Below are 57671 nucleotides of genomic sequence, written 5' to 3'. Positions count from 1 at the left end.
ACCTCCTTGGGTTATGGTGGACTTTTTTGGGTCGATGGTTTTACATGTATGGTTGCAGGTGTACTTTTACTGATCGTTCTTCATCCTAGGAAATCAAAAGTATTGGACAACGTATACCACAAATCCCCTACATCGGCATATAAGGACACACCGTTTCTTTTGTTCATAGTAGCCATGGTTTTGTTTGGTTTTGCCTTTGTACAATATTTTTCGACCATGCCCGTATACTACAGCGCTATTCATTCATTAAGCGAGTTTCAGATTGGCCTGTTATTGGCGCTTAATGGTTTTTTTATCTTTGTTTTTGAAATGCCTTTGATCAAGTTCATTGAAGGTAGGTCTTGGTCTAAAATCTCGAATATTATCTTCGGACTTTGTTTGACCGCACTCAGCTTTCTAATATTGAACTTATTTTCCTGGATTGGCGTATTGGCAATCGGTATGTTACTAATGACCGTAGGCGAAATGATCGCATTTCCTTTTTCAAATGCGTTTGCCATGGATCGTGCGAGAAGGGGAAACCAGGGTGAATATATGGCACTTTACAGTATGTCTTTTTCCATTGCCCATATTTTCGGTCATAATTCAGGCATGCAGAGCATTGCCCATTTTGGTTACGAGTTAACATGGTACGGCATTACTGTCGTATGCTTATTGGGGATATCACTACTTTTACTACTGAGGAACACCCTAATAACACGCAAATAAATCGCAATGAGAATTCTATCTATTTTACTGGCAGTATGTCTTTCAACGACAGCATGCCAACCTAAGAAAATAAAAAAAATGCCAATTGCAAAAAGCACCAGACACCTGCCCAAATTAAACCCCGACAACCATAATGTTGCCTTTCTTATTATGAATGGAACCTACAATACGGAATTCACGGCGCCTTTTGATATTTTTCAACATACACAGTTCCGAAAGGGAATCAAAGCCATGAACACCTTTACGGTGGCAAATACCCTTGACCCCATTACCACCTTTGAAGGAATACGCATTTTACCGGACTTTGATTATACAAAGGATTCCATTCCGGATATCGATATATTGGTCATACCCAGTGCGGAACATCATTTGGATACCGATTTAAAGGATACGACAATGTTGGATTTCGTTCGAAAGATCGATAAAAATGCGCTGTTCATGACATCGCATTGTGATGGTGCCTTTGTTTTGGCCAAGTCGGGGGTGCTCGATAGTGTAACCTCGACCACCTTTCCCAGCGATATCGAATTGTACCGAAAGACCTTCCCCAATTTAAAGATCAAGGATAACGTCCTGTTCGTACATGACGGTAAATACATTACCTCTGCCGGCGGTGCCAAAAGTTTTGAAGCGGCACTCTATATATGCGAATATCTTTACGGCAAGGAAGTTGCAGCGTCAATCGCCAACGGATTGGTTATTGATTGGGACCTTACAAAGGTACCCCATCTTATTCTTCAATAATATCGTATCGAGCGCTTTTAAGATATTTATCCACCAAGGCGTTAAATTCCGGGGTAATCCTTAAAAGGGCCGTATTTTCCAACGTGTATAGTCCATCGACATCGTCATAACCCATCTTTAATAATTCCTCAAGATAAAATAGGGCCGTGCCAAAATCCTCTACCTTGGCATTCAAGGAAATCACATTTAGATAGTTCGAATATTCTTTAGGGGATATTATGGTCTTCAACATCCAAAGAAAGTTCAAGGCTTCCTCATCGATGGTAGGTTGTGTCCTTACGATATCCATATTATCCTCAACCAGCGCATTCAAATAAGCCTCCAACCTTACGCCCATTTGCTTTTCCATGATGTTTGGGCTCTTTTGAAATTTTTGAAGTTCTTCCATTTGATACTTCCACCACCCCAAATTATTATAGTTATAGGTAAGCAGATCTTCTTCCAGATAGTAGTTATAGTCACTTTTGATCAAGTCTTCCTTAAAAAAAACAGCATTCTGGCTGCGCTTTTGGTTTTTATACCTTGTATTCCTTTTTAGGGCCTTTAGACTACTCTTAAGTGAATCCACGGTAATTAGGGGTTTATACACCTCAATAACCTCCTCAAGCTTCCGATAGGCTTCCAACGGGTTGTTCTCAGATATCAATTTATTGGTATAATTCAAGCTTTTGGTATAATTATCAATAATAAAGGCCGTATCCCTGGGGGTGACTCCATTCTCCATAGCCTCCAAATCAAACAACGTCATCGCTTGGGATAACATTGCCTGTGATGGCCATTGATGCCCACCATCGAATACCAAGGTCTGGTTTTTGAATTTCAGTGAATTGAATAGATTTTTACTCCGTAACATATCGGGATAGTTAAAATCCTTTACCCCCACAATACCAATAAAATGAAAAGGATTCTTATTCGATAAAACCTCGGTATTCGCAAGACCTGCCCCGCAAGAGACCACCCCTTTAATCTGACTGAAAAATGTGGGCATTAAAGACGCCAACCTGGCCCCACCATCAAAACCAGCCGTATATACCCTATCTTTTTGAATCGTGAACGCATTAAAAACAGTTTGAAACATTCGTTTTGAAACAAGGACATTCTGACTTAAGGACAAAGTATCATGTACATTGTTCGATGCGGCCAAAACATATTGATTTTCTTCTGCTGCCATCATAAGCATTTTCAACACGCGCTCCCCCCTGCCCTGCGTATCGTACACAAAAAGAACTGGAAATGGCTTGGAGACCTCAAACTTGGTCGGCAAATACAGCGCGAAACTTTCCGGAATTGAATCATTGACAATAACGGAATCCATAACAACACCTTTTTTTAAGATCAATTGCTGGGCGGTGGTTAAAAAAGAGGAGCAGAGAACGAATAAGAAAAATATTTTTTTCATACAGAAGTTACATCAAAAATCTCGCCAAAAAAGACTTACCAAAGATAAAAATTAGCGAATACAAATTGTAATTATTTCCCTATATTTCCAATTTAGATACTATAAATCAAAAGCTTGGACAGACTCGCCGGGAATAGTTCTTCACAATAACCACAACACAATGGGGCATCATTTGACAACAGGGGCGTTCGACACAACCTCCGAAAGGATGATATGTGTTCTCGTCTCCCCGTATTGTATCAATTTATCAATAAACCGTTCCAAATGGAACTGATCTTTTAAAACGACCTCCATGACTATATTCTCATTACCCGTTACCCTATAACAATTTATAACCTCATCGTAGTTCTTCACCATCTCCAGGAAGGGCTTTAATTTCCCCATAAAGGCCCTCAAAGTGATAATTGCCTTAAGTTGATGCCCCGTTAATGTATGCGAAAGAAAGGCCTTATATCCGGTAATAACACCAAGGTCTTCTAGTTTCTTTACCCGTTCGGCAACAGCAGGTGAGGTTAACCCCACCTTTCTCCCTATACTGGCGAAGGATTCCCTTGCATTCTTCTGAAGACAACCCAATATGCTCCAATTAATGGGGTCTATAACGTTATTTAAAGATTTTACCATGATAAACTTTTGTTTACTAAGTAAATATATGGATTTGCTTTTAAATCTAAATTTGAAAATGAATAATCGAGCGTAACTTTAAAGTAATAAAATTGCTATTGTACCCATGTCAAAGAAAAAATTAGGCCATATTCCGGTGTACAGAAAAGCCCTTGAACTTTGCGAAATGAGTAGGGCCATTGCCTCCTATGTCACATTCAACAAAGATCTATTGAAGCTATACAAATCGAACAGCTTGAGGGATATTATTGCTGATGCCCTTTTGACCGATGCGATATTGATACCACAGAAAATCGCCCAAACCGAATTCTCGGCATCCAATGATGAAAAATACAGGAACATTTCATTCATCAAGATCATGATCAAGAACATTAATTCCTATTGTACCGGGTTAGAACGGGATGGCGTACCCGAAAAGGAATACCTGAATCTGTTGCGACAAGAAATAAGGAGTTTTAGGAAATCGTTCAAAAAATGGACAGGGACCTTACCCAATAACGGTAATATGCAATAACCATAGCCCCAGGAAAGTCCCTATTCTACAAAAAACCACATTTTCATACTAAATTGATGCTTTTTTAGTTCTAATTTTGGACTTTTAAAATCAGTCAGTTTGAAAACCACAATTCTTATCCATTGCCCTGATCAATCGGGGATTATAAGCGCAGTAACAGGATTTATACACGCGAAGGGGGGAAATATCATATATCTGGACCAGCATGTCGCCAAACAGGCCAATGTTTTCTTTATGCGTCTTGAAAGTGATTTTGATGATAATACCCTGAATCTAGAAGGCTTTAAGAATGAATTTACAACTTCATTGGCCACGCCGTACCAAATGCAGTGGAGCCTTCATTTGGATGATGTTTTGCCGCGAATGGCCATCTTCGTCTCTAAATACAACCATTGCCTTTACGATTTACTAAGCCGATATCATTCAGGTGAATTAAAGGCTGAAATCCCATTTATATTAAGCAATCATACTGATTTGGCATATATAGCCGAACAATTCAATATACCTTTTTATCATATACCCGTTACCAAAACATCCAAAAATGAAGTTGAGGAACGCCAATTGGAACTTCTAAAGGAACACAATGTCGATTTTATGGTTTTGGCACGGTATATGCAAATTGTGGGTAGCCGTTTGATTGATGAGTACCCTAATAAGATCATTAACATACACCATTCATTCTTACCAGCATTTGCCGGGGCCAAACCTTATCATGCCGCTTTCGAAAGAGGGGTCAAGATTATTGGGGCGACAAGTCATTATGTAACAGAGGAGCTCGACGCCGGACCTATTATTGAACAAGATGTAACAGCCGTTTCCCACACCCATACCATTCAGGACTTTATTGCCAAAGGCAGGGATTTGGAAAAAATCGTACTTTCAAGGGCCGTAAAATTGCATGTGAAACGCAAAACAATGGTTTATAACAACAAGACCGTCATATTTTCCTGATATGGAAACAATTAACATATAACAACAAACAATGATGAAAAAAAATATTCTTATTCTATTCTTATCGCTTAACTTTTTGGCCTGTGGCGAACTACAACAAGTCATAGATCAATTACCACAAGGTACTTCAGGCATTGGAAATGCTGAAATCGCCCAAGGCCTTCGGGAAGCCCTTAACCTGGGTATAGAAAAACAAGTGACGAAGTTGACCAAAGCCGATGGTTTTTACAAAAATGAACTCGTAAAGATCATGCTGCCCGAGGAGCTACAAAAAGTGGATAAGACCTTACGTGATATCGGATTGGGCAATTTGGCGGATGAAGGCCTTAAGGTATTGAACAGGGCCGCTGAAGATGCCGTAAGCGAAGCCACCCCCATATTCATCGATGCTGTAAAAGGAATTACCTTCAATGATGCTAAAAATATATTAATGGGAAGTGATGATGCTGCCACCCAGTATTTGACAAACGCTACCCAGACCGCTTTATACAGTAAATTCAATCCGGTTATTAAAAATTCATTCGAAAAAGTGGGTGCCGATCAGGTCTGGAACAACCTAATCACGAAATACAATAGCATACCACTCACCAAAAAGGTAAATCCCGACCTTACCGATTACGTGACCAACGAAGCTCTAAACGGAGTTTATACCATGATTGCTGTGGAAGAAAAGGAAATTCGCACCAAGGCATCATCCCGTACCACCGATTTGTTGCGCAAAGTATTTACGCTACAAGATTAATGTTAAAATAATTACAGGTCATTTATACTAAATGGATTTAAACCACGTTGAATTATATAAGGACACTTTTAACATATTGGTAAACTTTAATTAACCAAGTTCTCTTGTTAATTAAGTTCTTTTGTACAAAATTATTTGAGTCAGTAATTTTTTGAGTTAGTTAGTCAAAAACCGGTGGGAGCACCGGTTTTTTTTATTCACCCCCAACCTTCTGGGAATAAGCTTGATCAAGAACGATTTCTAGGTATTTGGATATTTATGGATCAATCCGAAAAGTTGTGTGTAGATTAGAAAAAGAATCAATTACCCGTATCCGACAAGTATGAAATAACCAAGTGATTGAAAATCTTCGGCTGTTCTACATTGACCACATGACCACAATATTCAATGGTCAAAAGACTACAGGCTGTATGTTCCTGTACAATCTTTTTAACAGCGGGCAAAAACAGATAATCCTCACCCCCCATAACATACAAGGTGGGAATTTTAGTGTCAACCGCCCTAAAGATACGTAACAACGGATTTATTTCCGAAGTCAATCTGAACCATCGTGTAAATTCTTTCTGATATAACTTTTTTGCCTCTCGAACAAAAAGCGACCGAGACTCCTTATGGTTTTTATGGGGCATAATAATAAAGGCAAAGAACTTGTAAAGCCATAAATACGGAATAACCGATTTGAATAAAATACCCAATCGCATTAGGATCTGCGAACGTATGTCCAGTTGCATAATAGCCCCACCCATGACCATACTCACCACCCTATGGGGGTGTTTTTCGGCAAGATTCCTGATAAGGATGGTTCCCAAGGAAATTCCGATAAAATGTGATTTGGCAATTTTTAGATGATTGATCACCTCAAGGATATCGTCAGTAATCGAATCAAAGGTATATCTATCGTTGAAGGCATCCTTGATACTGGGTTTGGAATTCCCGTGCCCCCTTAGATCCAGCAACAATACATTGAAGTGCTTTTTAAATTCACGTACTTGTTTAAACCAAATGGAGGAGCTACCCCCTGCACCGTGAACAAACGTCACCCAAGTGGTTGATTCTTTATGTACATATGTGTAGTAACTTAACAATAGTGTTCTCTATACGTCCCGTTCTAAGGAATTGTGCAATGTATTAAAACTTTTAATAGGGCAATCGATTTAAGGTTTTTTTTAACAGTCCATATCTCGCTTTTTTATGAACATTATTAAGCAATTGTTAATAAATAGATAAATAATCTATATATAAGGAGCTAATCAGGCTTCACGACATCTAAAATGGCAAATCACACGTATATTTGATATAACATTTGAACACTATGGAAAATCAATATTGTAAAGTCGGATCGGTAACATCGATATCAACTGGTAGTCAAGCCATTAGCCTATTGGAATACCAATATCAATGCTTTATGGAAAGAGCCTCGAATCTCAAATACAGCAATACCAAATTGGGTGAGTTTTTTGAGCAGAAAGCCAAAAAAACCAAAAGGAGATTGGACGAACTTGTTTAGGCTTATCGGCCCAACGATTTTAATTCCTCTTGCATTTGTTGTTGTAATTCTTTTGCCTTGAGGGCCGCCATAGCTGCAAAGTCCCCGTTTTTTGATGCATAGATAATTCCTCTTGAAGAATTTATCAAGAGACCGACATGTTGGTTCATTCCGTAATGGCACACCTCTTTTAAACTTCCACCTTGTGCGCCGACACCTGGCACCAATAAAAAACTATCAGGAACAATCTTACGGATGTCCCCGAGGAAACTAGCCTTCGTCGCCCCAACTACGTACATTAGGTTATGCGCATTTTTATAGGTCTTGGAGGTTTGCAACACTTTCTCGTATAAGGCCATTCCATCCACTTTTTGCGTCTGGAAATCATAGGCACCTTCATTGGAGGTCAATGCCAGCAAAATGGTATGCTTGTTTTCAAAGGCCAAAAATGGTTCTACCGAATCCCTTCCCATATAAGGGGCAATGGTAATGGAGTCAAAACCGAATTCCTCAAAAAAGGCCTTGGCATACCGTGTTGACGTATTTCCTATATCGCCTCTTTTCGCATCCGCAATGGTAAAAACCTCCGGATAATTCGCATTCAGGTAATCTATGGTTTTCCCAAGGGCCTTCCACCCTTTGAGTCCATAAGCCTCATAAAAAGCCGTATTCGGTTTATATGCCACACACAGGTGATGGGTAGCATCGATTATCGCCTTGTTAAAGGCAAATATCGGATCTTCCTCCTGTAATAGATGTGGAGGTACTTTTTCCAAATCGGTATCCAATCCAATACAAAGAAAGGATTGTTTTACATGAATTTGCTTAATGAGTTTTTCAAGATCCATTCCACAAAATTTAAAAAATATCCGATGCCTCCTTTAGTTTCTCGGTATTTTCAACGAGACTCAATTCATTGATAATCTTTTGAATGTCCCCATCGATAATATTTTGAAGATCATACAAGGTAAGTCCAATCCTGTGGTCAGTTACCCTACCCTGAGGATAATTATAGGTTCTTATCTTCGCTGATCGGTCACCACTACTTACCTGCGAATTCCTTTTAGCGGAATCTGCTTCCTGCTTTTTGGCCAGCTCCATATCATACAATCTGGAACGAAGTACCTTGAATGCCTTTTCCTTGTTTTTATGTTGGGATTTTTGGTCTTGGCATTGCGCCACCAACCCCGTAGGAACGTGTGTAAGACGTACTGCGGAATATGTGGTGTTCACCGACTGCCCACCGGGCCCTGAAGAACAGAAAAAGTCGATCCTTACATCCTTTGGATCTATCTGCACATCAAAATCCTCAGCCTCAGGCAAGACCATTACCGTGGCCGCACTTGTATGCACCCTACCTTGGGTTTCGGTTTGGGGAACCCGTTGAACCCGGTGTACCCCAGCTTCAAATTTCAGGGTGCCATATACGTCCTCTCCATTAACCTCGAACTGTATTTCCTTATAACCACCACTAGTACCTTCACTCAGGTCGATGACATTTGTTTTCCAACCTCTATTCTCACAGTATTTTGTATACATCCTAAAAAGATCACCCGCAAAAATACTGGCTTCATCGCCTCCGGTTCCCGCCCGTATCTCAACAACAACATCCTTGGCATCCTCCGGATCCTTGGGAATCAACATAAGTTTGATCTCTTCCTCCAACGCAGGCAATGCGCCTTTGGCCTCCTCCATTTGCATTTTAGCCATTTCCACCATTTCCGGATCACTACCATCCCCAATAATCTCTTCCGCTTCCGAAATATTATTGGACAACTCCAAATACTCATCGCGCTTGGCCATAAGATTCTTAAGGTCCTTGTACTCCTTTGTTAGCTGTACATACCTCTTTTGGTCCGTAATCACATCGGGTTGGATAATAAGGTCTGAAACCTCATCAAAACGCTGTTTTACGATATTTAATTTATCAATCATATACTTTCCTGTGTTCGCTGCGAATTTACGATAAATTTATACATATGTGGTATTCCCGAATTTTGCAAAACCCATTAGTTTATGAACAATTTTCAGTAAGATGCTTAAGCAGCAAACAAGACAAATCCTATACTAATTACCTACAAAGGTAGTCCCTAAACTAAAAATATAAGAGGATAGTCCGTCACTACGATCATATTTATTGAATCGAAGATCAATGGTCTTTAAACCAAAAGTAAAAACCTTGGCTCCCGCAAAGATATCCTTATAGCGGACACCCATTCCGTATTGATGCGAACTAAAGGCTGAGAGATCATAGTCCGATGTATAGAAATCGAGGGTTGAAGTGGCTGCTTCCTTCCCGTAAAAATAATCCGCAGCGGTCTGATCATAATAGCGATAGTTGGGATATAGCGTAAACTTATCACTTAATTTGACAGGAACCTCCAAACTGGCTGTGTGGGCCGAAATGCCCCAATCATCGGAATAGTACCTGTAATAGCTTCGCAATACAATAAAATCGTTCAAATAATAATTCAAACGGGCACCAATCGGAATCTTAAAACGGCTATCGGGCAATTGTTCTACCCCATCAGCCAACTGAAAATCCTCGATAAAGAAGTCATTGAAGTCACTAAAATAAACCCTTTGGTGTGGGGTACTCAACAATCCTTTTTGGGACACAAGATCCAAAAAGATTGAACCTTGAAGCCGTTTACCCAAAATCTGGGAAATACTCAATGAAAGGGAGTATGAATTTCTTGTTTCATCATCAAATGCCACAAAACTGGGATCATAGGTGCCACTACCCGAAATTCTTGAATCGAAAAAACCATCCCTCAATTCTACGGGATATTGCGGATTCCATGAATCCAAAAAGACCTGGAAGCTCGCGCCGAACTGGGTATTCCGCTCATTGAACAAACGTGTATACCCCCCACCAAAACCCAGTGAAAAATAATCGTATTCAGATGAAATATACGCCTGGGCCGAATACACTGAATTGCGGTCATCGGAACTATGTTCGTAGGTAGGATTGAAGTGGACCAACGCATCACTTTGGGAAGCACCGGAAGACGCACTGAACGGACTTGCCGGCCTACTGCTTTTATCAAAAGGATCTATATTACTCGAGGAAGCCGAGGAATAGGCCGAAATACCCACATCAACCGTCAGCACGTCATCGGGGTTCAATGGCATTTTAACCACAATACTCGATGTGGCATCTGTCAATTCTTCGGTTCCTTCCCCTCCGGTCACCGCAGCATTTTGACCATCTTGGTTATAATAACTGAAAAGCAAGTCTATTTCAGCGGTTTCCAAAACACGTTTTTGGTAGGTATTTTCCCCTTCTTCTTGGGCAAAACCCCAATTCAACGCGAACAAAAGCACTATTATACTAAGTTTTTTCAAAGGAATATGAAGTTATTAATTTGTGTATTCGGGTAAAAAGTTTTCCTATTTACTGAGGTTACCCCCACTTGCCCAATCAATTTTTTGTTGAAATCGATTGACCGTAGTACTCAATTACATCCACAACCACCACCAGACTTACCGCCATTCGCACCGGCAGCCGCTTCACGATATATCTGGAAGTTCGTCTCAAATCGCTCAGAACCTTTCGCGCCCAGAACCATCTCATCATCATTCAAGTACACCTTGTCATATTCCCTTACCACAACGCAAGAGCTTGATAGGGCCGCAAAGACCAGTAGAAGCACAATCTTTTTCATACATTAAAGTTAAGGATTATTATCCAGAAGAATACCACTGCTTTTGTGAATTCTATTATTGCTATCCACCAAAATAACCTCAGTACCACCGAGTTGGTTGATCAACGAAAGACCAGCGTCCTTCCCCATTATAAAAACCGCGGTTGCCAAAGCATCACAGAGCTCTGCACTTTTGGCAAAAATGGTGACACTATTTACGCCTTGCGAGGGATATCCGGTCCTAGGGTCTATAATATGAGTATACTTTTTACCGTCGAATATCACGAACTTCTCATAATTGCCAGAGGTAGCCACCGATGATTCGACTATGGGAAGCCAAGAAAATATCTTATTCTTGCTTAACGGGTTTGCTATACCGATCAACCATTTTTCCCCACTGGCTTTTGTACCCCAAGTGGTTAAATCCCCCGATGCGTTTATGATACCGGCAACCACTTGTTTTGAAACCAGCAATTCCTTGGTCTTGTCCGCAGCATAGCCCTTACCGATGGCCCCAAAAGAAATTTTCATTCCTTTTTGTTTTAAAAAGACGGTATGCCCTTCAGGATCTAAAACTATTTTTTCATACCCTACCTTGGCTATTGAATTTTTAATCATTTCCTTGGAAGGCATATAGGTCATGCTTCCATCAAATTTCCAAATTTCATCCATTGAGGAATAAGAAATATCAAAAGCCCCATCGGTAATTTCCGATATCTGTATAGCCCGTTCTATAAGTTTATACAGTTCTACACTGACTTTCACCGGTTTAATGCCGGCATTCTTGTTGATCAAAGCCGTTTCGGAATCGGGATCCCAAGAAGAAACCATCTTTTCAATACGCCTGATCTCAGCAACGGCCTCATCGATGTTGATATATCCAATTTCCTCATTTACGGCTACCACGGTGATATCAAAACGGCAACCCATTAATTTTTCGGTCCTATGTACCGTCACGTATTTGCGCTCTTGGCCAAAACCAAGGACAAAAAAGAAAACAAAAATCAGGGGGAGGAGTTTTCTCACTTTACAAATGAGTTTAGCAGGGAAATATAAGCGTCTGGAGAAATCTTTTTATAGCCTGTCGTGCCCAAAACCTCTTTGTTCGGGTTCAATACCACCACCAATGGGAAATAACCTTTTGGATTATAGGTTTCGGCCAATTTACGATTCTGCTCCGTGATATCGTCTGCCAATTGATTGCTCTTTTTCCTAGGAAAATCGGCCCTGTAAAGCACATAGTTCTCCTTGGAATAAGCCGTGAATTCTTTTGATTGCCAAATATTTCTTTCCAATTTTATGCATGGAGCGCACCAATCCGAGCCTGAAAAAACCAGAACAATGGGTTTATTCTCCCTTACCGACACAGATACGGCATCAGAAAAGGTAGCCTGCCACTCTTGGGCGGAAACAAAAACCGAGCTTACCAAAAACACAATACAAACGAACCTTTTCAATTTAAAATATTTTAGGATTAAACAACTATTCATAAACGCGAAGTATGTCCCCATTGAGTTCGGTGTTATAGATCCTCAAGGGTTTGGCAACATTGCCCTCCACTTGGTTCAAGGGCGCACCATCCAGTGCAAAACGCGAACCATGCACATCACAATAAAAAATACCACCATCATTCGATAAGAAGCGAACTTGATCGTAGGATTCATGACTACACACTTGGGTCGCAGCGACAAAATTACCATCCAAATCCTTGACCACAACAACCAAATCCTTTAAAATAAAACTTCCGTTGTCAGACAATTTCTTCCCTTCGGTGGAGTTTAGATCAATAGTGAAGTCAATACCTGTAGGCGCTTCGACCTTATCGCCATTTTCATCATCCTTGGAACATCCTTGCAAACACGGGAACGTTAATGCGAAAGCAGCACCAGCCCCTAATGTCCTGAGAAAATCCTTTCTTTCCATAGCATTGGTTTTACTACTATCAACGTCGTATTTAAACTAATCGTATAAGAGAAATCATAAAGTCGGTCAACTACTTAAGTACTTACTTAGAATCAATCCAAAACACTGGATTTAAGGGTAAATTAAAGGTTTGTCCATCGTAGAACCCTTGCGTAAAAAGGGCTCCATCCGATTTTAATCACTCATAGACAAAACTGCCGAATTCGCTTTTTATGGTAAGTTTTTTTGAGGGATTATCCGCTACCCTACCCACAATCCTTGCATCAACACCAAACGCTTTGGAGATGTTAATCAAATCTTGCGCCACGGTTTCATTGGTATAAATCTCCAAGCGATGTCCGCAATTGAAAACCTGATACATTTCGCGCCAATCGGTACCCGATTGCTCCTGAATCAATTTGAACAAGGGAGGTATAGGAAACAGATTATCCTTAATAATATGAAGCCCATCTATAAAATGAAGGATCTTTGTTTGCGCCCCTCCACTACAATGCACCATACCGTGGATGTCGGAAGCGTTGTATTTTGACAATATTTTTTTTACGATCGGCGCATAGGTACGGGTAGGAGACAGCACCAATTTACCGGCATTTAAAGGAGCACCAGGTACTTCATCGGTTAAACCGGTATGTCCGGAATACACCAAATCATCAGGAACGGCAGCGTCATAACTTTCTGGATATTTTTCCGCCAAGTATTTGGCAAAGACATCATGTCTGGCAGAAGTGAGCCCATTGCTACCCATACCCCCATTATACTCCTTCTCGTATACGGCCTGACCAAAAGATTCCAACCCGACAATAACATCGCCAGCTTTTATGTTGGCATTATCAATAACATCATCCCGTTTCAATCTTGCCGTCACTGTAGAATCCACAATAATGGTACGCACCAAATCACCCACATCGGCAGTCTCCCCACCCGTGGAATGGATGATCATACCATGCTTGGCCAAATCGGCGATCAATTCCTCAGTACCATTGATTATGGCCGAAATAACTTCCCCAGGAATTAAATTTTTATTGCGGCCTATTGTTGAGGATAACAAAATATTGTCTGTTGCACCAACACAAATGAGGTCATCGATATTCATGATCAATGCATCCTGGGCAATACCTTTCCATACCGAAACATCGCCTGTTTCCTTCCAATACATATATGCCAAGGATGATTTTGTACCCGCACCATCAGCATGCATCACCAAGCAATAATCATCATCATTGGTTAAGTAATCAGGGACAATTTTACAGAAGGCTTTAGGAAAAAGTCCTTTATCAATATTCTTTATGGCATTATGCACATCTTCTTTTGAAGCCGAAACCCCTCGCTGCTTGTACCTTTCACTGTTTGATGTCCCCATGTGTTTTAATTTGTGGCAAAAATAATGGATTCGTTAAAAAAAAGCCCACATATCGCGAGCTTTTCATTCGTAAACTTTATGGCGCAACTATTTGGCCTTTGCGCATACTTACTTCACGAAAAGCAACTCCCTATACTTGGTCAACGGCCAAAGCTTATCACTGACCAGACGTTCCAGCTTGTCGCAGTGGTATCGTATCCCTTCGAAATATGGCCTCACCTTATCGCAATACGCATAGGCCTTCTTATTGCTATCGGCAATAACATTAGCCTTCTTCCTTTCATTCACCATGGCATCGGTCTTTGCTTTTAAAGCCGCTATATGCTCTGTCACACCCTCTATGATCGCTAACTGACTTTCACACATTTTTTTATAACCTGCGCCATAAATCTCCTTTAGACCACCCACATTGGCAATCAAAATATTCTGATATTCAATTGCGGCAGGTATAACATAACCATATACCATCTCGTTCAAGACCCTACCTTCAATTTGCAAATGCATGATATAGGAATCCAGCTCAATTTCCTGTCTTGCCTTCACCTCGACCCCACTCATTACGTTCATGGAATCAAAAAGCTCCAAACTCTCCTTGGAGGTCAACACCTGAATAGCATCGGGTGTGGATTTATTATTGCTCAATTTTCTTTTTTTCGCCTCCTTTTCCCATTCCTGGCTATAACCATCACCATCGAAACGGATTCTTTTGGAAGTTTTGATATACTCCCGCAAGACATTGAAAATAGCCTCATCCTTTTTTAGATTCTTATTATCGATCAAACTGTCGACCTCAATTTTAAAATCCCTTAATTGTTTGGCCACGATCGTATTTAAAACCGTCATCGGTTTGGCACAATTGGTCTTAGAACCCACCCCACGCATTTCGAATTTATTTCCGGTAAAGGCGAATGGCGATGTTCGGTTACGGTCGGTATTATCGAGCATAATCTCCGGAATCTTACCAACCACGTTCAATTTAAGCTCGGTTTTTTCCTCTGGCGACAATTTACCTTTGGAAACCCCTTCCAATTCATCAAGTACACTACTCAATTGTTTCCCTATAAAAATCGAGAATATGGCAGGTGGTGCCTCATTGGCCCCCAACCTATGGTCATTACTGGCGGAGGCAATGGACGAACGCAAAAGCTCTTCATAGCTATCGACAGCCTTTATGGTGTTCACGAAAAAGGTCAAGAACTGCAGGTTCTTCATGGGGGTAGACCCAGGACTCAATAAATTTACCCCCGTATCTGTCGCCAAGGACCAATTATTATGCTTGCCGGAACCATTGATTCCCGCAAAAGGCTTTTCATGAAAAAGCACTTTCATATTGTGCTTTTTTGCAACCTTGTCCATCACATCCATCAACAGAAGGTTGTGGTCAACCGCCAAATTGGCTTCCTCAAAAATCGGTGCCAATTCAAATTGGTTTGGAGCCACTTCATTATGCCTTGTTTTCACAGGAATGCCCAATTGGGTGCACTCCACTTCAAGATGGCGCATAAAACTCAAGACACGACTCGGGATAACACCAAAATAATGGTCATCCAATTGCTGTCCCTTTGCCGCAGTCTGACCTATCAAGGTACGACCTGTCATTACGATATCGGGTCGCGACATCGCCAAAGACTTATCGATCAAAAAATACTCTTGTTCCCAACCCAGGGTCGCATTCACCTTGGATACATTCTTATCAAAATACTTGGCCACAGCGGTAGCAGCATTGTCAACAGCATGTAATGCCCGAAGCAATGGTGCTTTATTATCGAGTGCCTCTCCAGTATAAGCCACGAAAATAGTGGGAATACATAGGGTGGTACCATAAATAAAGGCTGGGGAAGTGGGATCCCAAGCGGTATACCCCCTAGCCTCAAATGTGTTTCTGATTCCTCCATGGGGAAAGCTCGAAGCATCCGGTTCTTGTTGGACCAATTGTCCCCCACCGAATTTTTCCAAAGCCTTTCCATCGGGCAATAGATCAAAGAAAGCATCGTGTTTTTCAGCGGTAGACCCCGTTAAGGGTTGAAACCAATGGGTGTAATGTGTGGCCCCCTTTCCGATGGCCCATCCTTTCATTGCTTCTGCCACTTGATCTGCTATCTTCCGTTCAATCTTAGAACCAGAAACAATGGCTCCCTTTACACTCCCCAGGGCATCCTTGGTTAAGTATTGCAGCATTTTTTCCTCATTGAAAACATTGGCCGCAAAAAGTTCGGAACGCCTCCCTTTTTCCTCAATAAGCAAAGGGACTCGTTTTTGACTTTCTATAATCGCTTCAAACCTTAAGTTGGACATACTATTAATAATTTGGGCAAAAATAATGATTAACGATTTAATAATTAAAACAAGGCAAAAATAACTTTTACACAAAATACCCTAAAAAAAACAGGGGTAAACAAAATTATTACTTATTTTTTGATAATTACCCCCTTAAAAATTAGATATATACCCTAAATCCTTTATTTTTGTTCGACTATAAAATTATATCAATTATATCCTATTATTATGAGCAAATCAAAGTTAGAATACATCTGGTTGGATGGTCATGAGCCCACTCAGAACATGAGAAGTAAAACGAAGATCGAAGAAAATTTTAGCGGCAAGCTAGAAGATTGCGATATCTGGTCTTTTGATGGCTCCTCTACGGAGCAAGCAGTAGGTGGCTCTTCAGACTGTTTATTGAAACCTGTTGCTATTTATCCAGATCCTGCCAGGGAGAACGGATACTTGATTATGTCCGAGGTATTAAATGCAGACGGAACACCACATCCTTCAAATGCTCGTGCGAAAATCGATGATGACAACAATGATTTCTGGTTTGGATTTGAGCAAGAATACTTTTTAATGGACACTAAAACCGATTTACCTCTAGGTTTCCCACGAGGTGGATTCCCTGGGCCACAAGGTAAATACTATTGCTCAGTAGGTGGAAGATATACTTGGGGTAGGGATTTTGTCGAAGAACACGCTGACCTATGCCTTAATGCTGGTCTAAACTTTGAAGGCATCAACCAAGAAGTTGCCCCAGGACAATGGGAATTCCAAGTTTTTGCCAAAGGTGCCAAACAAGCAGGTGATGAAATCTGGGTAGCCCGTTACCTATTAGATCGCTTGACTGAAAAATATGGTTTCTATATTGAGTACCACCCAAAACCAGTAAAAGGGGATTGGAACGGTTCTGGTATGCATGCCAATTTCTCAAACACTTTATTAAGAACATGTGGTTCCAAAGAGGTTTACGAAAAAGTATGTGAGGCCTTTAGACCCGTAACCGAAGAACACATGGAAGTATATGGTGCATTTAACGAAGAGCGTCTTACAGGTCTTCATGAAACAGCACACGTATCGGACTTTAGCTACGGAATATCCGATAGAGGGGCTTCAATTAGAATCCCGATCATCACTGTAGAAAAAGGTTGGAAAGGTTGGTTGGAAGACAGACGTCCAGCTTCTAACGGTGATCCATATAAAATTGCAGGAAGAATCGTTAAAACCGTTAAATCCGCGAAGATTTAATTAGACACCATATAATTAATTGTTTTATCTGAAAAGCCCTGACGTTATCGTCAGGGTTTTTTGTTTATCGTATCGTAAAATAAATAAACAAGCAGTAAGCAGCAAGGAGTATCAATCCGTCCCGCCACCCCAATCGAAGTCCTTTTGGGAAGAACACCAAAGGCAGAATCAAGAAAGAAATACCGAGCATCCAAAAGATATCATTGCCCAACAACCTTTGATCCATCACTTTTATGGGTGTAATCAACGAGGTAATACCCAATACGGCCATAATATTAAAAATATTGGACCCTATTAAATTTCCCAAGGAAATCGCCTTTTCCTTTTTGATTATCGCAATAATCGAAGCAGCCAACTCCGGAATACTCGTTCCGATCGACACTATGGTTATACCGATTATACGCTCGCTAACCCCGTAATTATTGGCAAGTCCCACAGCACCATTCACCAACAGCTCCGAACCTCCCCAAAGTGCGACCCCTCCAATTCCCAAGAACAACACCGTTTTATACAAGGGCAAGGGAACATCATCTTCCAATGAATCCTCAACTACTGCCGTTTTTTGGTATTTCAAAAGATAAACCAAGAAGACAAAAAGACCTGCAACCAAAATAATGCCCTCATACCGTACCAATTCACCATCAAAGAAAATAAATACAAAAAACAGCATTGAAGCCAACATCATCATAGGCCAGTCGGTAGTATAAAAACTTTTTCGCACCTCTATACTCCCCAACAACAGGATGATAGCCAATACCAACCCTAAATTCGCAATATTGGACCCCACTACATTACCCAAAGCCAAATCAGGAAAACCATCCAGGGCCGCCTTTATACTTACAATAAGTTCGGGGGCCGATGTCGCAAAGGAAACAATGGTCATTCCTATCACGATTTTGGGAATATTCAATCGCAACGATAAGGCAACTGCCGATTTCAATAGCCAATTACCTCCTGCTATTAAAAATGTCAGTCCGATAACAATAAATAGAATATTTTGCATTCGTATCCTTTTTGACAAATATAGACTAAGATTTTTGTTTCTATAAACCGATATATTCAAATAAGAAAACCATATATAACTATTTTTATAGTTAAATAACTATTAAAATAGTTGTCTAATATGGATATTCCTTTTATGTTTGAATAAAATACACAGACAAATGCAGAAGTTAACCAACAAGGAAGAAGAAATCATGATTATTTTATGGCGTCTGAAAAAGGCATTCGTAAAAGAAATTATGGCCGAGATAGAAGGCAACAGACCCCACTACAACACCTTATCGACCATTGTACGAAACCTTGAGGAAAAGAAATACGTCGGGTATGAAGCCTTTGGCAAGACCCACAGGTATTACCCTTTGGTAAGTCTTGAAGACTACCGTAAAAAATTCGTCAATTCCAAACTTGCCGAATATTTTGACAACTCCTATAAAAGCATGGTGTCATTTTTCGCCAAGGAAGAGAAGATATCCGTAGAGGAGCTGAAGGAAATCATAGACCTCATCGAAAAGAAAAAATAATGGAACCACTATTGATCCACATGACCAAGGCTTCAGGAATCCTAGCGCTATTCTATTTGACCTACGCGCTGTTCTTAAAACAAGAAACCTTTTATACCGTAAATCGATACTTCCTGATTATAGGTCTATTTAGCGCCTTATTACTTCCTTTCGCAACCTTTACCAACTATGTCGAAATTGCTGTGACCCCAATATCATACAGCTCGAAAGGTGATACACTTGCCATTCACGAAGCTGGTTTTCCCTTGGATTGGACTACGGTTTTATCGGGTATATACCTCTTGGGGGTTTTGTTCTTCTCGACACAATTCATTCTGCAGATTACCTCTCTTTTGAAATTGATACAAAGAAATACCGTTGTTCGAAAAGGAAAATTCCACCATATCGAAATCAATGACCCTGTTACCCCCTTTTCCTTTTTTAACCACATTTTCTATAATCCAAAGCCGTATTCCAAAGAGGAACTATCCGCTATCATAAAACATGAGGAAGCACATAGTTCGCAATGGCATTCCCTCGACATTCTATTGACGGAAATATTTACGGTATTCCTATGGATAAACCCTTTTAGTTGGTTGTACCGAACTACCGTAAAACAGAATCTAGAGTTTATGGCCGACGCATGTGCCACGAAAAAAGTCGAATCCATCAAAGATTACCAGTATACCTTATTAAAGGTTTCAGGGAACAACCTGTATTCCCCCCTGGTCAATAATTTCTATAATTCATTAATCAAAAAACGAATCGTCATGCTAAACAAATCAAGATCAAACAAAAGGAATATGCTAAAGATTACCTTCATTTTACCGGCTTTGGCATTGTTCCTAGTCAGTTTCAACACCAAGGAAGTTTATGTACCCATTAACACCACAATGGCCCCATCATTGAGTGCTTCCCAAAATCCCCAACTGATAGAACTCATGATAGATAAGAACACCACTGACCAAGAATTAATTGACCTGAAAAAAGACCTCGCCAAAAAAGGAATTGATTTTTCCTATACCGTGGTGCATAATGCAAAAAATGAAATCACAGAAATTTCAGTAGATTTTGCAACCACAAAAGACGATGGTAAAAAAATAAGAAGCTCTTCTAGCTTCAGTAATGATGGTGAAGGAATCGATCCAATTCAAATTATGTACGATGCGGACATCAATTCCTTTTCTATGGGAAGCGGCGACAAGACCACTTCCAAAATTCATAAAGAGGTTCGCATTGAGGTTGACAACGATGACGACCAAATGATATGGGTACAAGCCGAAACTGATAATGAAGCACACAAGACCATCGAGATACGCGATGATAAAGGGAAGGAAACCATATTGGTCAATGGTAAAAAAGTTAGTCGCGAAGAATTCGACAAAATGAATAAAGATGATGGGCTTCATGAAAAACATATTAAAATAAAAAAATCGAAAGGAGACAAAGAAGAAAACATGTTCATCATGAGAATGTCCGATGTGAATGAGGATATGGATAATATCATCTTGGAAGATGACGATGATCAAAAAATGTTTAACATGAAAAGTGGAGCAAGTGAAAAACCGCTTTTTATAATCGATGGTAAAGAAGTTAAAGAAAAAGAGATGAAGGCACTCAATCCATCAGATATCGAAACAGTCAATGTTCTTAAAGGTGAAATGGGAAAAACTATATACGGCGAAAAAGGCAAGAATGGGGTTGTGCTTATAACAACAAAAAAAGAATAAAAGTCCAAATACCTAGACCATACCGTCATGGATTTTTTTACTTTTAGAACCATTATACGACTATGGGAACAATTATATTCAACCTTCTTGCCAAAATCAATAAGGTTATCTTGCCTTCGTACACAAAACAAGGGCTGGATCTGGCAAAAGCCTCAAAGTTTCAATTGGCCATTATAGGCTGGCGCTATTTTGTAACCTCAAGAGCTCTTGGCGGCGAGAACCATAATTGAATTTACTGGGCAAAATAAAATTGGAAGAAACGAATGAGATCCTCTGTTTCTTCCCAATCCAGACCTTCTTTTTTGATAAAGCCCTTTACCGCTGCTGAATGTTCATCAAAAATTTTCAGAAATTGTTTTTCACGTTTGGGCAATTTCAGTAAGGTAGGCGAATCAGCATCCAATTGCTGAAAATAAAAATCCACCTTTCCTTTCTTGAATTTTGCGGGCTTATTGGTTTCAAAACTATTTTTTGCCATTTTAACCGGAGTGAATAGTATGATTTCCCTGAGATAAAGACCAAAATCATCATCCGAATACACCTTTTCAAAAAACGTATTCCCAATTTCTTTACGATCATCGACATATTCGTGGGTTTCGTAAACCTTGTTCGACCCATTCAATAATTCAATGACATAATCATTGGATTTAGGCATGGAATAAATTATAGCATCACCCCCTTTAAATTCGATACTGTTATCATATACATTGAAACGCACGAATAAGGTCCTGTCTATGTCATTCACCCTGGCCGGCACAAATTCTTCGTATAGATAGGGTGACCCCACTACCTCATTGTATGAGGGTGCTTTAACCGCCTTAGTAAAATACAGTTCTGTATTGGGCCCATTCTGCCTAACGGTTAGCCTAGCCTGACCATATGACGCAACAGAGACAATTCCAAAAGCCACTATTAAAGTGAATCTATTCCATGATGATATTTTCATTCCAATACTTTGTTTAAGACACATCCCAATTGTAGATGTACAATATTATATCCATTAATAATGCAACAATGATTTAACTTCAAAATCGCCAAGTTTGTCCTTTCCCTTTAGGAAATCGAGTTCCAACAGAAAATTACATTGTACAATTTCACCACCCATTTTCTCGATTAACCTACAAGTGGCTTGGGCAGTGCCTCCCGTAGCAAGAACATCATCATGGACCAATACCTTATCCCCAGCTATAATCGCATCGGAATGCATCTCCAATGCATCGCTACCATATTCCAAATCATAATCCTGTCGCATGGTGGCAAAAGGTAGCTTACCCGGCTTGCGTACAGGTACAAATCCCGCATTTAACCGAGCGGCCAACATTGGGGCAAAAAAGAAGCCCCTACTTTCCATACCGACAACTTTATCCACTTTCTGATTCCCTACTAGGTCCAGCAGTGCTTCTTCGGTATATTTAATGGCTTTAGGATCTTTTAGAAGGGGGGTGATATCCCGAAAAACGACTCCAGTTGTGGGAAAATCGTGAATATCGCGGATAAAGGTTTTTAAATTCATATAAATAGATTAAGCTTATTTTGTTGTAAAGGTAAAAAGAAATATATTTGCACCCCTATAAAAGGTCCTGTGGCGCAACTGGATAGCGCATCTGACTACGAATCAGAAGGTTACAAGTTCGAATCTTGTCAGGATCACAAATAAACAAAAAGCAGTCCAAATATTTGGGCTGCTTTTTTTGATTTTAAGGATTTTCAATCTTCAAAGTAGGTCTTTATCAAGAAACCCAAAGGTAATATCCCCTTAAATTTCGAAGACCCCTATAGCCTATATTTTTAAGTTATTATAGGTTTTTCACCAAACTACAGGTCACGTATCAGACAGTATGGGATTGATGCCGGTTTATCCTAATATAACGATAACAAGGTATGAACACCTTGTACCTAAAAAGTCCCGATAATCGTATATTCCCTACTGGTTTTCCTGTATATTGATTATTGGGTATTTATGGTACCACATAGTTATGTTATATTGCCATTCCTCAAATAAATTATTCAATGATCGTAATGCGTTTAAAAGTATTTGTTTTCTTCCTATTGCTCTCAATAACCGGCATGTCACAAACAGGACGGGAAGCGCGTATCGATAGCCTTGAAAATGCCCTTAAAATCGCAGCGCACGATACCACACGTGTTAACATACTCAGCGAACTGACCCGAAGTTATGGTGGCATCGATTCCTTGAAGTGCTTCGAAAATGGTTTTAAGGCCATCGCCTTAAGTAAAAAGATATATTACCTGAAAGGAATGGCCGATGCCAATATCAATTTAGCCGGTGGTTACCTCGATTATTTTGATGTTGAAAATGCGAAGAAATATTTTGTGATAGGAAATAATTTTGCGGACAAACTCATAGCCAAAGATTCATCAGCACAACATATGAAAATTTGGTTACGCGGTAATTACAACTTAGGTGTGGCCTATGGATACGAAGGTAACTTAGAAAAGGAAATTGAACTGGCCGCTAAGACCATACCCATTGCACAACAAATGGGCGATAAAATGTTCGTGGCCAATGGCAACACCAATTTGGGCATAAAATACGCCAACCTTTCCCTTTACGACAAGGCCTATGAAATGTTTACAATAAGCCAAAAACAGTTTAAAGAAATAGGTACGCCTGAAGATATTCTTTACCACAGTTTGGCTTTTGCAACTTCCTTAGCGCAAATGGATTCACTGGACCGAATGAAATCCGTACTTGATATTGCTAAAACAAATTTGGATAAAATACCAAATTCCTTCTATAAAGGCCCATATTTCGGAGAGCTTGGATTGTACTACGGAAGGTCTGGGGAATTTAAAAATGCCTTAAAAGCCCTGGACCGATCCTATGCATTTTATAAGGATCATCAATCAAACTATTATTTAAAATTGCTCTATCAGAGATATGCGGACATCTATGATAAAATGGGGGATTTTAAAAAAGCAAAAGAGTACACGTTAAAGCACATCAATTTTACCGATGATGAACATTCCATAAGCGATAAAGTAGGCTCCTATTATAAATTGGCAAAATACGAAGCCGGACTCAATCGCTTTCAACAGGCATACGATTACCTAAAAGATTATGTCATCGCACTGGATAGTGCTAGAGTGGGTGAATTGGGAAATGACATGCAACAACTCGAAATGGAGTATAAAACGGCTACTAAAGAAAAGGAGATCCTAAAATTAGAAAACGAAAAAAATGAAACTGCCCTTGCCCTTGAAAAGAAAAAATCCCAAAATTACATGCTTTGGGCAATAGCCAGTGTCCTAGTATTATTACTTTTTATAGGCTATTACGGCTACAATAGCCAGCTCAGAAAAGCTCGAAAAAAAGAACATCAACAAGAAACAGAAGTTTCATTATTAAAACAGGAGCAACAAAACCAGGTTTTCTCAGCTTTGATAGAAGGTCAGGAAAACGAACGGAAAAGGCTTGCCATTGATCTACACGATGGTCTTGGCGGAAGATTATCCGGCATAAGCCTAAACCTCTCCAAACTGGATAAGGATGAGCCAAAGGAATACCCTAAGACCCAACTAAAGAAGGTTATGAAAGACCTTGATGATTCGTTGTCCGAACTACGTACCATTGCCCGTAATTTAATGCCTGAAACCCTGGTCAAATTTGGCCTTAAGGCCGCATTAAAAGATTATTGTAGTAGTAGAACGGGTAATGACACGAAAGTCACCCTACAATTTTATGGTACTGAAAAAGGGATAAACTTGAACCAACAAGTTACCATGTACCGTATAATGCAAGAACTGATCAATAATGCCATAAAACACGCCAAAGCTTCTGAGATATTGGTTCAATTCATGAGAGATGGCAATAAAGTCGACATTACTGTTGAAGACAATGGAATAGGCTTTAAAGAAGAAACACTTGTTGATAAAGCAGATGGCATGGGTATTTCCAACCTTAGAACGAGAGTAGCCTATTTAAAGGGAGATTTAGAAATTCACTCAGAAGAAAATGAAGGTACCACCGTTAACATTCAAATTACCTTAGATGCAACATAAACCTATACATATTATCATAGTTGATGATCACCCTATGGTGATTGAAGGACTTAAAACTTTGCTAAGTGATGATGAGCGTGTTCGTATAATCAACCAATTTATGAACGGGACCGATGCCCTTGTTTTTTTAGAAAAAAATTCTGCGGACATTATTCTATTGGATGTGAACTTACCCGATATAAATGGAGTGGAAATGGTACCCAAAATCCTAAATATCAGAGCGAATATCGGTGTCATCGGCCTTAGCACTTATAGCGAACCCAGCATCATTAATCAAATGATAAGAAACGGTGTAAAGGGATATCTATTGAAAAATGTTACTGGAGATGAGTTGATCAATGCCATTACGCAAGTACACCAAGGTAATTTCTATTTTGGTAGCGAAGTTCAAAAAATACTTGCGGACTCGGTTACACAGGAAAGTAGTGATTTACCCAAGTTGACCCGAAGGGAAAAACATGTCCTCACCTTAATAGCGGATGGCAAAACAACAAACAGCATAGCTGAGGAGTTATTTATCAGTCCACTTACCGTGGAAACCCATAGGCGTAATCTTATGCAAAAATTGGAAGTTCCAAATGCAGCATCATTAATCAAAGTTGCCGTAGAAAAACATTTGATTTGAATGCCATATTCAGGGATGATACCCCTCCTTAAAGCGCTACCGATTTTCAAGTAGTTTCTTCTACTGGTTTTCAGGTATTTTTTATCCTTAATTTCCTTAAAGCAAATTAATGTCCCAACTTGTACTACGATAATGTATTATGGTAGGATAAACCTATAGATCTCACCTCTAAAAACTAACAATAAGTTCAAAGAACCGATTAATTCCACCATGAATACCTTTTCATCATTTAAAAGCTTTAGAGTTCCCATGATGGATGAAACACAAAGACCATTACCCATAATTATTATCTGCACTCTTGGTTTTATTGAAATACTACTCGTTATTCTCTCTATATACACCATGCCAGATCACCTTATTGATAGTTGGTACCCACCCTATCTTATACTTACAGCCTTAATCATCATGGGTTGTATGATCGCTTTTTGGCATTTGAAAAATTGGTCCATATACATTTACACAGCATTCATTTCCATAAATCAATTGCTTTTGTTCCACATGGGCGTATTTTCCATCTATTCCTTGATAATACCTACCCTTATCCTAATCCTTGGTTGTCTATCAATGAAAAATACCGAGAAACAATTAAGTTGATTGTATTCATTAATGTCGAGCCCTATTCATTACCCCCACCTTGTTTTCTTGTACCGCCTTTAAACCCAATTTCCATCTAAGCCATTAAACGTAATTATATTATTTCCAAGACAACTTTAGGGCGACCATAAACAAGTTAAATTCAACTTGTATTATTTGTTTTTGGCGTTCCTCTTATTCACCATAAAGAACCGGTTTTCATCATCTTTATTGGTTACAATGACAATTTAATGTCCTCTGTATTTTGATTTTGGAATCTCTATGGGTGTAGCCCCATCTTTTATGGCCTAGAACGGCCTTAAATTTCCCTTATCTTCACCCGCACCACCATAGAAATTGGCATTAACCAGGATATTACGGGTTTTACCATCCTTGATTTTATTTACAAAATCAATTCCTGTTTAATTGGATTTCAGCAGGGTAAATCCTTTATAGACTAGGCTTACGCCACATTCGCAATTTTGACAAAAAAATAAAGGAGGGTTTCCCCTCCTTTACAAAACTAACTCTCTCTAAAATTAACTAGAAAATCTATAGAGAACAACAATTAAACTATTCAACATCCCACCAAACTCTAGTGGTCAATACATCCGGCCCTTGTCTTGCAATGGCCTCAGCATAATTTTCAGGATTGTTGGACTGATCACCAACAGAATACGTAAGTCTTCTTGGAATAGTTCCACCGGTCTCGTTACCTGGATAATTAACAGGTACCAATACAGGAAAACCTGTTCTCCTCCAATTAGAGAATGCCTCATATTCATTAAGATAAGTCGCAGCCCAATATTGGGTACTTATTTGTTCTAATGCATTGGCGGCATCAAATGGTTTCGCCAATAAATAAGCATCGATATCAGCATCATCGATTGCAGCATCCGGAGAATCCAATTCAAGCATTTTCATAGCAGCCCTGACACCAGCATTATAATGAGGTTCTGGGTCTCCACCAGCCAATCCCCAGCGTAACGCAGCCTCGGCCAACATAAACTCTACTTCTGCGTAGGTCTGGAAGAACATAGGAGAATCGCGTCGTGTCATTATCTCACGGTTGGGTTCAGCATATTCATCAGTGGTTTCCTCCCCTGTATTTGTCATCAACATATCAAGATCAAGTCCATTTGGCAAACCTTTTAAATCTGCTGGATCATTACTTTTATCAGAAAATCTAGTCGCCAAAATCGGCAACCTTGGATCATCCTGCAAAAAGTCGATAAACGTTTTGCTCATTCGTTGATTATCATCGGCTTGGAAAACCTCACCAATTCCATTCTGGTTAACCCCTTCTGGTCCGACAGTATGTTCAACCTTGGCTATATCCGCATTGGACTCCATTACGCCACCAGCGATAGCCTTGGTTACCCATGCTTGGGATGCCGTTGGATCGACTTTGATCAAGCGCAATCCAAGACGTAACATCATTGAATTGGCAAATCGTTTCCATTTAGCCTGATCACCCGCATAAAACAAATCAGCAGATCCAAATCCGGAAGTCCCTGAACCTAATGCAGCAGCAGACTCTTCAAGTTCCTTCAACATATCCGCATATATCTCACTCTGGGCGTCGTATTTTGGTTGTAAAATTCCTTCAATCACGGCCTTTCCAGCTTCACTGTAAGGAATATCCCCGTATAAATCCGTTAATCTGGAATAAATAAAAACCCTTAATATCCTGGTTATCGCTTTCATTTCTTCCGGAGAACCCTCTTCATCAAGTTGAATCAAGATATCCTCAACTGATTTTACTGGATTCTCATAATAACGATCGATCAATGAAGAAGCATACCCTTTGTTCCATGTGTATTTATCCCCTGACCAATAACCTGTCGTGGTTGCATAATGTTGCATCATGGTGGATTGATAGATCAAATTGGCTCTCCAATTTTCATAACGCTCGCCAGAAGTGAATAACTGGGCTGCGGTAAGTTTACTTGTTACAGGAACCTGATTGGGTTTTGTGGGATCAACGTTAATGTCCTCAAAACCATCGTCGCAGGAACCCATCAACAAGACAATTGACAGTATGAATAGTATTTTTTTCATTATTTTATCTCTTTAAAATTTAACATTTAAACTAAGACCATAACTCCTTGTTGATGGAACCCCAAAGTACTCTAGACCCTGTGAGTTACCAGCACTATAGGCACTTTCTGGATCAATATTGTCCGCACTACGTTGTATGTAGAACAAGTTTCTTCCGATTATCGAAACGTTGGCACTTGTTAGGAAAGTCCTTTCCAATATCTCTTTGGGAAAACTGTATCCGAAACTCAATTCACGGAATTTTATATAGTCGGCATCTTCGACGAACTGCTCGGCAATATTGTTTATCCTGCCGTAATAATCCTGTAAAAACTCTGGTGTTACCGTGGTGGTAAAAGGTTGATTTGTTGCTCCGTCAATACCGGAAATCGTCAAACCATTCACCCTACCTTCAAGGGTTTCTTTATGCAAACCTGATCCATAAGCGAAGGTGTTGGTACCTGAGAAAACCTGTCCCCCAAATTTACCATCGATCAAAAAGCTCAAGTTAAAATCACCAAAAGTAAAATTATTACTCCAACCCATGGCCCATGGTGCCACACCGTCACCTAAGATAACACGATCACCTTCCTGTGCCAATGGTGTACCATCGGAATTGATATCATATACTATGGTACCGGCATCATCCCGAACATAACTTACACCAACTATCTTACCAAAACGTTGCCCTACTTCATGCTGTATTTGGACGTTCTGTGAACGTGCTTGATCCAAACTTACTGGCTGACCTTCAGCGTTGGTCTCAACAATCAAACTTTCGTTAAAAGAACCGTTTATACTAGAGGTCCAATTAAATTTCTCTGAACGTACTGGAGTAAAGGAAAGTAAAAATTCAACCCCTTTGTTCTCCAATTTACCCAAGTTGGCCGTAGCAGAAGAATACCCTGAATATATTGAGGTAGTTGCATTTACTATATCATCGGTAGTCTCGTTTTTGTACACCGCTAAATCCAAGGACAAACGATTATCAAAAAATCTAGCATCAAGTCCGATCTCAACTTCACTCTTTGTCCAAGGCACCAAAGCGGCATTTGGAACTGTACTACCACTTACCCTACCTAAGGGCTGACCTAAATGACCTTGACCGAACAATTCGTAGGTTGGAGCCAATTTATAGGCTTCATCACCACCCCCACCAACTTCGGAGTAACCACCCCTTAATTTCATAAAGGTAATTGCCGATGGCAATTCCAATGCATCCGATAAAACCAAACTTGCATTGGCAGATGGATAGAATACATTATTGGAAGTGTCCTTACCTGGATAAGACAATGTAGAGAACCAGTCATTTCTACCTGTAAAGGTCAAATATGCCCAGCGATCATAAGCCAATTCCAAAGAACCATATACAGACCCTATTTTTCGTTCATTGAACAAACGGGACCGGCTTTGATTGGCCAAATTCGAAATATCCTCAAAACCAGGAACTATAAAATCATTCCCTCCTAAATTCAACTCCTCATATTTTATGTGGTTACTGTTCACACCCACAAAAGCCGAAGTCGAAAACTTATCGGTAATATCCTTATCAAGACCCAACATAAGGTCGGCATCTACTTGTGTATATATCCTTTCTTGCTCTTGCATTCCTCCCAATGGTTTAAATGCAGTACCATAAGGCTCAAGTGATGTTGATTTTCGTGTATAATGGTCCGTACCAACACGGCCAGATAAATACAACCAATCCAACATATCATACCTAATGGAAGTAGACGCTATAATACGGTGCTTAACATCCTCATTACTGAAATTATAGGCAGCGAAATAAGGGTTCGTAGAGTAAATATTACTGGAATATGCATTCTCAGACAAATCCTCATTCATTCCTGGCTGCATGTTCCGCACATCAACATTCGGTGCCAAAAGGGCTACGGTGTAGTTTGCATTTCCAGGAGAATCCGATAAACGTGGTCTATTTTGTACTTTTTCAACAATGTACTTGGCATTCACCTGAGTGGTGATTTTTTCAGAAAGCGTAGCCCCTGAGTTCAAGGAAAACGACTTTCTGTTCAAACCTGAATTAGGCATAATATCCTCATTATCCATATTGGATAACGAAAGTCTATAATTCATATTTTCTGCATTACTAGATAAGGCCACGGTATTTACAAAGGTAGAACCCGTTCTATAGAAACGACTTGAATTATCACCCACATAAGAATAAGGTCTTTCAACACCATCCCATTGTACTACAGGAGAACCATCCAATTTCGCTCCCCATGCACTGTTCCCTAAATCAAAAGCTTCAGCCTCATTAGCGGGGACCCTACCACGTGTACCTTGACCATACTCGTGTTGAAAGTCCAAAATACCAGTATTCAAGGCATCAAAAGTTACGGAGCTACTTACTTCAACCCCAAAACCTTTTTGTTCTGAAGTACCACCTTTTGTGGTAATCAAAATAACACCATTACCACCTCTTGAACCATAAAGGGCCGTTGCGGCACCACCTTTAAGTACTCGAACCGATTCAATATCATCTGGGTTGATACTGGAGATACCATCACCACCATCAGATCCACCCCACATTCCTGCAGCCCCATTATTATCGTTACCGATTGGGATACCATCAATAATATACAATGGTTGGTTATTACCGGTCAATGTATTATTACCACGAATAACAACCCTACTTGAACCTGCGGCACCAGTGGAGTTGGAAGTAATATTTACACCAGCAACCTTACCTTGAAGCGAATTGATCGCATTGGTAACCTTTACCGTTGCAAGCTCTTCACCACCTACTTCCGTAGCGGCATAACCAATGGCTTTCGCTTCTTTCTTTATACCTAAAGCGGTTACAACAACTTCTCCAAGTTGTTCAACATCCTCCACCAATGAAATATTGATTGAAGTCTTACCTCCGATTGCAACCTCCTTGGCCACGAAACCTAAGGAAGAAAAAAGCAAGGTTCCAGAAGTACTGGAAACGTCAATGGTATAATTACCATCAAAATCCGTTGAGGTACCATTTGTTGTTCCTTTCTCAATGACATTGACACTCGGAACAGGTGTGCCGTAATTATCGGTCACCGTACCTGAAATAGTTTGGGCTATTGCTCCTTGTATAAAGAGCAAAGCAACAAACATCAATACATACTTAAATTTTTGATTCATGTTAGTTTAGTTTTGTTTAATAATCGTTTGAATCTTTAAATGATAACATTATCTTAAAGTTATTAAAATAATGTTAAAGTACTAAATTTGAAATTTGACCGTTGATTTTGAAATGTTTTCGACCAATAACTACGCTGAAAAGCTAAAGAGCAATTCTATAAAACCTTATATAGTTAAAACAAAGGTCCTTAGAAACCAGGGATAAAGCCATAAGCTGAACAGGTTGGGATAGAACCTGTTAAAACGGGACTTTAGACGGTGTACGTTTTTTATGATAACCCCTTAATTATCTTCCTACTTTTTTATTTGATTTTAATTACAAATGCCGATGTTCCCAACAACCTTGATCTAAGGCTTAAGGGGAGTTCGATGCTAATACCTTCGTCCTTTCTTTTCCATTGTAATGACGATTTCACACCTAAAATGGTTGCTTTTGCTTTTTTTGGGATAACAACGGGGAATTCTATGGCAGAAGGTAGGCTTTTTTGCCCCTTTTCCACCAAATAAATAAGATAAATCGAACCATCGGGTTTTGTTGTTACGCAAACATTACCGGATTTGTATGGTGCCATTGATTTGGTCCCATAAATAGCTTCGTCGTTAATGTTCATCCAATCCCCTATTTCCTCCAAAAGTCCATAGGCACCAGCATCCCATTCCCCTTCAGGACTTGGTGCTATATTGAGCAACAGGTTACCTCCCTTAGCCACAATATCGACCAATGTATGTATTGCTTCCCGACCGGACATATAATTGGCATCAAAGGAATAAGACCAACCACCACCGGCAATAATACAAGATTCCCAAGGGTATGGCAGAGGTTTTTCAGGAATACGATTCTCGGGCGTCAAATAATTTTGATTCTTCCCGTGTACAGCCCTATCCACCACAATCAGTCCAGGCTGTTTTTCCCGGGCTTTTTCGACCAATTCATCCATTCGGATATCCTGACTCACTACACGGTGTTTCAAGAAACCATTGCCCGATAGATTCTCCTTGAACTTTTCATCATAGTTTTGTTCTATATTTTCCTTGTCTCTCTTTTTAACCCAACCACCATCGAGCCATAGAATATCCACCTTACCATAATCCGTTAGCAATTCCAGTATCTGGTTATGGGTAAACTGGACATATTTTTCCCATTTCTCCGGATAAAGCGCTGGATCATAATTTACATTTCTATCAAAAGGCGGGAAATTTGGGGACCAATAATTTTCATGATGCCAATCCGGTTTGGAAAAATAAGCTCCTGCCCATAGACCTTCACCCCTAAAGGCTTCGAATATCTCTTTAGTCACATTGGCCTTCGGATTTGAAGAAAACGGCGTTTCGGGGTCTGTTATCTTATAATCCGTATACTTTGAATCGAACATGGAAAAGCCGTCATGGTGTTTTGTGGTGAAAACCACATATTTCATTCCCGCATTTTTTGCCGCCTTGGCCCATTTATCCGGATTGAATTTTACCGGGTTGAAGGTCTTTTTTAAATCTTCATATTCTTTCCTGTAGGTATTGTAATCCGATGGATTTGAACCCATTTTCCGTTCGCACCATCCATAATCCTCCGGACAGATCGACCACGATTCCACAACACCCCATTGACTATAGGGACCCAATGCATAAGAAGTCCGAATTTAAGGTCTTGCCATTCCGAAAGTTTTACATTGGTTAAGGAATCTGTCTCTGGGACATACCGCTCATCCTCGTAAATCGCTTGTCCCCAACTCTGCTGAAAAGCGGCTAGGAATACCACCAATATCAAAATCCTACTGTGTATGAACTTTTCCATAATCATTATTTTTGATTACTGCTTTAATTGATCAATACTTTGAATCCGGTCTTTAGTACATCGGTTAAATTGCCTCCTACCATGATCTCGAAATCACCAGGTTCGACACCCCTTTCCATATCCTTGTTCCAAATCGATAATTTCTCTGGTCCCAATTCAAAGCTAACCGTCGACTTTTCTCCCTTTTTCAAGAAAAGACGTTTAAATCCCTTTAAGGTTTTTCGGGGGGTGGTAACACTGCTGTATACATCATTAATATAGAGCTGCACTACTTCCTCACCGTCAAAATCCCCCGTATTCTGAACATCAACATGAACCAGTATTTTATCTTCTTTATGGATTTCCGAAGCACTAACCCTCAAATTGGAATAGGTGAATTTGGTATAACTCAACCCAAAACCAAAATCGTACAGGGGATCTTGGCTTTCTCTAACATACCTATGGATGGCCGAAGGTTTTTGGTTATAATAAATTGGCAACTGACCTACCGATTTAGGAAATGAGATGGGCAACCTACCCGCCGGGTTGAAATTACCGAAAAGCACATCTGCCACGGCCCTTCCCCCAGCTTCTCCCGGGAACCAGGACTCAAGAATGGCAGGAACATGATCATTGACCCAATTAATCGCCAAAGGCCTACCGTTCAACAATACGGCAACCACTGGGGTACCGGTCTCTTGAATTGCTTTGATCAGTGCCAATTGTTTTCCATGTAATTCCAAGGTGGCAACATCCCTATTCTCCTCCACCAGTTCGTTGGACTCCCCCAGTACCACGATAGCCACATCCGATTTTTTGGCTGCAGCAATGGCTGGTTCAAGATCAACTTTTTGTAGGTTCCATCGCAAATGGGCTCGCGCTCCCCATCCACCTTCCCACATTTCTATGCGGATCTGGTATTCCCTGCCCGCTTCAAACCGCATGGGAGTGGTAACGATTGCTGTTGCTCCTTTGTTCCAATTGTCTACAATAAGTTGTTCATCCACCCACATTCTAACACCGTCATCAGAACTTAACCCCAACCACCCTTCAAAGGTTTCCGTTGGTTTTAAAAAACCTGTCCATCTTACCGAAAACTGATCATCAGGTACCCCTGGTCCTGGAGACCATGGCCAATCAAATCCCAATTCCCCATCAATCCTTGTCAGTACGGGACTACCTTCTAAATTCCTATTATCGAAATATTCCCCTTTTAACCCATTTCCTTTCTTATCGGGTGTAAATAGATATTCTTGATCAACGATTTGCCCCTTAACAATCAAGGGAACCCCTTGTTCATAGAGAACTTCCACAGAGGAATCCACTACCTGTTTTATACCCTCAAGAACGGTGATCCCCTTTTTATTCCGAACCGAATACCCACCCAATCTACTTTCATTGGCGTTAGGCCCTATCACAGCGATTGTTTTTATATTTTTATTTAGCGGTAAAAGGTTTTTTTCATTTTTTAAAAGCACCATTGATTTATGGGCTGCCTCCAATGCTATGGCTTGATTTTCCAATGAATGCTTCCGCTCCTGCATTTTCGTTTCCTCAATAAAAGGATGCTCAAAAAGACCCAATAAAAACTTCAACCGGAGCACACCCCCTGCGGCCCTATTAATTTCATTCATTGAAAGTTCGCCTTCATTGACCAATTCCATTAAGGTCTTTTGCCAAAATTCATTGGAAAAATCATAGAATTGCATATCTACCCCTGCCGCGACGGCTTCCTTTATACTTTCCCTTGGGGAGGAGGTTACAAAGTGGGTGGTCTGCAAGTACTTTATCGCCCCTAAGTCCGAAATTACAATGCCTTTAAAACCCCATTCCTTACGTAAGACATCGGTTAGCAACCAATGGTTGGCGGCACAAGGAACCCCATCCAATTCAGAATAAGCACACATGGCACCTAAGGCCCCACCTTCTTTGTATGCCTTTTCAAATACGGGTAAGAAATCCTCACGTGCCGTTCTTTCCCCGACAATAACCGGGGAAGAATTTCCTCCGGCCTGAGGATAGCTATGTACGGCAAAATGTTTAGGCTCCGCGATTATTGCGTTATCCGAGGATAGGCTATCCCCTTGCATCCCCTGGATCATTGCCAACCCTAGTTCAGATGCCAAATAAGTATCTTCACCCAAGGTTTCGGCAATCCTTCCCCAGCGGGGCTCCCTTCCTATTCCCAAGACGGGCCCTAACCCATAATGTACACCATGCGCCCTTGCCTCAGAACCGATAACCCTTCCTACCTTTTTCATAAGACCTGGGTCCCAGGTGGACCCTAACCCTATATTCATGGGAAAAGCTGTATTACCCTCACCACTATATCCATGAAGAACCTCTGCCATGATCAATGCAGGTATCCCCCATCTATTATTTTCCATAACATAGGCTTGGAGTGAATTGATCATCTTCGCCGATTTCGGGTAAATGTCATGGATTGCGCCAACACCCAAGCGACCTATCTTTAATTCCGTTTTTTTCGAATCAAATTGCTCCCCGTTTTTAAAATACTCCCCCTTATACATGTCCATTTGACGAACTTTTTCCTCGAGTGACATTCGTGACAAAAGATCGGATACCCTTTCCTCTACCGGCAATTTTGAATCTTGATAGGGATATTGGGGCTGTTGGGCCAGTCCAATGGACCAAACACAGAATAATAGGAAGCTGCAATAAATCTCTTTTCCCATAGGAAGTGATTTCAATTGATTAAAATTTCATCGGCAAAAATCCAAGAGGGCGTCCCTGCGGCATGATGCCAGTAAGGTGGACTTGCCATATTCTTGGCCTTTATCTTGATATACCTGAATTCCTTGTCAATATCATTCACATCAAAATACTGGATGTCGTTTACCTTGCTGTTTTTGGTCAAGGGAGCCTTGTTCTCCACCGTTCCGAGTGCCACAAATTTTTTGTTGTCGGTAGCCCCATAATAAGTGACATGCGTAGGATAGAACACTACATGGTTGGTCACTTGCAAGAAAGCCATGGAAACCATATTGATTCGCTGCACATGGCCTAAATCCACTATAGCCTCCAGATCATTACCCTCAAACCCTAACCAATTGGCATAAAAACCATTTCCACCAAGGGCCCCATCGGTAAGGACTTGTGGGTCCTCATTGGCATATTTCTTGGGTTTGGACAATAGGGTTACCTTTTTCCCCAAAGCTTTATTGGGTTGCGAGGCTACTTGAAGGGCTTTGGAATAGGTCCCAAGATATTCGCTTACCGTAAACCCCATTTCATTCATTAATGTGATATTACCGGCTTTGGTGGTTTCCTTTAATTTCTTTAAAATCCCATTTACCATAGGATTCACCTGTACACCATCATCCCCAGTATTTACAACCAAAGTATATTCATTTGATATTCCTTTCCTACATGCTTCCAACACGGCATAATCAACGCCTAAACGAGCAGTCCTCACCCTTAGGAGTAATTCTGGGCTATCAGCCACTTCTTTTTCGGCCTTATCAAATAAAGCGGAATACTCTTTGAGCAGGTTTGCAGACAAATAGGAATCGAAGGCCTGTGAAGGGTCTCCATACAAAAACAGGAAGAATTCGGGATCTTTCTTTAATGCAGCATGTATTTTATCTACATACTGTTTTACATAAATCCCCGCTTCCTTGTAATAACCGTTTGTGAATTCCGTCAAAAGGGCATCGAGATCCAAACTGGGGTCCCAAAGCAATTTAGCCGTAATATAGGACCGCAATTCAAAAAGCTCACTGGGATTATTGCTATGCTGCTCAAAGACCCATTTTGCACCATTATCCTTGAACAGTTCAATATTGGGTTTAAGGGTTTGGATATTGGGAAAGGGGGCCATAAAATTGGTGAATTGGGTGGTGTAATCCCAAATTCTAATATTGTCGGTTAATTTTCCCCATCCTTTTAAATCGTCTGCAAAATCGGCACATTTCTCTTCAATGGGACCACTTCGATCACATTCAATAGAGCATAATGTGATGAGTACATTATCAACTGGGTGGGTTTTGCAAGGCTTCCGTGTATGTTGATAGGCCAAGGTTGAAATGGTCTTATCGGGAAATGCCTCAGCTACCTTATTCACAAACCGAATCATTGTCCCTGCCGGGCTACCTTCCTCCTCATCAATTTTCGAACAATTCGGACACTGGCAATATTGTTGATTATCATCTTGACTCACAGAAATCACTGATGCCTCAGGGTATCTTTGAAACATTGCCCGTACTGAATCCTTGACTATCCCTAAAACCGTATCATTAGTTAGGCACAACTGGGTCGGCAATCGTTTATCACCTCGCCAGGCGTAATACTCAGGATGTACTTTAAAAAATGTTTCCTCTGGCACAAACCGTTGGAAAGTATGTACACGGGCTATTGGTACATAATGCGGAAACGCCTCGTAAGTTACTTTTTGCTGGTCAGCATAGTCCTTGTTTTCATAAAAAAGCCTTGAATGTACTGTTCGAGTAGTAATTTCCGGAGTATAGGAATAGTCAAGGGGCAATGCCAAGGCTATCGAGGTTGATTGTGGTATTTCCTCGACCTCTGGAGCATACCATTTACAATCCAAATACCGTTCTAAAAACTCATAAATGGCATTATTCAATGCCGCATCAGACCCCCCATGAATATAAAGATTTCCATCAGACACATTTATCCTAATCTGATGCATCCCCAATTCAGCATCATCTATGTTTCCTATAAATATTTTGCCCCTATCCGCACCCTGTGAGCTTTCATCCACAATACTTAATTGTGCCCCACTGATCTTATTGATGTATGATTGCAGCACTTTTGCGGATGCAATAGCCCTTTCAGTGGCGCCTGCATCAACAACAATTTCAAAATCGGATTTTCCATTTTTTACCAACTGGAGTGAATTATCCGAACAAGAATTCAACACAAGACAAAAAACAAATAGCGTAATAAGGACTCTCCTTTTCATGTTTTTAGATTTAGTACTCATTATTTTTTCTTTGATGCCTCATAGATGGCTTTCAAGAGACTGTTGGCTTCCTTGGTATCGTTCCCCAATTCCCAAAACATGATCCCAGCCAATTTCTTTTGTTTGGCATAGGCCGTTTTTAAGGCTACGGAAACCGTATCGTCATAACTGATGAACACACTGTCCTTTGCACTGTATAAATAGGGTGCTTTCGCAACAGGATCCCAATACCTTTTATAATTCCTATTCGATTCAAATTCCTTACGAATCTGATTGTAGGCACTCCATCCGATATACGAACCTTTGTTGGACTGATATAGACCGTTATTCCCTGGAGGTACGCCTTTCCAAGCACGGCCATAAAAGGCCGCTCCAATAACAATCTGATCTGGTGCTACCCCTCTGGCAATACAAAAATCGACTATGCGTTCTACCGATCTAGGCTCATACGTATAACCCCTTTTTTTCATCTCTTCCTTTCTGCTTTTAATGTATTCTGCAGCGGGAGTATCTTGAATGTCCTTGGTTTCAATCAACCCCAGGGCAGTATGGTGACCGGTGACCGGGGAAGTAGCCCCAATTTGGTCATAGGTCATTACATTCATATAATTTGCGTACTTCATTACTTCGGTAACCTCAACATTTTCATAATACCGCTTCCATCCGGCCGAGGCAAAAGTCAGTGTTTGCGTTCTCTCCAAGGTATCCAATCCCTCACGCAGTTCTTTCATCAACAAGGTGAAATTCTGTTTATCTTCTGGGCGCGCTCCGGTATTGGCGGCAGGAATAGCAGGATATTCCCAATCAATATCCAGTCCGTCCAATTCATATTCAGTATTGAATTCCACTACACTTTGAACAAATTTCTTTCGATTTTCTGCGGTGTGTGCCATATCGGAGAACCCATCAGCACCCCATCCCCCACAGGCAATCATTACTTTAAGGTTTGGATGTTTTTTCCGCTCAGCGACCAACGCTTTGAGTTTATCTTCATTTTCAGCATCCCTGAATTGCATCTTACCATCTATGACATTGGTAAATGAATAAATGATATGGGTCAATTGGTGCAATGGAAGTTCATCTGGGCGATAATCCTTTTCGGGCACATAATACGCCATTACCACATTCGTACCCTTTTTGTTCCTTGGCTCTGCATTTTCCGAATGCACAAAAGAGGCGGTCAAAATTATCCCTATAAAAAGTAAAACATAATATCCTAGTCTTTTCATATGTATGTATTTTTAATTGTACCATCTATTTGAAAAATCTGCCGGTCCTAACTGGACAAAATATCCCCAAACCAAAAACACGGGGTTGGATTCAATCAAAAAAAAAGATTAAAACCATTCCTCAACATAAATCCCATGAGAGCTTTTGATTTTTAGTAACCCAATCGGATTTTGGCCTCATTCGCATCAAAATCGGATTTTTTAAAGGTATGTGCCTCTGTGTTGAACACGTGGTCATCAAAAACGAAATCCCCCTGTGAAAAACCGATATAGAAATACTTCATGGTCTCTGCAAAAAAATAAGTGGCCAGATAATCCTTGGGTTCCTTGGTTCGAACATCATTGATCGAATGAAAGGCCACCTCACCCTTACAGTTCTTTTTAATATCCTTCCAATATTTTTCAAGCATGTCAAGGTATTTCTCCTTTCCCGTAATTTCATGTAAATAGTAGGCAGATTCTATGATTTCCGGATTGATCTCAAAATTCGCATATTCCACGGTATCCTTGCCATAATGATATCTGGTCGGCAACATTTCGTATTTATCCCATAGCCAATCCCAGGTTGCCTCGGATTTTTCCGCAGCTTCAACATTGCCCGAAACAGCTTGAATGGCCGGCCAAAAAGCATCGTAAAGTGAAACGGATCGCTTCAGGATTTCTCCGGTATGCATATCCACAATGGTATAAAAGGTTCTTCCTTTGTATTCATCCAAAAGATAGGTATTGATCTTATCCAGGCTATAATCCCAAATTTCCTTGATCTCGGGATCTGGGAATATCATATAACTTTTGTACATGTATTCATAATAGGCATCTACCCCAGCTTGCAAATGATGCCATTGGGTACCTTCCCATTCCCCGGTAACCACATTGATATTTTCCCCAGGCAACCCTATTTCCGACTTTCTGTCAAAGACGGCTTTTGTAGCTCCTTTTGCCGCTTGATAATATTTTGGGTCTTTCGTATAATAACTAAGGATCCCGAACTCGAATAAGTAAGTGGCCGCCTGTGCCACATTCACCACATCACCCTTGCCCTCACCATGGTTACCCCCGGTTTTCCCTGTCCTTAGGTTTACGGAATGAAAGGGAATGCCCGTAGGGGAATCAAAAGCAGGTAACAACCTATCCCCAAAACCACGTGCTTTTTCGAGAATTTCCTCATTCTGTGTGTAATGATACATTGATAAAAGTCCACCCAAAATACGGATATTGACCTCAAACACCTGAACATACTGATCCTTGTCATAATTCATGGCCAGGGCATAGTCCTCAATTTCCTTGGCCTCTTTATCCAAGCCCATTACTTTTAAGGTACTATAGGCATCTATTGGCGAAATACCCAAGGAATGTTCATACCAATCAAAGGAATTTTTAGAAAGTGGCAGCAACACATCATGACCCCATGCGTAGGTTCTATAATCATTCCACGATCGTAAGGTCTCTGCCTTGATCTCGGCTTGTAATGCCGTTATTGCCGAATCCTTTTCTTTCCCGGGAGCCTCAATTTTTGTTGTGTTGACCTCTGATTTACAAGAAACAAATGATAGGACCAAAAGGGCCTTCAATACTATATTTTTCATTCCTATTCTTTTAATCGATTTGGATTGTCGAAGCATTTACTAATTTTTTGTGGGATATAAAATATTCTTTATGGGATTCCCCATTGATGAGGATTTCACCAATAGGCTTATTATTTCCGACGGTATTGGATGATATTACAAGCTTTTTACCCTTGTAATACCCATCATCCAAATGAATCGTTATTGTATCAAATTTAGGTTTGACCAGAGCATACATGGGTTCGGCAGGATTCACAGGATACATTCCCATCATCGAAAAGACGGCCCATGCCGACATGGTACCGGTATCATCATTCCCGGGAAGGCCATCCGGACTGTTCTTAAAATGTTCCTTCAATAATTCCGACACCAATTTTTGGGACCTATATTCTTCCCCCTTTACATAATTAAAAAGATACGGATAAGCGATATCCGGTTCATTCGCCATATCAAACTGCCCCTTATCGAATACATCCTGTAATCGTTGTGCAAAAGGTTTTTGACCTCCCATTAATTTCATCAATCCCTTGATATCATGGGGGACCATAAAAGTATATTGCCATGCATTGCCTTCGATAAAACCAAGGTTCTTTTCAAAATTGGCCCCAGATTCGGGGTTATAAGGTGTTAACCAACTACCATCATCGTTTTTGGGTCGCAAGAGATTGAACTCCTTATCAAACAATTTTCGGTACGATATGGCCCGTTTCCCGAAGCGCTTATAATCGCTTTTCTTCCCTAACGTCTTTGCCAATTGGGCTATGGCATAATCGGCAATGTTATACTCTTGGGTGGTGGAGACCGAACCACTATTGGTTGTTTTGGTAGTCAGATATCCTTTCGTTATATAATCCTCAAGTCCAGGACGTAACGGATTATCCTCTAACTGCCCGGCGCTTTTAACCATGGCCTCATAGGCTTTATCCACATCAAAATCCCTGATACCCTTCAAATACGTATCGGCAATAATAATTCCCGCCGGGTCACCGACCATGGTTGTCGTCTCGGTGGCATTCAATTCCCATTTGGGAAGCCATCCGCTTTCGTCATAGATCTGCAACATGCTTTTTACCATGTTCGACTGTTGCTTGGGATATACCAAACTCATCAATTGGTGTAAATTGCGATAGGTATCCCAAAGGGAAAATACGGTATACCGGGTATCCTTTGTTCGTAACGTCTCTCGGGATTTCATTTTAGGATAATCCCCATTGACATCGTTCAACGTATTGGGGTGTATCAAGGTATGGTACAAAGCGGTGTAAAACACAGTCTTATCTGCTTCACTCCCTCCCTCAACTTCTATTTTAGACAAATATTGGTTCCATTCTTTACGCGCATCCAACAATATCCCATTAAAAGTCCTACCCGAGGTTTCCTTCTCCAAATTCTCCCTCGCATTGTCCAAACTAACATATGAAATTCCGATTTTCATTTCTACCTCGGTCGGACTCTCAAAATTGTATCGCATATAAGCCCCAATGCTATCACCTACCACTTCCTTGGTAAAACCCTTCATCAGTCGTGTTTTACCATTATAGCCCATCCATTCAGATTCGACTCCCTTATATGTTGTGGGCTTTTTCCAAACCCCGAATTCATCCGCAGGCCTAGAGAATCGTGCTACGAAATACACAGGATAGGCCTCCTCCGGTTTATAATAACAAAATGAACCTACGGAACGCACTCCTTCGATTTCGGTTGCGGACACCACTCTGACACTGGCACCCTCCTCATTGGTAAGGCCCAATCCTAAATTCAATAAAATATTGGATGCCCCGGCAGGAAAGGAATACTTACTGACTCCTACCCTTGTGGTTGCTGTGGCCTCCACTTTAATATTGTATTTATCCAAGACATTGGAATAATACCCGACTTGACTAATTTCATTGGAATAGGTGCTTCCATATGCCAAATGATCGGTAACAATTTCACCTGTAGTCGGCATTGCTAAAATCACCCCTAATTCCGGGCAGCCCACCCCACTCAGATTCACATGGCTAAAACCCGTTAAAAAGGTGTTTTCGTGTACATAAGGGGTAGACAGCCATCGACTGTCTTTCTCCAAGGGTAGATTTTGAGGCCCTGCTACATTGAATGGGGAAACATTCGCCATGCCACGAACGGCAATAGGTCCGGGGTTTGTGGTTCCAAAATTGGACGTTCCTATGAATGGGTTCACAAAGTCAACGGGAGCCTTTTGGGCCAACGAAATACTAAAAACCAAAAATAATACTACTGTTAGTCTATACTGCATCTTACCTGAATATTGATTTCTTAAACCCCAAAAAATTACGTATTGAGTTACTCTATGTATGTTATATATGCCGAAACAAGCCAATGATTATATTGGTCCTTTTTATTGGCAGTTCCAGGTATTTTAACCTGTAATTCATGTATCCCTTTTTTGAGTTCGCCCAAAGGAACCACGTAGGGCATTACACTGGAACCGGGACACCAATTTGACCTTGAAAGGTCTGAAGAGGCTAAACGTTCTTCAATTTCCTTGAATTCCCGTTCAAAATTTTCATTGTAGGCATAAGCGGAATCTTTTTTCGTCCATACCCCAGAAGAAGGGTTAAACCTTCTGAATGAAGCACAATCATCCCGCCATGGGATTTTGCTTAACACCAATCTTGAATCAAGAAACACCTCGTTCCTCAATTTAATGAATTCATCGCCTCCACTATGGCCCCCATGCCCGGTTGTTGTGTAATACAACTTCACATTCCTCAATTCCTGTTTTGTCGTAAAATCCAAATCAAGGGTCGTGGCGGCAAAGAAATCCGGTATTTTCTGACCTTCGACATAATACATCGTATTCAGTAAGGGCATCACCTTTAATTTAGGCCTTGACCTTCCTGAATATTTTAACGTTACGTCTACCGAATACCCTTCGGGGGTCCAGGTATCTATCCATATTCCAATATAGAACTCTCCGGTTACCACAGATTCCAATTCAGATATATCCTTTTTCCAAACTACTTCGTTTTCCCATTTGGGGATATAGACCGGTCGATTGTATTCAATCTTGGGATATTTTTTTTCATCACTATAATGTCCTACCCCAAACGGGGACATAAAACGCATTAATTCCAATGCGGGTATATAATCTTCTGTTTTCAGAATCCCTCCATACCCCTTATCCACAAACGACTTTTCAGGAAATTCCTCTTGGCCCAAGGACACATCGATCACATCGATGCGTTCTGGATCCGTAACCACAAAACAAGAACCGGATTTATCCCATTTGTCCCCATTGGACCTCAATTTGACCTCAACAGAAACATCGGTTCCCTTTTTATAAACGGGGACATTTATTTTTCTATAAATTACGCGTCCATTTTGTAGCCTTTTCACCCTAGTGGTATCCCCGGTTTCACCCCCAAAATTTACAGGCTGATTTTTAAAAACCCCAATGCTGAATTCCTTGGCTTCTTTAAAAGGGTAGTTATTTGTTAAGGGACCTGTCGCTAAATCACTCTTGTTTTGACCTTCAACAGACCTTATCCCTCCGAGGTCCCCAGTAGACTTTTGGGCCAAGGCCGACGCACAAAGAAACCCAAAAATCAATATGAACACTATAAGCAATACCCTGTTTTTCATAATGTTATAACTTATAAATTCTTGACAATCAAAATCCATCCAACCAAAATCCTATTTGGAACGACTTAAGGAATACGGCGCCGCATCCTCTGATATGGCCCAACTCTTATTGGGTTCACTTCCCATTTCAAAATTAAGTTCACCCCCCTTTTGTACGGTCTCCGTGCCTATCCAAGTGGTATTGAAATCGGTTCCGTTCAACGAAGCACCTTGAATATAGGGTCTTCCCTTTCCGTTGGATTCCGCTTTGATCGTAAAGGTGTTCCCATTTTGTAAATGCAGCTTTACCTCATTGAACAACGGACTTCCAATAACATATTGATTGGTTGCCGGTGCCACGGGATAAAAGCCCATAGCACTAAATACATACCAAGCCGAGGTCTGTCCGTTATCCTCATCACCACAATACCCATCAGGGGTAGGCGTATATAATTTGGTCAATACCTCCCGAACCTTTTCCTGGGTCTTCCATGGTTGTTTGGCATAATCATATAAATAGATCATGTGCTGTATGGGTTGGTTCCCATGGGCATAGTTACCCATGTTCATGATCTGCATTTCCCGTATTTCATGAATGGTAAATCCGTAATAGGAATCGTCAAAATGTGGAGGCATTTCAAAAACACTGTCCAACATTCCCACGAATTCATCATCGCCCCCCATCAAATCGATAAGACCTTGCACATCATGAAAAACCGACCAGGTATAGTGCAGGCTATTGCCCTCGGTAAAAGCATCGCCCCATTTTAAGGGATTGAAAGGGGTCTGGAACTGTCCGTCCTTATTCTTGCCCCGCATCAATTTTGTCGACGGGTCGAATAAATTCTTATAATTCAATGACTTATCGTAATACACTTGGGCCAGGCTATCCTTACCCATCGATGTCGCCATTTGGGCAATCGTAAAATCGGCATAGGCATATTCCAGGGTACGTGCCGCATTTTCATTAATACCCACATCATAGGGCACATAACCTAGTTCATTATAATAATCGAGTCCCGCACGGCCTACACTATTGACCGGCCGACCCTCACTTTGGGTGGCATTTTTCAGAACGGCCTTAAATAGCGTTTCCGTTTCTGTACCTTTTACCCCATTCAAATAAGCATCGGCGATAATCGGAGCAGAATTGGATCCGATCATACAATCGCGATGCCCTGGACTGGCCCATTCGGGCAACCATCCCGATTCCTTATAGGTATTTGCCAAACCATCCATAATCTCGGCATTCAGGTCGGGATACATCATATTGAAAAATGGGAATACGGCCCTAAACGTGTCCCAAAAGCCGTTGTCGGTGAACATATAACCTTCTTCAACCTTACCATTATACGGACTGTAGTGTACTACCTTATCATTACTGTCGAATTCATAAAATTTTCTAGGAAACAACAATACCCTGTACAAACAGGAATAGAAGGTTTTCAAGTCATCGGTATTGGAAGAAGTGACCTCGATCCTGCCCAATTCCTTTTCCCAGGCCGCAGTGGCCTTTTCCTTGGTAATTTCAAAAGTATCACTTCCGATTTCTCGATCTAAATTGAGCTGAGCCTGTTCAGGACTAATGAAAGACGATGCCACTTTTACATGTACGGCCTGTCCTTTTTTGGTCTTGAACCCGATAATGGCACCTACGTGATCCCCTTCGGCATCAAGCGTACCTTCATTTAATTTCCATCCATCGTCCCAAGTATGGTTCAAATCAAAATCGGTATCGAATTCGGCGACAAAATAATTATGGAAATTCTCTGGTACCCCGCCGCTGTTATTTCTACAATACCCGATGATCTTTCTTTCCTTGGGCAATATTTTCACCATGGAACCCTTATTGAAGGCATCCAACATGATAAAGGACTTTTCATTCTCTGGGAAAGTGAACTTAAAATGGGCTGCACGTTCGGTAGGGGTTACCTCAGCAACCACATCGTAATCGGCCAAATAGACACTGTAATAATCGGGTCGTACGGTTTCTGCCTTGTGTGAAAAATAAGATTCACGCTCATCTTCCTTATATTTTAAATCGCCTGTGACCGCCATTAGGGAAAATGCCGCATAATCATTGATCCATGGACTGGGCTGGTGGGTTTGTTTTATTCCCCTGATTTTTTTGTCATGGTACTTGTAGGTCCATCCATCCCCCATTTTTGAGGTCATGGGGGTCCAAAAATTCATGCCCCAAGGGGTAGCGATTGCCGGATAGGTATTTCCGTTCGAGAGACTAAAATCAGAATCGGTCCCCATGAGCGGATTAACATAGCCCAATACCTCCGCTGTGCTTTTTTTTTCGTTTACAGCCTCACTAGAATCCCTTTCTTCACAAGCAGCAAAAAGAAACAGTGCTACCATGCCCACAATACTTGTTTTCAGTTGTTTTCCGATTTCCATAATTATCTGTATATTTTATTTACTTCCGGAGAATTTAATTTTTTCCCATCTACTTTTTTCGGATCGTCTGTCATCACATAAACCAATTCCCCACCAGCAGTAACCTCTTTGTGCGTTATAAAATTCCTATCCAGCGTAACCCCATTTAAAGTTACGTATTCCACGAATTTATTCTCTTTCGAAAAATTCTTTTGTATGATTCTCAGCTTCTTCCCTTTTTCTACGGATACCTCAGCCTCCTCAAACAGGGGAACCCCGAAATCATAGACACCCTGTGCCGGATTCACAGGATAAAAACCCAATGCCCCGAAAATATACCAGGACGACATTTGCCCGCAATCCTCATTACCACAATGGCCATTGGGGGCGTTGGCGTATTGTTCTTCCAGAATTTGTCGTACCAATGCCTGTGTCTTTGAAGGTTGATCCAAATAGTTGTATAAATAAGCTACATGATGACTGGGTTCATTACCATGGGCATACTGCCCGATCATCCCTGTACTGAAAATCGGCAATTTGTCCCCAGGTTCGGGGAAATAGGTAAACATGGAATCCAATTTTTGGTTAAATCGCTCCTTACCCCCTGTTTTTGCTATGAGTCCATCAATATCCTGAGGTACGAACCAGTAATATTGCCAGGCATTGCTCTCACAGAAATAGGGAGAGTATTCCTTGGGAACAAAGGGTGTTATAAAGTTACCCGATCCACTTTTTGGTTGTAGCCATGATGTTTTTTCGTTGTAGAGGTTCTTCCAGCTTTCAGACCTTCTCAAAAATTCCTTATAATCCTTTTCATGACCCAAGTCCTTGGCGAACATGGCAATACACCAATCGTCATAGGCATACTCCATCGTCTTGGAAACCGACCAATTTTCATGTGCATCATCTACAGGAATAAATCCTTTTTCCCGATAAACATCTATCTGTCTCCCATTGACCATCGCACTTTCCTTACATGCCTTATATGCCAACTCCTTATCAAACGAAAATCCCTTAAAATAGGCATCGACAATAACAGGTACCGCATGGTAACCGATCATCATATTGGTCTCATTGCCTTGCATGGACCAGACAGGCAAGACCCCGGTCTCTTGATAATGCGCCAACATAGACCGCACCATATCGGGCACCTTGTCTTGCTGGATGATGGTGTATAAGGGATGTGCCGCCCGAAAGGTATCCCATAGGGAAAAAGTATCGTAGCGATCAAAACCTTTTGCTACACCAATAGTATCATTGGCCCCTTTATATTTACCATCCAGGTCGCTCAACAATGTAGGTGCCAACATGGATTGATACATCATGGTATAGAATATCCTCTTTTTGTCTTTATCGTTGCTTTTTACCCGTATTTTCGACAGTTCCTTTTCCCAAACTTCTTGTGCTTTCTTCTTATAGCGTTCAAATCCAAACCCATGGGTTTCTTCGGCAATCGCGGTTTCCGACCCTTCAACACCAGCCGTTGAAAGTCCCGTTTTTATAATCAAACGTTCCCCCTTTAGCATTGAATAATTCAGCTCTATCTTAGTATTGACACCTTGAACGGGGGCATCAACCACTTCACCATCCTTATACACCACAAAGCTTTTAAACGGTCTGGAAAAATGCATGGCAAAATAGAGTCGTTGGTCTTTGGCCCAGCCTGTAGACATTCTATACCCCCTTATAAAGGTATCATTTACCACCTCCAAATAGGTGTCGGTCGGCTTATCCCAATTTAAGGCATAACCCAAGTCGATATGGATTTTTGTACTATCATCCTCTGGAAACGTATAGCGATGAATACCTACCCGCTTGGTTGCGGTCATTTCCGCTTTAATATCAAAATCCAGTAAATCGACCGAATAATACCCTGGAGATGCCTTTTCCTTATCATGACTGAAGGTTGAATAGGGCCTATAACCATTCTCCTTGATTCTTTTATTGGACTTACTATTTGTGGGCATCACCAAAATATCATAAAGATCTCCGGCCCCTGTACCCGTTAAATGGGTATGGGAGAAACCGCTGATTATGGTATCTTGATAATAATACCCGGCAATCCTGTCCCAACCCGGGATGCCGATATCCGGACTCAACTGCACCATACCATAGGGCATGGTCGCACCGGGATAGGTATTACCCGGTCCGTCCGTACCGATAAACGGATTCACATATTGTGTTAGGTTTTCCTCTGGCAAAGGTTTTATACCCTCCTTACAGGAAGAAAAAACCAAAAGGAAGATTGCAATGAAAAAATAGGGATTCATCCTTGCCCATAAAAGAACCTTATATCTAAACATAAACTCAATCAATACTTGAAAATTTACCATCATCCTTGATCATCAAGGTCTTATTTGTGAATGGACTCTTTGTCCAAAGAATAAACCCATCCTTATGACGTTCCAATACGGGAACTATCTTTTTCCCAAGGATTTTTTTGGTTGTTCCAAAGGCTTGTCCATCCGCTTTCTTCCAAGCACCCTCTTTTTTTTCACCATTAATCAAATCCCGGTACAATTCATAGAGATACCATTTTATATGTTCATCCCCAGGTATCGAAAAAGTATCGGCCGTACCTACTTCCTTTTCGGAAAAATACACATAGCCCCATTTTTCAGGTTCATGCATATTGATGACCCATTGGGGGGACCATACCCAATTGTATTCTGGTAAATAGTTCCCCTTTGCATCCTTCTTTCTTGCGTATCGCCCATCAACAACCTCAAATTCCCAATTGACCCTCGAAAAACCAAAACGCCAAAATTCATTGACAGGAATATCATTATGGGAATTGGCCTCTTTTAAAACCTCCCATGGAATGGCAATCTCAACACTCCACCCCTTATCGATATCGTTGGGATTATTCAAGGTGCCCTCTACATGCACCGCCGTCATAACACCTTGAATGTCCCAGCTATCAAGTACCTTTCCTTGGTTTCGGTAAGGTTTGGTCAAAAACAAATCCCATATCGTATTTAAGGCATTCATTTCAAACTCCATATAATTATGGGTATCCCCATCGGGATCGATGAAAATCTCGAAATCGTTGTTATAGAAAATGATTGTATCCCTTTGTTTCAATGTCCCCCAAACGTTGGGCTCTTCCAATTTCGCGAAGAAATACAGGTACTCTTCATCCCAGACCATTTTCATCTGCGTCTTGTAGGTAGGTTCTTTCTTCCCCTCGATATCAATAAAGGTATCGCTCCAATCGGCTTTTTTCCATGAATCCTCCTTATCCATACCATCAACCTGGATTCCATCGATGGCCTTAAAGGACACATACTTGCGCGGAGTTTCCTGGGCAACCAACCAAACAGGCCCCATATACAACACAAAAAGTATAAGGCTAATGATTTTCTTCGTATCCAGATACCGATTCATAACTTACGATGTTTTATAGACTATTCTTCTTCGTGAATTCAAGGATTTCCGAAATACGACCAAAGGCCATCGCCGTAACCGTATCCGCTGCCCCGTAATAAAGGGCTACTTTATCTTCCTCGATGGAATGTAGGGCCGCACAAGGGAATACCACATTGGGTACATCGCCAACCTGCTCATACAATTCAGTCGGTGCCAAAAGGTAAGGTTGTGTCCTGTATTTTACCTTATCCGGTTCTTTTTCATCCAAAATCGCCGACCCTACGGAATAACGGAATCCATTACAGGTATTGATCACCCCATGATAGAAAATGAGCCACCCTTCGTCGGTTAGGATAGGAACGGTTCCCGCGCCTATTTTACAACTTTGCCAAGCACTGTCCTCAAAAGGGGTTACTTTCATAACACATCTATGCTCGCCCCAGTATTTCATATCCGGACTAAAACTCACATAAATATCACCGAAAGGTGTATGCCCATTATCACTGGGACGACTTAACATGGCGTAACGACCATTGATTTTTTCAGGAAACAATACGCCGTTCCTATTGAAGGGCAAAAAGGCATTCTCACATTGGAAGAATTCCTTAAAATCAAAAGTATAGGCAATACCGATCGTAGGTCCGTGATACCCATTGCACCAAGTGATCCAATAACGGTCCTCAATAAACACCACCCTAGGATCGTATTTGTAATCCGATTCGATCATGGGCGTATTACCGGCCTGCATTTGAATAGGTTCATGGTTGATCTCCCAATGGATACCATCTTTACTGAAACCGGCAAAAATATTCATTTGAACCGCTTTGTTATCACATCTGAAAACCCCTGCAAAGCCATCTTCAAAAGGCACAACGGCACTATTAAAGATACTGTTGGATGAGGGAATATCATTCCTATTTATTATTGGGTTTTCACTATACCTCCAAAGAACATCACTACTATTATCAGGTCTATCTTGCCAAGGAATCTTCATGCTATCTCTTTCTTTAATTTAAGTTATACGAATTAATTTGGGATTTTCCGGATTTTGTCCAACCAGGTAAATTTCAGGATTATGGTGGTCACTAAAAAAATTGCGAATGCCGCCCAGGTTTTTGGGTAATCCCTAACCATAAAGTATATGGGCAAGACGATCATGCTTGATTGCCAAATGATACCCACGGCACAATTACCCATATCCTTCCAAAATTCATTGTTTTTACCCACCGTTCTACCTTCTTTGTTCAGTGCCTTAACAACAGGCTTCCAAAAGCCCCAGGGGTGCACGTTCATATAGAATTTCCCCAAGGTCTCCATACCTGTTGCCGGAGTGAGGAACGTACCTAGGAATGACCCCAATAAAGATACTGCAAAAATGACGGGAAAGACATAGATAGCAGGTATCTGGGCCAAATCATGTAACCATGTACCCACTTCCAGATTGGCCTTATTCTGATCCAGGATAAATTGTAAGGTCGCTATAAACAACCCTGAGGCCATACCCCAGAAATATCCCCATCCATTAAACCGCCACCAAATCCATTTTAAAAAATTCGCGGCTACATACCCCCCATAAAGGGCACTCGTTATCCAAAGGGTGAGTGAATTTATCGATTCAGCGAAGAAGCCCATAAAAACCCCTAGGGCAACCACGACGACCGAAGCAATGTGACTAGCCCTAATATAATGCTTATCCGTAGCTTCCGGCTTAAAATATTTTTTATAGATATCATTTACGATATAGGCCGGACCTGCATTGACAAATGCCGAAAAGGTACTCATAAAAGCAGCCAACAACCCTGCCAACAAAAGTCCCTTGATACCTACAGGAACATGAAAATTAATGACCTTTGGCAGCAACACTTCCAATTCCAAGCCAGTCAATCCGCTATCTGCAGCCATTTCAGGACCCAAAACCACCAAAGCGATGACAACAATACCTGCAATAAGCAAATATCTTGGAATATACAGTACCAAGGCTGTGAAACCACTCATGTAAGCCGCTTCCTTTACGGTTCTTGTTGAAAGGATCCGTTGCATATCAAAACCAGGGGTTGGTCCGGCGATACTGGCAAAAAAACCCTTGAAGAGTGACATACCGATAAAGGCTCCGAACATCTTATAGCCTTCGGAATCAATCAAATTGTTAAAAGCATCGTATTTGGTACTCCAATGGCTTCCCAGCTCCCAATCGAAAAAGACATTCTTCCATTCCTCTGAGATAATGGCATTGATCTGTACATCGGAAAATTCATAAAAGGCGTACCCGGCCACAAGAATACCCGCTATGACCATGATAACATATTGCAATACCTCGGTAGCCACTACCGAGAACATACCTCCCTTTACGGTGTACAAGGTCGTTAAACCGATTATGATCAAGGCATAGGATTGCTCTGAGAGGAGGAGCACGGTCTCACCGACCTGCCACGTAAAATCCCATGGCAAGATTACGGTCATAAATTTACCTACCCCTTCAAAGAAATAGGCAATGAACCCAACAGCCGCTATCACGGCAAAAATGGCAACAATACTGTGGGCGGCCCTACCTGCACGATCATCGCCAAAACGGGTCAGCATCCATTCCGAACCGGTCATGATATTGGATCTTCGAATCCATACCGCTAGGAACATCATGATGAATATCTGGTTCCAAACCGGCCACAACCACATGAACATAAAACTCTTTACCCCGTATAAAAATAGGATTCCTACCATCCAAGCCGTACCCGAAACATCGAACATGCCCGAACCATTACTCAATCCCAAATAATACCATTTTATTCCGTTACCCCCCAGGAAATATGATTTTAAACCCTTGGATGCCCTTTTCGACACCCATATACCGACGGCAAGGGTAAGGACGACATAAAGTAGGATTATGGATATATCTATTATGCTCATAAGTGATTATTTAGTAACGTTTTGTACAGCCCAATTTTTATTTGGTTCGGGTCCCATTTTAAATTCAAGTGTACCTCCTGCCATAATGTCCCCATGCATGATGTAGGTCTTATCCAGTGGTTCCCCGTTCAAGGTTACCGATTGTACATATATATTCTCTTTTGTAGTGTTCGGGGCCGAAATCGCGAACGTTTTCCCATTCGGTAATTTCAAAGTCGTTTTCTCGAAGACCGGACTTCCAATTTCATATTCCCCGGAGGCCGGATTCATGGGATAGATTCCCATGGCGCTCATAACATACCACGCAGACATTTGTCCGCAATCCTCATTTCCACTCAACCCGTCAGGCTGTGTACTGTATTGGGTATCCAATATTTTACGCACCCAAAATTGGGTTCGCCATGGGGCACCCGCTTTATTGAGCATGTAGGCAATATGATGGCTTGGTTCGTTCCCATGGGCATATTGACCTATGAGTCCGGAAATATCGGGGGAAACGTTATGACCACTCAAATCGGAATCCTCGGTAAAAAGTTCCTCTACCATAAGGGCGAATGGTTCTTTTCTTCCATGCAGTTCGATCAATCCGTCTACATCATGCAGTACGTACCAACTATGTTGCCATGCATTTCCCTCGGTATAATCAGTATCTTCGATATGATTCGATGCTTTTGGATCAAAAGGTTCATGGAAATGCTTTCCATCTTTTGATTTTCCCCGCAAGAATCCTGATTTGATATCAAAAAAATTCTGATAGGCTTTGGAACGCTTCAAGAAATAAGCGTAGTCCTTGTCTTTACCCAACTTTTTAGCTACTTGGGCCACACACCAATCGTTGTATGCATACTCAAGACTTATGGAAACAGACTGGTCCATGACCTCAAAAGGGATATATCCGTATTTCTTATACGCCTTTAACCCCCTATCATCGCCCATCATGGTCTCTTTCATCGCGGTATAGGCCTTCTGTATATCAAAGTCCGTATGTCCCTTCATTATAGCCTCAGCAATAATGGATACCGAATGATACCCGGGCATGGTCCCGGTTTCATTCCCAGACAACACCCAAATGGGCAATACCCCACTTTGATCATAATACACCAACATCGATTTGACCATATCGTCCAAACGGTTAGGATCCATAATACTGAGTAACGGTGTTTCCGCTCTATAGATATCCCATAACGATAATGATGAATACATCTTAAAATCAATTTTGGCAATGCTATCGTCCTGCATTCTAAACTCCCCGTTCAGATCATTGAACATTGTAGGGGCCACTTGGGTATGGTAGAGTGCGGTATAAAAAATAGTCTTTAAACTATCTATGGGGGTTTCCACTGAAATATTCGACAAGAGGCCGCTCCAATCCGCACGTGTTTTTTCCCGTATTTCACCAAAGCTTGGGCTACCCTGTAGTCTCAGGTTCTCCTTGGCATTTTCGATACTTACCGATGATACCGCTATTTTCACTTCAACACTGTCGGTATTTTCGTTAAAGAAAAACTGACCACCAGCCTTAACCCCATTGACTTCGGTAGCCGATATGCCCATGGGTGCGTCACCCATAAGGCGCTGCCCAATGATAGGACTTGAGGTTTCAATGACAAAGAATACTTTTTGGTTCTTGGCCCACCCTGTACTAAAACGATGGCCTACGATACGCTGACTGCTTTCCAATTTCAATTGACTTTCCAAGGGCTTGTCCCAATTGACGGCATAGCCCAAATCGATAATAAACGAAGGCTTATCGGCGGTGTTGTAAATGTACTTATGGTAAGCCACATAATCGTTGGCCGTTAACTCCACATTAATATTCGGATCTTTGAGCAACACCCTGTAATACCCTGGGGAAGCCTCCTCATCATTATGCGAAAAACGTGAGGTATAGGGTAAGGAATCCCGTGATTTCCCAAAAAGGGTAAGGTCCTTTTCTGCATTAGTCGGCATTAAAAGCACATCGGCCAAATCCCCAATACCGGTACCACTCAAATGTAATTGGGCAAAACCGGAAATAATCGAATCGGTTATATGGTAACCCGAACACCAATCCCAGCCCGCCGTACCGTTATCCGGACTAGGCTGCACTCGGCCAAAGGGGGACGTTGCACCGGGATAAGTATGTCCATGACCACCCGTCCCGATAAAAGGGTTTACATAATCAACAACATTCTTGGTTGGCACTCCCTGCTCCTTTTTTGCACAGGAATAAATCATTGTTGTTAAAATCAAGGCTAAAACAACGTATTTCTTCATGGTAATGGTTGGTTTATAAATCTAAATATTCGTTAGCCCAAGGGCCATATTTAACAGGAGTATTCCAAAAATTAAGTATCTTACCCCACAAATCGCAAATCATAAATGTTTATACTTTTTACGATAATCCGAACATTTTTAGACCAACAACGACACACCAATGCCCAACGTCATTAAAAACGAATTAAATCCAAGGGAAAAACAGCCTTCTGTGAATGAAGGACTTTATAGGATTATCAAAAGAAATGCATCCAAGGATTACGATATTTCCTATGTGCATCATATCATATTCTGGTCTATCTATTTTATCTTCAACACCTTGCGCTGGAGCCACATTCATAACGACCTTTTGTATTCCATAAAAACCAACCTCATTGGTTTTCCGATACACATCGCCCTTTCCTATTTTAATGTGTATTACCTGATGCCTAAATACGTTTACAATAAAAAGTACTTTACCTACGCAATGTTCGTATTGGGGTCATTATCGATCATGCTTTTGGTCAAATTCAACCTTACCTATTATTTTGTCAGTACCAATGTAATGCCCGAGGCGATCGAGGTAGTGGATTCATTGACCTTGAATTATGCCATTACCACCATGCTTGGGGAGTTGTATGTGGTATCCTTTGTGACCGCGATAAAGATCACCGCCGACTGGCTTCGGGAAACCAATAAATTGCACGATCTGGAGAAACGGCAATTGACCACGGAATTGAAATTTTTACGATCACAGATATCCCCCCATTTCTTTTTCAATACATTGAACAATATCTATTCGCTGACCTTGGAAAAGTCGGACAAGGCTCCCGAAGTCGTTCTAAAACTTTCCGAATTGATGCGCTATTTGCTCTATGCATCCAACAAACCCAAACAAGACCTAAAAAAAGAGATAGATTGCATCCAAAACTATATAGATTTGGAACGTATCCGTTTTGATGATTCCTTGGTGGTGAACATGAATATCTCCGGCAATCTGGAGAATAAGAAAATTTCCCCCATGATGCTTATTACGTTTATTGAAAACTGTTTTAAGCACGGAGCCAATCAAAGTCTTGGGAAAATGTATATTAATGTCAATATCATGATTGAAGATGATGTTCTTTTATTTAAGGTCTCGAACACCATTCCCAAGAAAAGAAAGAAAGATAAACCATCTTCCAAAAATGGTGGTATTGGGCTATCGAATGTTAAAAAACGCCTAGAATTAGCCTATGCGAAGAACGATTATGACCTTCAGATTTATGAGAAGGACAATGTATTTCATGTTGAACTAAAGATAAAGGTATAATGGATTTAAAAGTGATTATTGTAGATGATGAACCACTGGCCATCAATGTCATAAAAAACTATATAGGACAAGTTAAGGAACTAGAACTTGTTGAGACGTTCTCCAATGCCGTGGATGCATCTACCTTTCTGCAAAGCCATGAGGTGGATATTATTTTCCTGGATATCAATATGCCTATTTTAGATGGACTGGAATTCTTAAAAACCTTACATGAAGCCCCATTAATCGTCATTACAACGGCCCATGAGGAGTTTGCTTTGGAGAGTTTCGAATTAGAGGTCATCGATTATCTGATAAAACCCATTCCTTTTCCCCGATTTTTAAAATCGGTCAATCGAATCCTTAAACTGAAACAAGCCCATGGCCAGACCGAACGGAACAACACCAAAGAGCATCCCAGTATTTTCGTCAAGGTAGATAAAAAGAAATTGCAGAAAATCTATTTGGATGAAATAGTGGTCGTGGAAAGTTTAAAGGATTACATCCGAATCAAAACCACAACAGGGAAATATATCGTTCATAAAACCTTGAGTAGTTTTACCGAAGAGCTGCCTGCCGACCAATTCATTCGCATCCACCGATCCTTTACCATCAACATTGATAAAGTGCAGGTCGTGGAAGGGAATAGTCTCGAAATCGACAATACCCGTTATACCATTGGACGAAGCTACTTGAATGATGTAAAAACAAAAATATTGAAGAATTGATATTTTCCGTTTAAAGAGCAGTACTGACCAAAGACCTCTCGACTGCGCTCGAGGGGACAGGTTCCTTATTCCAATATCAGTTGTTCGATATACCCTATTGTCCTACTATTCAAATCATGTCCATTGCATGTCCGGTCGAGGGCAGAGGAGATCTATTAAAATCTATTGAAACCAAGGACCTCTCGACTGCGCTCGAGGGGACAGGTTCCAGGTAACCCAAAAACCGCTATAGGTTCCTTATTCAAATACCAATTGTTCGATGCAAGTCCAATCCTTGTCCTTTCAAGGGCAGAGCAGATCAATTAAAATCTATTGGAACCAAGGACCTCTCGACTGCGCTCGAGGGGACAGGTTCCAGGTAACCCAAAAACCGCTATAGGTTCCTTATTCAAATACCAATTGTTCGACTCAAGTCCAATACA

General features: G+C 40.9%; 45 protein-coding genes and 1 tRNA gene (1 of these 46 running past the window's edge). 15 read left to right on the top strand and 31 right to left on the bottom strand.

Annotation, left to right across the window (positions count from 1 at the left end; all coding sequences use genetic code 11):
• A protein-coding gene (locus tag HPE56_RS14875) for an MDR family MFS transporter (RefSeq protein WP_188244546.1) crosses the window boundary here: on the top strand, window positions 1–708 show its 3' portion. The gene continues 495 nt to the left of window position 1, outside the view; the window shows 708 of its 1203 coding nt (coding positions 496–1203); its start codon lies beyond the left edge, outside the window; its stop codon occupies window positions 706–708.
• 78 nt (window positions 709–786) lie between these two features.
• The gene (locus HPE56_RS14870) at window positions 787–1452 is read left to right on the top strand and encodes a DJ-1/PfpI family protein (RefSeq protein ID WP_223170330.1); all 666 of its coding nucleotides are present in this window, start codon (window positions 787–789) and stop codon (window positions 1450–1452) included.
• On the opposite strand, the gene HPE56_RS14865 is transcribed toward HPE56_RS14870, so the two are convergent.
• Window positions 1439–2851: an alpha/beta hydrolase gene (locus HPE56_RS14865; RefSeq protein WP_188244544.1), complete on the bottom strand. Its 1413-nt coding sequence runs from the start codon at window positions 2849–2851 to the stop codon at window positions 1439–1441. The two genes, HPE56_RS14870 and HPE56_RS14865, sit on opposite strands and share 14 nt — an antisense overlap.
• Window positions 2852–3019: 168 nt before the next feature.
• The gene (locus HPE56_RS14860; protein WP_188244543.1) at window positions 3020–3475 is read right to left on the bottom strand and encodes an Lrp/AsnC family transcriptional regulator; all 456 of its coding nucleotides are present in this window, start codon (window positions 3473–3475) and stop codon (window positions 3020–3022) included.
• Window positions 3476–3581: 106 nt separating this feature from the next.
• Here HPE56_RS14860 and HPE56_RS14855 point away from each other — a divergent pair, with 106 nt between their 5' ends.
• The 3 genes from HPE56_RS14855 (at window position 3582) to HPE56_RS14845 (ending at window position 5682) form a co-directional block, all read left to right on the top strand.
• Window positions 3582–3989 (top strand): hypothetical protein, encoded by a 408-nt coding sequence (locus HPE56_RS14855; protein ID WP_188244542.1) that lies wholly within the window; start codon window positions 3582–3584, stop codon window positions 3987–3989.
• Window positions 3990–4088: 99 nt separating this feature from the next.
• Entirely contained in the window at window positions 4089–4940 is an 852-nt protein-coding gene (purU, locus tag HPE56_RS14850) for a formyltetrahydrofolate deformylase (protein ID WP_188244541.1), read from the top strand.
• A 34-nt stretch (window positions 4941–4974) separates the two neighbouring features.
• Window positions 4975–5682, top strand: a complete 708-nt coding sequence (locus tag HPE56_RS14845; protein ID WP_188244665.1) for a DUF4197 domain-containing protein — start codon at window positions 4975–4977, stop codon at window positions 5680–5682.
• A gap of 299 nt (window positions 5683–5981) precedes the next feature.
• On the opposite strand, the gene HPE56_RS14840 is transcribed toward HPE56_RS14845, so the two are convergent.
• Window positions 5982–6767 (bottom strand): alpha/beta fold hydrolase, encoded by a 786-nt coding sequence (locus HPE56_RS14840; RefSeq protein ID WP_188244540.1) that lies wholly within the window; start codon window positions 6765–6767, stop codon window positions 5982–5984.
• A gap of 227 nt (window positions 6768–6994) precedes the next feature.
• Between HPE56_RS14840 and HPE56_RS14835 the strand changes: the two genes are divergently transcribed.
• The gene (locus HPE56_RS14835; RefSeq protein WP_188244539.1) at window positions 6995–7189 is read left to right on the top strand and encodes a hypothetical protein; all 195 of its coding nucleotides are present in this window, start codon (window positions 6995–6997) and stop codon (window positions 7187–7189) included.
• A gap of 2 nt (window positions 7190–7191) precedes the next feature.
• Here HPE56_RS14835 and pyrF read toward each other — a convergent pair whose 3' ends face one another.
• The 9 genes from pyrF to HPE56_RS14790 all read right to left on the bottom strand — a co-directional run bounded on the left by pyrF (window position 7192) and on the right by HPE56_RS14790 (window position 16393).
• On the bottom strand, window positions 7192–8016 hold the full coding sequence (pyrF, locus tag HPE56_RS14830) for an orotidine-5'-phosphate decarboxylase (RefSeq protein WP_188244538.1): 825 nt from the start codon (window positions 8014–8016) through the stop codon (window positions 7192–7194).
• Window positions 8017–8026: 10 nt separating this feature from the next.
• The gene (prfA, locus tag HPE56_RS14825) at window positions 8027–9103 is read right to left on the bottom strand and encodes a peptide chain release factor 1 (RefSeq protein ID WP_188244537.1); all 1077 of its coding nucleotides are present in this window, start codon (window positions 9101–9103) and stop codon (window positions 8027–8029) included.
• 132 nt (window positions 9104–9235) lie between these two features.
• The gene (locus HPE56_RS14820; protein WP_188244536.1) at window positions 9236–10516 is read right to left on the bottom strand and encodes a DUF3570 domain-containing protein; all 1281 of its coding nucleotides are present in this window, start codon (window positions 10514–10516) and stop codon (window positions 9236–9238) included.
• A 110-nt stretch (window positions 10517–10626) separates the two neighbouring features.
• Window positions 10627–10836 carry a DUF4266 domain-containing protein gene (locus HPE56_RS14815; protein ID WP_188244535.1) on the bottom strand — a complete coding sequence of 70 codons (210 nt, stop codon included), beginning with the start codon at window positions 10834–10836 and terminating at the stop codon, window positions 10627–10629.
• A 9-nt stretch (window positions 10837–10845) separates the two neighbouring features.
• Window positions 10846–11841 (bottom strand): FAD:protein FMN transferase, encoded by a 996-nt coding sequence (locus HPE56_RS14810; RefSeq protein WP_317173215.1) that lies wholly within the window; start codon window positions 11839–11841, stop codon window positions 10846–10848.
• Window positions 11838–12272: a thioredoxin family protein gene (locus tag HPE56_RS14805; protein WP_223170329.1), complete on the bottom strand. Its 435-nt coding sequence runs from the start codon at window positions 12270–12272 to the stop codon at window positions 11838–11840. The genes HPE56_RS14810 and HPE56_RS14805 overlap by 4 nt, the downstream gene beginning before the upstream one ends.
• A 25-nt stretch (window positions 12273–12297) precedes the next feature.
• On the bottom strand, window positions 12298–12738 hold the full coding sequence (locus tag HPE56_RS14800) for a QcrA and Rieske domain-containing protein (RefSeq protein ID WP_188244533.1): 441 nt from the start codon (window positions 12736–12738) through the stop codon (window positions 12298–12300).
• Between the two features lie 178 nt (window positions 12739–12916).
• Window positions 12917–14098 carry an AIR synthase related protein gene (locus HPE56_RS14795; protein ID WP_188244532.1) on the bottom strand — a complete coding sequence of 394 codons (1182 nt, stop codon included), beginning with the start codon at window positions 14096–14098 and terminating at the stop codon, window positions 12917–12919.
• A gap of 108 nt (window positions 14099–14206) precedes the next feature.
• Entirely contained in the window at window positions 14207–16393 is a 2187-nt protein-coding gene (locus HPE56_RS14790; protein ID WP_188244531.1) for a glutamine synthetase III family protein, read from the bottom strand.
• 210 nt (window positions 16394–16603) lie between these two features.
• On the opposite strand from HPE56_RS14790, the gene HPE56_RS14785 reads away from it, so the two are divergent.
• The gene (locus tag HPE56_RS14785) at window positions 16604–17614 is read left to right on the top strand and encodes a glutamine synthetase beta-grasp domain-containing protein (RefSeq protein ID WP_188244530.1); all 1011 of its coding nucleotides are present in this window, start codon (window positions 16604–16606) and stop codon (window positions 17612–17614) included.
• Between the two features lie 64 nt (window positions 17615–17678).
• Here HPE56_RS14785 and HPE56_RS14780 read toward each other — a convergent pair whose 3' ends face one another.
• Window positions 17679–18617: a calcium/sodium antiporter gene (locus HPE56_RS14780; RefSeq protein ID WP_188244529.1), complete on the bottom strand. Its 939-nt coding sequence runs from the start codon at window positions 18615–18617 to the stop codon at window positions 17679–17681.
• Between the two features lie 160 nt (window positions 18618–18777).
• On the opposite strand from HPE56_RS14780, the gene HPE56_RS14775 reads away from it, so the two are divergent.
• The 3 genes from HPE56_RS14775 to HPE56_RS14765 all read left to right on the top strand — a co-directional run bounded on the left by HPE56_RS14775 (window position 18778) and on the right by HPE56_RS14765 (window position 21076).
• Window positions 18778–19137, top strand: coding sequence for a BlaI/MecI/CopY family transcriptional regulator (locus HPE56_RS14775; protein WP_109649363.1), 360 nt, complete (start codon window positions 18778–18780; stop codon window positions 19135–19137).
• Entirely contained in the window at window positions 19137–20846 is a 1710-nt protein-coding gene (locus tag HPE56_RS14770) for a M56 family metallopeptidase (RefSeq protein WP_188244528.1), read from the top strand. Before HPE56_RS14775 ends, HPE56_RS14770 begins: the two co-directional genes overlap by 1 nt.
• Window positions 20847–20908: 62 nt before the next feature.
• Window positions 20909–21076 (top strand): SsrA-binding protein, encoded by a 168-nt coding sequence (locus HPE56_RS14765; RefSeq protein WP_188244527.1) that lies wholly within the window; start codon window positions 20909–20911, stop codon window positions 21074–21076.
• Between the two features lie 2 nt (window positions 21077–21078).
• Here the strand turns inward: HPE56_RS14765 and HPE56_RS14760 are convergent, their stop codons facing one another.
• Both HPE56_RS14760 and HPE56_RS14755 read right to left on the bottom strand, forming a co-directional pair.
• A complete protein-coding gene (locus HPE56_RS14760) occupies window positions 21079–21792 on the bottom strand; it encodes a hypothetical protein (protein WP_188244526.1) in 714 nt (237 codons plus the stop codon).
• 54 nt (window positions 21793–21846) lie between these two features.
• Window positions 21847–22359 carry an adenine phosphoribosyltransferase gene (locus HPE56_RS14755; RefSeq protein ID WP_188244525.1) on the bottom strand — a complete coding sequence of 171 codons (513 nt, stop codon included), beginning with the start codon at window positions 22357–22359 and terminating at the stop codon, window positions 21847–21849.
• 63 nt (window positions 22360–22422) lie between these two features.
• Between HPE56_RS14755 and HPE56_RS14750 the strand changes: the two genes are divergently transcribed.
• The 3 genes from HPE56_RS14750 to HPE56_RS14740 all read left to right on the top strand — a co-directional run bounded on the left by HPE56_RS14750 (window position 22423) and on the right by HPE56_RS14740 (window position 25494).
• Window positions 22423–22496 (top strand) — tRNA-Arg (locus HPE56_RS14750).
• Window positions 22497–22865: 369 nt separating this feature from the next.
• Entirely contained in the window at window positions 22866–24869 is a 2004-nt protein-coding gene (locus HPE56_RS14745) for a tetratricopeptide repeat-containing sensor histidine kinase (RefSeq protein WP_188244524.1), read from the top strand.
• Window positions 24859–25494 (top strand): response regulator, encoded by a 636-nt coding sequence (locus HPE56_RS14740; RefSeq protein WP_188244523.1) that lies wholly within the window; start codon window positions 24859–24861, stop codon window positions 25492–25494. The genes HPE56_RS14745 and HPE56_RS14740 overlap by 11 nt, the downstream gene beginning before the upstream one ends.
• Before the next feature lie 1146 nt (window positions 25495–26640).
• Here the strand turns inward: HPE56_RS14740 and HPE56_RS14735 are convergent.
• From HPE56_RS14735 to HPE56_RS14665, 16 genes are all read right to left on the bottom strand, one after another.
• Entirely contained in the window at window positions 26641–28128 is a 1488-nt protein-coding gene (locus tag HPE56_RS14735; protein WP_188244522.1) for a SusD/RagB family nutrient-binding outer membrane lipoprotein, read from the bottom strand.
• 12 nt (window positions 28129–28140) lie between these two features.
• Window positions 28141–31245, bottom strand: a complete 3105-nt coding sequence (locus HPE56_RS14730; protein WP_188244521.1) for a SusC/RagA family TonB-linked outer membrane protein — start codon at window positions 31243–31245, stop codon at window positions 28141–28143.
• Between the two features lie 302 nt (window positions 31246–31547).
• The gene (locus tag HPE56_RS14725; protein WP_317173214.1) at window positions 31548–32834 is read right to left on the bottom strand and encodes an alpha-L-fucosidase; all 1287 of its coding nucleotides are present in this window, start codon (window positions 32832–32834) and stop codon (window positions 31548–31550) included.
• Window positions 32729–33034: a hypothetical protein gene (locus tag HPE56_RS20575; protein WP_317173213.1), complete on the bottom strand. Its 306-nt coding sequence runs from the start codon at window positions 33032–33034 to the stop codon at window positions 32729–32731. The genes HPE56_RS14725 and HPE56_RS20575 overlap by 106 nt, the downstream gene beginning before the upstream one ends.
• A 23-nt stretch (window positions 33035–33057) precedes the next feature.
• A complete protein-coding gene (locus tag HPE56_RS14720; RefSeq protein ID WP_188244520.1) occupies window positions 33058–35709 on the bottom strand; it encodes a glycoside hydrolase family 3 protein in 2652 nt (883 codons plus the stop codon).
• 11 nt (window positions 35710–35720) lie between these two features.
• Window positions 35721–37958 (bottom strand): DUF4838 domain-containing protein, encoded by a 2238-nt coding sequence (locus HPE56_RS14715; protein WP_188244519.1) that lies wholly within the window; start codon window positions 37956–37958, stop codon window positions 35721–35723.
• 20 nt (window positions 37959–37978) lie between these two features.
• Window positions 37979–39187: a glycoside hydrolase family 18 protein gene (locus HPE56_RS14710; protein ID WP_223170327.1), complete on the bottom strand. Its 1209-nt coding sequence runs from the start codon at window positions 39185–39187 to the stop codon at window positions 37979–37981.
• Window positions 39188–39339: 152 nt separating this feature from the next.
• Complete coding sequence (locus HPE56_RS14705; protein ID WP_188244518.1) at window positions 39340–40773, bottom strand: glycoside hydrolase family 47 protein; 1434 nt, start codon at window positions 40771–40773, stop codon at window positions 39340–39342.
• Between the two features lie 10 nt (window positions 40774–40783).
• Window positions 40784–43009: a GH92 family glycosyl hydrolase gene (locus HPE56_RS14700; RefSeq protein ID WP_188244517.1), complete on the bottom strand. Its 2226-nt coding sequence runs from the start codon at window positions 43007–43009 to the stop codon at window positions 40784–40786.
• 47 nt (window positions 43010–43056) lie between these two features.
• Window positions 43057–44358 carry a PNGase F N-terminal domain-containing protein gene (locus HPE56_RS14695; RefSeq protein WP_188244516.1) on the bottom strand — a complete coding sequence of 434 codons (1302 nt, stop codon included), beginning with the start codon at window positions 44356–44358 and terminating at the stop codon, window positions 43057–43059.
• A 51-nt stretch (window positions 44359–44409) separates the two neighbouring features.
• Window positions 44410–46743, bottom strand: a complete 2334-nt coding sequence (locus tag HPE56_RS14690) for a GH92 family glycosyl hydrolase (protein WP_223170326.1) — start codon at window positions 46741–46743, stop codon at window positions 44410–44412.
• A gap of 2 nt (window positions 46744–46745) precedes the next feature.
• The gene (locus HPE56_RS14685) at window positions 46746–48992 is read right to left on the bottom strand and encodes a GH92 family glycosyl hydrolase (RefSeq protein WP_188244515.1); all 2247 of its coding nucleotides are present in this window, start codon (window positions 48990–48992) and stop codon (window positions 46746–46748) included.
• Window positions 48993–49029: 37 nt separating this feature from the next.
• A complete protein-coding gene (locus HPE56_RS14680) occupies window positions 49030–50109 on the bottom strand; it encodes a carbohydrate-binding family 9-like protein (RefSeq protein ID WP_188244514.1) in 1080 nt (359 codons plus the stop codon).
• A 13-nt stretch (window positions 50110–50122) separates the two neighbouring features.
• Complete coding sequence (locus HPE56_RS14675; RefSeq protein ID WP_188244513.1) at window positions 50123–51085, bottom strand: glycoside hydrolase family 130 protein; 963 nt, start codon at window positions 51083–51085, stop codon at window positions 50123–50125.
• Window positions 51086–51117: 32 nt separating this feature from the next.
• On the bottom strand, window positions 51118–52995 hold the full coding sequence (locus HPE56_RS14670) for a sodium:solute symporter family protein (protein ID WP_188244512.1): 1878 nt from the start codon (window positions 52993–52995) through the stop codon (window positions 51118–51120).
• Window positions 52996–53001: 6 nt separating this feature from the next.
• Window positions 53002–55251 (bottom strand): GH92 family glycosyl hydrolase, encoded by a 2250-nt coding sequence (locus tag HPE56_RS14665; RefSeq protein ID WP_188244511.1) that lies wholly within the window; start codon window positions 55249–55251, stop codon window positions 53002–53004.
• Between the two features lie 160 nt (window positions 55252–55411).
• Here HPE56_RS14665 and HPE56_RS14660 point away from each other — a divergent pair, with 160 nt between their 5' ends.
• Window positions 55412–56542: a sensor histidine kinase gene (locus HPE56_RS14660; protein WP_188244510.1), complete on the top strand. Its 1131-nt coding sequence runs from the start codon at window positions 55412–55414 to the stop codon at window positions 56540–56542.
• Entirely contained in the window at window positions 56542–57249 is a 708-nt protein-coding gene (locus tag HPE56_RS14655; RefSeq protein WP_188244509.1) for a LytR/AlgR family response regulator transcription factor, read from the top strand. The genes HPE56_RS14660 and HPE56_RS14655 overlap by 1 nt, the downstream gene beginning before the upstream one ends.
• The last annotated feature ends 422 nt before the right edge of the window (window positions 57250–57671 follow it).

Origin of the sequence: Maribacter aquimaris, assembly GCF_014596745.1 — a bacterium.
Classification (GTDB): Bacteria; Bacteroidota; Bacteroidia; order Flavobacteriales; family Flavobacteriaceae; genus Maribacter_A; species Maribacter_A aquimaris.
This window is presented reverse-complemented; position numbering and strand designations above follow the sequence as displayed.

Excerpts from the sequence above, each read along its gene's own strand:
- HPE56_RS14870 (WP_223170330.1), top strand. The coding sequence starts at position 787 with ATGCCAATTGCAAAAAGCACCAGACACCTGCCCAAATTAAACCCCGAC.
- HPE56_RS14865 (WP_188244544.1), bottom strand. The coding sequence starts at position 2,851 with ATGAAAAAAATATTTTTCTTATTCGTTCTCTGCTCCTCTTTTTTAACC.
- HPE56_RS14860 (WP_188244543.1), bottom strand. The coding sequence starts at position 3,475 with ATGGTAAAATCTTTAAATAACGTTATAGACCCCATTAATTGGAGCATA.
- HPE56_RS14855 (WP_188244542.1), top strand. The coding sequence starts at position 3,582 with ATGTCAAAGAAAAAATTAGGCCATATTCCGGTGTACAGAAAAGCCCTT.
- HPE56_RS14845 (WP_188244665.1), top strand. The coding sequence starts at position 4,975 with ATGAAAAAAAATATTCTTATTCTATTCTTATCGCTTAACTTTTTGGCC.
- HPE56_RS14835 (WP_188244539.1), top strand. The coding sequence starts at position 6,995 with ATGGAAAATCAATATTGTAAAGTCGGATCGGTAACATCGATATCAACT.
- pyrF (WP_188244538.1), bottom strand. The coding sequence starts at position 8,016 with ATGGATCTTGAAAAACTCATTAAGCAAATTCATGTAAAACAATCCTTT.
- prfA (WP_188244537.1), bottom strand. The coding sequence starts at position 9,103 with ATGATTGATAAATTAAATATCGTAAAACAGCGTTTTGATGAGGTTTCA.
- HPE56_RS14815 (WP_188244535.1), bottom strand. The coding sequence starts at position 10,836 with ATGAAAAAGATTGTGCTTCTACTGGTCTTTGCGGCCCTATCAAGCTCT.
- HPE56_RS14800 (WP_188244533.1), bottom strand. The coding sequence starts at position 12,738 with ATGGAAAGAAAGGATTTTCTCAGGACATTAGGGGCTGGTGCTGCTTTC.
- HPE56_RS14795 (WP_188244532.1), bottom strand. The coding sequence starts at position 14,098 with ATGGGGACATCAAACAGTGAAAGGTACAAGCAGCGAGGGGTTTCGGCT.
- HPE56_RS14790 (WP_188244531.1), bottom strand. The coding sequence starts at position 16,393 with ATGTCCAACTTAAGGTTTGAAGCGATTATAGAAAGTCAAAAACGAGTC.
- HPE56_RS14785 (WP_188244530.1), top strand. The coding sequence starts at position 16,604 with ATGAGCAAATCAAAGTTAGAATACATCTGGTTGGATGGTCATGAGCCC.
- HPE56_RS14780 (WP_188244529.1), bottom strand. The coding sequence starts at position 18,617 with ATGCAAAATATTCTATTTATTGTTATCGGACTGACATTTTTAATAGCA.
- HPE56_RS14775 (WP_109649363.1), top strand. The coding sequence starts at position 18,778 with ATGCAGAAGTTAACCAACAAGGAAGAAGAAATCATGATTATTTTATGG.
- HPE56_RS14770 (WP_188244528.1), top strand. The coding sequence starts at position 19,137 with ATGGAACCACTATTGATCCACATGACCAAGGCTTCAGGAATCCTAGCG.
- HPE56_RS14765 (WP_188244527.1), top strand. The coding sequence starts at position 20,909 with ATGGGAACAATTATATTCAACCTTCTTGCCAAAATCAATAAGGTTATC.
- HPE56_RS14760 (WP_188244526.1), bottom strand. The coding sequence starts at position 21,792 with ATGAAAATATCATCATGGAATAGATTCACTTTAATAGTGGCTTTTGGA.
- HPE56_RS14755 (WP_188244525.1), bottom strand. The coding sequence starts at position 22,359 with ATGAATTTAAAAACCTTTATCCGCGATATTCACGATTTTCCCACAACT.
- HPE56_RS14745 (WP_188244524.1), top strand. The coding sequence starts at position 22,866 with ATGCGTTTAAAAGTATTTGTTTTCTTCCTATTGCTCTCAATAACCGGC.
- HPE56_RS14740 (WP_188244523.1), top strand. The coding sequence starts at position 24,859 with ATGCAACATAAACCTATACATATTATCATAGTTGATGATCACCCTATG.
- HPE56_RS14735 (WP_188244522.1), bottom strand. The coding sequence starts at position 28,128 with ATGAAAAAAATACTATTCATACTGTCAATTGTCTTGTTGATGGGTTCC.
- HPE56_RS14730 (WP_188244521.1), bottom strand. The coding sequence starts at position 31,245 with ATGAATCAAAAATTTAAGTATGTATTGATGTTTGTTGCTTTGCTCTTT.
- HPE56_RS20575 (WP_317173213.1), bottom strand. The coding sequence starts at position 33,034 with ATGGAAAAGTTCATACACAGTAGGATTTTGATATTGGTGGTATTCCTA.
- HPE56_RS14720 (WP_188244520.1), bottom strand. The coding sequence starts at position 35,709 with ATGGGAAAAGAGATTTATTGCAGCTTCCTATTATTCTGTGTTTGGTCC.
- HPE56_RS14715 (WP_188244519.1), bottom strand. The coding sequence starts at position 37,958 with ATGAAAAGGAGAGTCCTTATTACGCTATTTGTTTTTTGTCTTGTGTTG.
- HPE56_RS14710 (WP_223170327.1), bottom strand. The coding sequence starts at position 39,187 with ATGAAAAGACTAGGATATTATGTTTTACTTTTTATAGGGATAATTTTG.
- HPE56_RS14705 (WP_188244518.1), bottom strand. The coding sequence starts at position 40,773 with ATGAAAAATATAGTATTGAAGGCCCTTTTGGTCCTATCATTTGTTTCT.
- HPE56_RS14700 (WP_188244517.1), bottom strand. The coding sequence starts at position 43,009 with ATGCAGTATAGACTAACAGTAGTATTATTTTTGGTTTTTAGTATTTCG.
- HPE56_RS14695 (WP_188244516.1), bottom strand. The coding sequence starts at position 44,358 with ATGAAAAACAGGGTATTGCTTATAGTGTTCATATTGATTTTTGGGTTT.
- HPE56_RS14690 (WP_223170326.1), bottom strand. The coding sequence starts at position 46,743 with ATGGAAATCGGAAAACAACTGAAAACAAGTATTGTGGGCATGGTAGCA.
- HPE56_RS14685 (WP_188244515.1), bottom strand. The coding sequence starts at position 48,992 with ATGAATCCCTATTTTTTCATTGCAATCTTCCTTTTGGTTTTTTCTTCC.
- HPE56_RS14680 (WP_188244514.1), bottom strand. The coding sequence starts at position 50,109 with ATGAATCGGTATCTGGATACGAAGAAAATCATTAGCCTTATACTTTTT.
- HPE56_RS14675 (WP_188244513.1), bottom strand. The coding sequence starts at position 51,085 with ATGAAGATTCCTTGGCAAGATAGACCTGATAATAGTAGTGATGTTCTT.
- HPE56_RS14670 (WP_188244512.1), bottom strand. The coding sequence starts at position 52,995 with ATGAGCATAATAGATATATCCATAATCCTACTTTATGTCGTCCTTACC.
- HPE56_RS14665 (WP_188244511.1), bottom strand. The coding sequence starts at position 55,251 with ATGAAGAAATACGTTGTTTTAGCCTTGATTTTAACAACAATGATTTAT.
- HPE56_RS14660 (WP_188244510.1), top strand. The coding sequence starts at position 55,412 with ATGCCCAACGTCATTAAAAACGAATTAAATCCAAGGGAAAAACAGCCT.
- HPE56_RS14655 (WP_188244509.1), top strand. The coding sequence starts at position 56,542 with ATGGATTTAAAAGTGATTATTGTAGATGATGAACCACTGGCCATCAAT.